Annotated in this window: 51 protein-coding genes (2 of these 51 running past the window's edge); 29 read left to right on the forward strand and 22 right to left on the reverse strand. The window is 63.0% G+C overall.

Annotated features, from left to right (window positions below; genetic code table 11):
* Positions 1-357, reverse strand: partial view of an Lrp/AsnC family transcriptional regulator gene (locus tag HCN58_RS03085; RefSeq protein WP_065730768.1) — the 5' portion only. The gene continues 105 nt to the left of window position 1, outside the view; the window shows 357 of its 462 coding nt (coding positions 1-357); its start codon is at positions 355-357; its stop codon lies off the left edge, out of view.
* Positions 358-494: 137 nt separating this feature from the next.
* Between HCN58_RS03085 and HCN58_RS03090 the strand changes: the two genes are divergently transcribed.
* From HCN58_RS03090 to bla, 3 genes are all read left to right on the forward strand, one after another.
* The gene (locus HCN58_RS03090; protein ID WP_171577877.1) at positions 495-2,861 is read left to right on the forward strand and encodes a thiamine pyrophosphate-binding protein; all 2,367 of its coding nucleotides are present in this window, start codon (positions 495-497) and stop codon (positions 2,859-2,861) included.
* 288 nt (positions 2,862-3,149) lie between these two features.
* Positions 3,150-4,580, forward strand: coding sequence for an aldehyde dehydrogenase family protein (locus HCN58_RS03095; RefSeq protein ID WP_171577878.1), 1,431 nt, complete (start codon positions 3,150-3,152; stop codon positions 4,578-4,580).
* A 145-nt stretch (positions 4,581-4,725) separates the two neighbouring features.
* Positions 4,726-5,616, forward strand: coding sequence for a subclass B3 metallo-beta-lactamase (gene bla, locus HCN58_RS03100; RefSeq protein WP_171577879.1), 891 nt, complete (start codon positions 4,726-4,728; stop codon positions 5,614-5,616).
* Between the two features lie 179 nt (positions 5,617-5,795).
* Here the strand turns inward: bla and HCN58_RS03105 are convergent, their stop codons facing one another.
* Positions 5,796-6,764, reverse strand: a complete 969-nt coding sequence (locus tag HCN58_RS03105) for an SMP-30/gluconolactonase/LRE family protein (RefSeq protein WP_171577880.1) — start codon at positions 6,762-6,764, stop codon at positions 5,796-5,798.
* Positions 6,765-6,858: 94 nt separating this feature from the next.
* On the opposite strand from HCN58_RS03105, the gene HCN58_RS03110 reads away from it, so the two are divergent.
* Complete coding sequence (locus tag HCN58_RS03110) at positions 6,859-7,680, forward strand: NAD-dependent epimerase/dehydratase family protein (protein ID WP_171577881.1); 822 nt, start codon at positions 6,859-6,861, stop codon at positions 7,678-7,680.
* A 92-nt stretch (positions 7,681-7,772) separates the two neighbouring features.
* Here the strand turns inward: HCN58_RS03110 and HCN58_RS03115 are convergent, their stop codons facing one another.
* Both HCN58_RS03115 and HCN58_RS03120 read right to left on the reverse strand, forming a co-directional pair.
* Positions 7,773-8,501: a GntR family transcriptional regulator gene (locus HCN58_RS03115; RefSeq protein ID WP_171577882.1), complete on the reverse strand. Its 729-nt coding sequence runs from the start codon at positions 8,499-8,501 to the stop codon at positions 7,773-7,775.
* Positions 8,498-9,505, reverse strand: a complete 1,008-nt coding sequence (locus HCN58_RS03120; RefSeq protein ID WP_171577883.1) for a Gfo/Idh/MocA family protein — start codon at positions 9,503-9,505, stop codon at positions 8,498-8,500. The genes HCN58_RS03115 and HCN58_RS03120 overlap by 4 nt, the downstream gene beginning before the upstream one ends.
* Positions 9,506-9,672: 167 nt before the next feature.
* On the opposite strand from HCN58_RS03120, the gene HCN58_RS03125 reads away from it, so the two are divergent.
* On the forward strand, positions 9,673-11,379 hold the full coding sequence (locus tag HCN58_RS03125; protein WP_171577884.1) for an IlvD/Edd family dehydratase: 1,707 nt from the start codon (positions 9,673-9,675) through the stop codon (positions 11,377-11,379).
* Positions 11,380-11,514: 135 nt separating this feature from the next.
* Here HCN58_RS03125 and HCN58_RS03130 read toward each other — a convergent pair whose 3' ends face one another.
* A complete protein-coding gene (locus tag HCN58_RS03130; protein ID WP_171577885.1) occupies positions 11,515-12,306 on the reverse strand; it encodes an enoyl-CoA hydratase/isomerase family protein in 792 nt (263 codons plus the stop codon).
* Positions 12,307-12,572: 266 nt separating this feature from the next.
* Between HCN58_RS03130 and HCN58_RS03135 the strand changes: the two genes are divergently transcribed.
* On the forward strand, positions 12,573-13,793 hold the full coding sequence (locus tag HCN58_RS03135) for an NAD(P)/FAD-dependent oxidoreductase (protein WP_171577886.1): 1,221 nt from the start codon (positions 12,573-12,575) through the stop codon (positions 13,791-13,793).
* Between the two features lie 82 nt (positions 13,794-13,875).
* On the opposite strand, the gene HCN58_RS03140 is transcribed toward HCN58_RS03135, so the two are convergent.
* Together HCN58_RS03140 and HCN58_RS03145 are read right to left on the reverse strand one after the other, a co-directional pair.
* Entirely contained in the window at positions 13,876-14,790 is a 915-nt protein-coding gene (locus tag HCN58_RS03140; protein ID WP_171577887.1) for a ribokinase, read from the reverse strand.
* A 24-nt stretch (positions 14,791-14,814) separates the two neighbouring features.
* Positions 14,815-15,708, reverse strand: a complete 894-nt coding sequence (locus HCN58_RS03145) for a sugar kinase (RefSeq protein WP_171577888.1) — start codon at positions 15,706-15,708, stop codon at positions 14,815-14,817.
* Between the two features lie 239 nt (positions 15,709-15,947).
* Here HCN58_RS03145 and HCN58_RS35535 point away from each other — a divergent pair, with 239 nt between their 5' ends.
* From HCN58_RS35535 to HCN58_RS03210, 13 genes are all read left to right on the forward strand, one after another.
* Complete coding sequence (locus HCN58_RS35535; RefSeq protein ID WP_171577889.1) at positions 15,948-17,207, forward strand: Glu/Leu/Phe/Val family dehydrogenase; 1,260 nt, start codon at positions 15,948-15,950, stop codon at positions 17,205-17,207.
* Positions 17,204-18,052 carry a VOC family protein gene (locus HCN58_RS03155; protein ID WP_171577890.1) on the forward strand — a complete coding sequence of 283 codons (849 nt, stop codon included), beginning with the start codon at positions 17,204-17,206 and terminating at the stop codon, positions 18,050-18,052. Before HCN58_RS35535 ends, HCN58_RS03155 begins: the two co-directional genes overlap by 4 nt.
* Positions 18,053-18,294: 242 nt before the next feature.
* A complete protein-coding gene (locus HCN58_RS03160) occupies positions 18,295-19,002 on the forward strand; it encodes a TetR/AcrR family transcriptional regulator (RefSeq protein ID WP_171577891.1) in 708 nt (235 codons plus the stop codon).
* Between the two features lie 222 nt (positions 19,003-19,224).
* A complete protein-coding gene (locus tag HCN58_RS03165) occupies positions 19,225-20,034 on the forward strand; it encodes an ABC transporter permease (protein ID WP_171577892.1) in 810 nt (269 codons plus the stop codon).
* A gap of 55 nt (positions 20,035-20,089) precedes the next feature.
* Complete coding sequence (locus HCN58_RS03170) at positions 20,090-21,088, forward strand: ABC transporter substrate-binding protein (protein WP_171577893.1); 999 nt, start codon at positions 20,090-20,092, stop codon at positions 21,086-21,088.
* Positions 21,089-21,247: 159 nt separating this feature from the next.
* On the forward strand, positions 21,248-22,096 hold the full coding sequence (locus HCN58_RS03175; RefSeq protein ID WP_171577894.1) for an ABC transporter ATP-binding protein: 849 nt from the start codon (positions 21,248-21,250) through the stop codon (positions 22,094-22,096).
* An 11-nt stretch (positions 22,097-22,107) separates the two neighbouring features.
* The gene (locus tag HCN58_RS03180; RefSeq protein ID WP_171577895.1) at positions 22,108-23,511 is read left to right on the forward strand and encodes an enolase-like domain-containing protein; all 1,404 of its coding nucleotides are present in this window, start codon (positions 22,108-22,110) and stop codon (positions 23,509-23,511) included.
* The gene (locus HCN58_RS03185) at positions 23,508-24,659 is read left to right on the forward strand and encodes a Gfo/Idh/MocA family protein (RefSeq protein ID WP_171577896.1); all 1,152 of its coding nucleotides are present in this window, start codon (positions 23,508-23,510) and stop codon (positions 24,657-24,659) included. Before HCN58_RS03180 ends, HCN58_RS03185 begins: the two co-directional genes overlap by 4 nt.
* A gap of 12 nt (positions 24,660-24,671) precedes the next feature.
* Positions 24,672-25,865 carry a dihydrodipicolinate synthase family protein gene (locus tag HCN58_RS03190; RefSeq protein WP_171577897.1) on the forward strand — a complete coding sequence of 398 codons (1,194 nt, stop codon included), beginning with the start codon at positions 24,672-24,674 and terminating at the stop codon, positions 25,863-25,865.
* The gene (locus tag HCN58_RS03195) at positions 25,865-26,728 is read left to right on the forward strand and encodes a sugar phosphate isomerase/epimerase family protein (protein WP_171577898.1); all 864 of its coding nucleotides are present in this window, start codon (positions 25,865-25,867) and stop codon (positions 26,726-26,728) included. Before HCN58_RS03190 ends, HCN58_RS03195 begins: the two co-directional genes overlap by 1 nt.
* A gap of 233 nt (positions 26,729-26,961) precedes the next feature.
* Positions 26,962-27,252 carry a hypothetical protein gene (locus HCN58_RS03200; protein ID WP_171577899.1) on the forward strand — a complete coding sequence of 97 codons (291 nt, stop codon included), beginning with the start codon at positions 26,962-26,964 and terminating at the stop codon, positions 27,250-27,252.
* A gap of 198 nt (positions 27,253-27,450) precedes the next feature.
* Positions 27,451-27,831 (forward strand): hypothetical protein, encoded by a 381-nt coding sequence (locus HCN58_RS03205; protein WP_171577900.1) that lies wholly within the window; start codon positions 27,451-27,453, stop codon positions 27,829-27,831.
* Between the two features lie 48 nt (positions 27,832-27,879).
* Complete coding sequence (locus HCN58_RS03210; protein ID WP_171577901.1) at positions 27,880-28,059, forward strand: hypothetical protein; 180 nt, start codon at positions 27,880-27,882, stop codon at positions 28,057-28,059.
* 35 nt (positions 28,060-28,094) lie between these two features.
* Here the strand turns inward: HCN58_RS03210 and HCN58_RS03215 are convergent, their stop codons facing one another.
* Positions 28,095-28,445, reverse strand: coding sequence for a c-type cytochrome (locus HCN58_RS03215; RefSeq protein ID WP_171578003.1), 351 nt, complete (start codon positions 28,443-28,445; stop codon positions 28,095-28,097).
* A 139-nt stretch (positions 28,446-28,584) separates the two neighbouring features.
* Entirely contained in the window at positions 28,585-29,712 is a 1,128-nt protein-coding gene (locus HCN58_RS03220) for a Spy/CpxP family protein refolding chaperone (RefSeq protein WP_235983317.1), read from the reverse strand.
* A 24-nt stretch (positions 29,713-29,736) separates the two neighbouring features.
* Between HCN58_RS03220 and HCN58_RS35540 the strand changes: the two genes are divergently transcribed.
* Positions 29,737-30,549 carry a hypothetical protein gene (locus HCN58_RS35540; protein WP_235983318.1) on the forward strand — a complete coding sequence of 271 codons (813 nt, stop codon included), beginning with the start codon at positions 29,737-29,739 and terminating at the stop codon, positions 30,547-30,549.
* A gap of 150 nt (positions 30,550-30,699) precedes the next feature.
* Here HCN58_RS35540 and HCN58_RS03225 read toward each other — a convergent pair whose 3' ends face one another.
* Positions 30,700-31,920, reverse strand: a complete 1,221-nt coding sequence (locus tag HCN58_RS03225) for a cytochrome P450 (RefSeq protein WP_171577903.1) — start codon at positions 31,918-31,920, stop codon at positions 30,700-30,702.
* 304 nt (positions 31,921-32,224) lie between these two features.
* Here HCN58_RS03225 and HCN58_RS03230 point away from each other — a divergent pair, with 304 nt between their 5' ends.
* The 4 genes from HCN58_RS03230 (at position 32,225) to cnbZ (ending at position 38,198) form a co-directional block, all read left to right on the forward strand.
* Entirely contained in the window at positions 32,225-32,926 is a 702-nt protein-coding gene (locus HCN58_RS03230; RefSeq protein ID WP_171577904.1) for a TetR/AcrR family transcriptional regulator, read from the forward strand.
* Between the two features lies 1 nt (position 32,927).
* Complete coding sequence (locus HCN58_RS03235; RefSeq protein ID WP_171577905.1) at positions 32,928-34,121, forward strand: efflux RND transporter periplasmic adaptor subunit; 1,194 nt, start codon at positions 32,928-32,930, stop codon at positions 34,119-34,121.
* 101 nt (positions 34,122-34,222) lie between these two features.
* Positions 34,223-37,318: a MexW/MexI family multidrug efflux RND transporter permease subunit gene (locus tag HCN58_RS03240; protein WP_171577906.1), complete on the forward strand. Its 3,096-nt coding sequence runs from the start codon at positions 34,223-34,225 to the stop codon at positions 37,316-37,318.
* 136 nt (positions 37,319-37,454) lie between these two features.
* Positions 37,455-38,198: a 2-amino-5-chloromuconate deaminase CnbZ gene (cnbZ, locus tag HCN58_RS03245; RefSeq protein WP_171577907.1), complete on the forward strand. Its 744-nt coding sequence runs from the start codon at positions 37,455-37,457 to the stop codon at positions 38,196-38,198.
* A 114-nt stretch (positions 38,199-38,312) separates the two neighbouring features.
* Here cnbZ and HCN58_RS03250 read toward each other — a convergent pair whose 3' ends face one another.
* The 12 genes from HCN58_RS03250 to HCN58_RS03305 all read right to left on the reverse strand — a co-directional run bounded on the left by HCN58_RS03250 (position 38,313) and on the right by HCN58_RS03305 (position 52,420).
* Positions 38,313-39,200, reverse strand: a complete 888-nt coding sequence (locus HCN58_RS03250) for an ABC transporter permease (RefSeq protein ID WP_171577908.1) — start codon at positions 39,198-39,200, stop codon at positions 38,313-38,315.
* 3 nt (positions 39,201-39,203) lie between these two features.
* Positions 39,204-40,145 carry an ABC transporter permease gene (locus HCN58_RS03255; RefSeq protein WP_171577909.1) on the reverse strand — a complete coding sequence of 314 codons (942 nt, stop codon included), beginning with the start codon at positions 40,143-40,145 and terminating at the stop codon, positions 39,204-39,206.
* Positions 40,146-40,335: 190 nt separating this feature from the next.
* A complete protein-coding gene (locus HCN58_RS03260) occupies positions 40,336-41,847 on the reverse strand; it encodes an ABC transporter substrate-binding protein (protein WP_171577910.1) in 1,512 nt (503 codons plus the stop codon).
* Between the two features lie 22 nt (positions 41,848-41,869).
* Positions 41,870-42,979: an ABC transporter ATP-binding protein gene (locus tag HCN58_RS03265; RefSeq protein ID WP_171577911.1), complete on the reverse strand. Its 1,110-nt coding sequence runs from the start codon at positions 42,977-42,979 to the stop codon at positions 41,870-41,872.
* Positions 42,980-43,151: 172 nt separating this feature from the next.
* Positions 43,152-44,141: an ABC transporter ATP-binding protein gene (locus tag HCN58_RS03270; RefSeq protein ID WP_171577912.1), complete on the reverse strand. Its 990-nt coding sequence runs from the start codon at positions 44,139-44,141 to the stop codon at positions 43,152-43,154.
* A complete protein-coding gene (locus HCN58_RS03275) occupies positions 44,138-44,839 on the reverse strand; it encodes a DUF1028 domain-containing protein (protein WP_171577913.1) in 702 nt (233 codons plus the stop codon). The genes HCN58_RS03270 and HCN58_RS03275 overlap by 4 nt, the downstream gene beginning before the upstream one ends.
* Positions 44,840-44,855: 16 nt before the next feature.
* Positions 44,856-46,661 (reverse strand): gamma-glutamyltransferase family protein, encoded by a 1,806-nt coding sequence (locus HCN58_RS03280; RefSeq protein WP_171577914.1) that lies wholly within the window; start codon positions 46,659-46,661, stop codon positions 44,856-44,858.
* 103 nt (positions 46,662-46,764) lie between these two features.
* A complete protein-coding gene (locus HCN58_RS03285) occupies positions 46,765-47,763 on the reverse strand; it encodes an ABC transporter ATP-binding protein (RefSeq protein WP_171577915.1) in 999 nt (332 codons plus the stop codon).
* Entirely contained in the window at positions 47,760-48,758 is a 999-nt protein-coding gene (locus tag HCN58_RS03290; RefSeq protein ID WP_171577916.1) for an ABC transporter ATP-binding protein, read from the reverse strand. The genes HCN58_RS03285 and HCN58_RS03290 overlap by 4 nt, the downstream gene beginning before the upstream one ends.
* Entirely contained in the window at positions 48,755-49,726 is a 972-nt protein-coding gene (locus HCN58_RS03295) for an ABC transporter permease (protein WP_171577917.1), read from the reverse strand. The genes HCN58_RS03290 and HCN58_RS03295 overlap by 4 nt, the downstream gene beginning before the upstream one ends.
* Before the next feature lie 12 nt (positions 49,727-49,738).
* Entirely contained in the window at positions 49,739-50,719 is a 981-nt protein-coding gene (locus HCN58_RS03300; RefSeq protein ID WP_171577918.1) for an ABC transporter permease, read from the reverse strand.
* A gap of 105 nt (positions 50,720-50,824) precedes the next feature.
* The gene (locus HCN58_RS03305) at positions 50,825-52,420 is read right to left on the reverse strand and encodes an ABC transporter substrate-binding protein (RefSeq protein ID WP_171577919.1); all 1,596 of its coding nucleotides are present in this window, start codon (positions 52,418-52,420) and stop codon (positions 50,825-50,827) included.
* A gap of 208 nt (positions 52,421-52,628) precedes the next feature.
* On the opposite strand from HCN58_RS03305, the gene HCN58_RS03310 reads away from it, so the two are divergent.
* From HCN58_RS03310 to HCN58_RS03330, 5 genes are all read left to right on the forward strand, one after another.
* Positions 52,629-53,882 carry an NAD(P)/FAD-dependent oxidoreductase gene (locus HCN58_RS03310; RefSeq protein ID WP_171577920.1) on the forward strand — a complete coding sequence of 418 codons (1,254 nt, stop codon included), beginning with the start codon at positions 52,629-52,631 and terminating at the stop codon, positions 53,880-53,882.
* A gap of 99 nt (positions 53,883-53,981) precedes the next feature.
* On the forward strand, positions 53,982-54,233 hold the full coding sequence (locus tag HCN58_RS03315; RefSeq protein ID WP_171577921.1) for a DUF6489 family protein: 252 nt from the start codon (positions 53,982-53,984) through the stop codon (positions 54,231-54,233).
* A 68-nt stretch (positions 54,234-54,301) separates the two neighbouring features.
* Positions 54,302-55,036: an esterase/lipase family protein gene (locus tag HCN58_RS03320; RefSeq protein WP_235983351.1), complete on the forward strand. Its 735-nt coding sequence runs from the start codon at positions 54,302-54,304 to the stop codon at positions 55,034-55,036.
* A gap of 155 nt (positions 55,037-55,191) precedes the next feature.
* Positions 55,192-56,736, forward strand: coding sequence for a WS/DGAT/MGAT family O-acyltransferase (locus HCN58_RS03325; protein WP_171577922.1), 1,545 nt, complete (start codon positions 55,192-55,194; stop codon positions 56,734-56,736).
* 9 nt (positions 56,737-56,745) lie between these two features.
* Positions 56,746-57,671 carry the 5' portion of an alpha/beta fold hydrolase gene (locus HCN58_RS03330; protein ID WP_171577923.1) on the forward strand. 70 nt of this gene lie beyond the right edge of the window, so only the first 926 of its 996 coding nucleotides appear in the window; its start codon is at positions 56,746-56,748; its stop codon lies beyond the right edge, outside the window.

A 57,671-nucleotide genomic window follows, 5' to 3' on the forward strand; every position in this document is an offset into this window, starting at 1 on the left:
GTAGGAGGAGAGATCGGCGGCGACCACGCGCAAGAGGTAATCGCGGTTGCCCGTCATCAGATAACACTCCAGCACCTCATCCCATTTCGAGATCGCCTTGGCAAACCGGTTGAGATCCTCTTCCTTCTGCCGCGCCAGCTTGATCGAGATGAAAACACTGACATGCAGCCCGAGCGATTTCTGGTCGACGGTCGCGATATAGCGGGTGATGACGCCGCGCTCTTCCAGAAGCTTGACGCGGCGATGGCACGGCGACACGGACAGGCCGACCTTGTCGGCGAGCTCCTGCATGGTCATGCGGCTGTCGGACTGCAACAAAGCGAGAATCTTGCGGTCGATGGCGTCGAGTGAGGGCATTGGGATGAACTCGGGGTTTGGAAGCTAATGGTGGGAAATTATCCCAATATTGGGCGGTATGTCGCAGGAAATTGAGAATTTTGGTGGCTCACCGCCCGCTAAAATCGGCGCATACTGAACGTCTCCGGAGCACGGCCATGCCCATCGAGCCCGAACGCCTGGAAATGCTAACCGCGCTGGCGCGCAAGGTGCTCTGGCTGTCGTCGTGGACCATCCATCACGCCAATCACGTCAGGCCCAACGTCGACGGGCTGAAGGTCGGTGGCCATCAGGCATCATCCGCCTCGCTCGCCAACATCATGTCGGCGCTGTACTTCTCCGTGCTGCGTCCGCAGGATCGTGTCGCGGTGAAGCCGCATGCGAGCCCGGTGTTTCACGCCATCCAGTATCTGTTCGGCCACCAGACCCGCGACAAGCTGGAAAATTTCCGCGGCTTCAAGGGCGCGCAGTCCTATCCGTCGCGCACCAAGGACGCCGACGACGTCGACTTCTCCACCGGCTCGGTCGGCCTCGGTGTCGCGCAAACGCTGTTCTCCTCGCTGGTGCAGGACTACGTCACCGCGCATGGCTGGATGAAGGACCGGCCAGAAGGGCGGATGATCGCGCTCGTCGGCGATGCCGAAATGGATGAGGGCAACATTTTCGAGGCGCTGCTCGAGGGGTGGAAGCATGCGCTACGCAATACCTGGTGGGTGGTCGACTACAACCGCCAGAGCCTCGATGCCGTCGTGCGGGAAGGGCTGTGGGAGAAGTTCGAGACCATGTTCCGCAATTTCGGCTGGGAGGTGGTGATCGTGAAGTACGGCCGCCTTATGCAGGCGGCGTTCGCCGAACCCGGCGGCGAGGCGCTGAAGCGCTGGATCGATAATTGCCCGAACCAGATGTATGCGGCGCTGTGCTTCCAGGGCGGCGCTGCGTTCCGCAAGCACTTGCAGGACGACATCGGCGATCAGGGGCAAGTATCGCAACTGATCGATCGCCGCAGCGACGACGAGTTGTTGGCGCTGATGTCCAATTTGGGCGGACACGACATGGCCAGCATGATCGAGGCATTTGAATCGATCGATCACGATCGGCCCGTCTGCTTCATCGCCTACACCATCAAAGGCGTCGGCCTGCCGATGCAGGGCCACAAGGACAACCACGCCGGCCTGATGACGGTTGCGCAGATGGAGAAGTGGCGCGCAACGCAGAACATCCGTTCCGGCCACGAATGGGACAAGTTCGAAGGCCTGTCACAGACGCCGGCCGAGCTCGAAGCATTTTTGGCGGCTGCGCCCTTCAACCAGGAAGGCCGCCGCCGACTGACCGCGCCTGTGATCGAGGTGCCCGAGCGGCTTACCTTCAAGCCGGCGGCACAGATGGCGACGCAGCAGGGCTTTGGGCTGGTGCTGAACGAACTCGCGCGCGGCGATACCGAACTGGCTTCGCGCATCGTTACCGCGTCGCCGGATGTCACCGTCTCGACCAATCTGGGCGCCTGGGTGAATCGTCGCGGGCTGTTCGCGAAAGCCGAGAACCACGACCTGTTCCGGCAGGAGAAGATCCCGTCCGCCTATAGCTGGGAATTCTCGCCGAAGGGCCAGCACCTCGAGCTCGGCATCGCCGAGATGAATTTGTTCATCATGCTCTCGGCGTTGGGGCTGTCGCATCAGATCAACGGCGAACGGCTGCTGCCGGTCGGCACGCTGTACGATCCCTTCATCGAGCGCGGCCTCGATGCGCTGAACTACGCCTGTTACCAGGACGCACGCTTCATGGTGGTGGCGACGCCATCCGGCATCACGCTGGCGCCGGAAGGCGGCGCGCATCAGTCGATCGCGACGCCCCTAATCGGCATGGCGCAGGACGGGCTGGCTTCGTTCGAGCCGGCGTTCGTCGATGAACTTGCCGTGATCATGGGATGGGGCTTCCGCCACATGCAACGGGAGAACGGCGAGGGCGGTTCGGTCTACCTGCGGCTGTCGACCCGCACCGTCGACCAGCCGCAGCGGATCATGACGCCGACCCTGCAGAACGACATCACCTCGGGCGCCTACTGGCTGCGTGAGCCAGGCGCCAATTGCGACGTCGTGATCGCCTATACCGGCGCGGTCGCGCCCGAGGCGATCGAGGCGGTGGGCTTCATCGGCGAAAGCCACCGCGATGTCGGTTTACTGGCGGTAACCTCCGCTGACCAGCTGCATGCGGGTTGGTCCGCTGCGCGGAATTTGCGGCGCGACCGCCGCGCCGTGCAGCACCTCAGCCACATCGAAAAGCTGCTGGCGCCGCTGTCGCGGGATTGCGGCCTCGTCACCGTAATCGACGGTCATCCGGCCGCGCTCGGTTGGCTCGGCAGCGTCCGCGGCCACCGCACTGAAGCGCTCGGCGTCGAGCAGTTCGGCCAGACCGGCACCATTGGCGACCTCTACCGCCACTACGGCATCGACGCCAACGCCATCATCGACGCGGCGGAAAGCCTCACGGTAGGCGCGCCCGTGCGGCATAGGAAGATGGCGGTATAGCCGTCGTCCCTGCGAACGCAGGGACGCATAACCACAGGGAGGAGTTGTCTAGGAGGACGTCTGCCAGTGCACCCCAAGATAGGCCGCGGCGTATGGGTCCCTGCGTTCGCAGGGACGACGGTGAAAAGAGGCACACTTGCCACACCAACGCCCCCGTCCTTATATCCAGCGCCTGCCGCATCGCGGCACCCCGCATATGGCGGGTTCAACTGCCCTGGCTTTCGTGCAAGGATGCCTGCCGAACGCTACCGTTCCTCCTTCATTGCTCCGAGATTAAAGAGGTTTCCGATGGTCAATCGCATGCAGTTCTACATCGATGGCGCCTGGGTTGATCCCGTCATCAAGAAGTCCACCCCCGTCATTAATCCGGCGACCGAAGAAGCGATGTATGAAGTTGCGCTCGGCTCCAAGGCGGACCTCGACAAGGCCGTGGCCGCCGCCAAGCGAGCCTTCGTGACCTATTCGCAGACCAGCCGCGAAGAGCGCATCGCGCTCTTGGAAAAGATCATCACCATCTACAAGGGCCGCATGAAGGAGATCGGTGCCGCCGTCTCCGACGAGATGGGTGCGCCGCTGCCGATGGCCGAACGCCTGCAGGCCGGCGCCGGTCTTGGCCACATCGCCTCCACGCTGGAGGTGCTGAAGAACTACCATTTCGAAGAGACGCTCGGTTCGGCCGTGGTCGTGCGCGAGCCGGTCGGGGTCGTCGGCATGATCACGCCGTGGAACTGGCCGCTCAACCAGATCGCCTGTAAGGTCGCGCCCGCGCTCGCCGCCGGCTGCGCCATGATCCTGAAACCCTCGGAATTCACGCCGACCTCGGCGTTGATCTTCGCCGAGATCCTCCATGAAGCAGGCGTGCCGAAGGGCGTGTTCAATCTGCTCAACGGCCTCGGCCCCGAAGTCGGCGCCGCGATGGCCGAGCATCCCGATATCGACATGATCTCGTTCACCGGCTCGACCCGCGCCGGCGTCGACGTCGCCAAGCGCGCCGCGCCGACCGTGAAGCGCGTCAGCCAGGAACTCGGCGGCAAGTCGCCGAACGTCATCCTCGAAGGCGCCGACCTCACCAAGGCCGTCACCGGCGGCGTGATGCACATGTTCAACAACTCCGGACAGTCCTGCAACGCGCCGTCGCGGATGATCGTGCCGCTGTCCAAGATGAAGGAAGTCGCCGCCATCGCAAAGGGCGTCGCCGACAAGACCAAGGCCGGCGATCCGCGTGCCGAAGGCACCACGATCGGCCCCGTGGTCAATCGCGGCCAGTGGGACAAGATCCAGGCGCTGATCCAGAAGGGCATCGACGAAGGCGCCACGCTGGTCGCCGGCGGTCCCGGTCTCCCCGAGGGCGTCAACAAGGGCTTCTATGTCCGCCCGACCATCTTCGCCGACGTCACCAACGAGATGACGATCGCACGTGAAGAAATCTTCGGACCTGTGCTGACCATCATCGGCGCCAGGGATGAAGCCGATGCCGTGCGCATCGCCAATGACACGCCCTATGGTCTCGCCGGTTACGTCTCGGGCGACACGGTGGAAAGCGCGCGCCGCGTGGCCCGCCAGATCCGCGCCGGCAATGTCAACCTGCAGGGCGTGCCGAACGACCGTACCGCGCCGTTCGGCGGCTACAAGCAGTCCGGCAACGGCCGCGAGTGGGGCAAGTACGGCCTCGAGGAATATCTCGAGGTGAAGGCGGTCGCCGGCTACAACGCGGCGTAATGGATGCGCCGCTCGCGCCGTTCGTGAAGATGCCGGCTGCGGAACCGCGGCCGGCTTTTTTTGACCAGAATCATCGTCAGGCTAAGCTCGCGTCAATGCGCAAGCGGAACTGCCGACGACGCAATAAGAAAAGAGGAGGATGCCCGTGAAGAAGATTGCCGTTGCGCTCGTCGCGCTGATGTCGCTGACCGCCGCCGCGGACGCGCAGACTCCCAAGGACCTGATCGCGGCCCTCAAGGTGAAGTGGAACACGCCGACCGAGCCGTTCAAGATGATCGGCAACGTCTATTATGTCGGAACCGTCGGCCTGGCGTCCTATCTGATCACGTCGCCGCAGGGCCACATCCTGGTCGATACGGTGATGCCGGAATCAACGTCGCAGATCAAAGCGAATATCGAGAAACTCGGATTCAAGATCGCCGACATCAAATACCTCCTTAACACCCACGCGCATATCGACCACACCGGCGGCCTCGCCGAAATGAAGCAGGCCAGCGGCGCCCAGATGGTCGCGGGCGAAGCCGACAAACCGCTGCTCGAAGGCGGCTACTATCCCGGCGCGCAGGAAGATACGGCACTGGCGTTTCCGCCGGTGAAGGTCGATCGCACGGTTCGCGAAGGCGACACGGTAACCGTGGGCGATGTAACCTTGACCGCCCGCGAGACGCCCGGCCATTCGCCGGGCTGCACGAGCTGGGAATTCTCGGTGAAGGACGGCGACGCCACACGGTCCGTCCTCATCTTCTGCAGCGGCACGGTGGCGCTGAACCGCCTCGCCGGCAGTCCGACCTATTCCGGAATCGTTACCGACTACCGGAAGACGTTCGCGCGGGCGAAGGACATGAAAGTGGACGTGCTGCTCGCGCCCCATCCGGAAATGTACAAGATGGCCGAGAAGCGCGCCAAGCTCGCCGAAGGCGGACCTAACCCGTTCGTCAATCCCGGCGAGTTCAACGCCTATGCCGAGACGTTGGAGAAGGCGTTTGAAGACGCGCTCGTCAAGCAAACCGCCGCCGCGCAGGAAAAGAAGGGGTGAGCGGGCGAGTCTCTGACCATCCTGTCGTCCCGGACAAGCGAGCGTAGCGAGCGCTGATCCGGGACCCATAACCACAGGAGTCGTTTTGCGAAGGCTGGTGCTCCAGCCTGCTTCACAACTCGATCTTGTGGTTATGGGTCCCGGCTCTCCACCGGGACGACAGCCGTGTACGCTGAAACCTATCCGCCCGGCGCGCCCTGCGTGTTCACATAGAGTGCGTAGATCGACTGGCTGGCGGCCATGAACAGGCGGTTGCGCTTCAAGCCGCCGAAGCAGAGATTGGCGCAGCGTTCGGGTAGCGCGATGCGGCCGATCATCACGCCATCGGGCGCGAACACCACCACGCCGTCAAGTTCGGGGTCGCCCATGCCCCAGCCGCACCACAGGTTGCCCTCGATATCTATTCGAAAGCCGTCCGGCGTGCCTGGTCCAGCATCGACAAACACGCGCTTGTTGGAAAGCTTGTCACCGGAAGGCGAAACGTCATAAGCGAGAATTTTGCGGTTGGGCACGCCGCGGGATTCGATGATGTAGAGGATTTTTTCGTCCGGCGAGAAGGCGAGCCCGTTCGGTCCCAGCACGCCTTCGGCGACGATGGTGGCCTTGCCGGTCGCGGCATCGATCCGGTAGACATTGGCGTCGACCTCGGGCTCGGCCTTGTAGCCCTCGTAATTGCCGAGCAGGCCGAACACTGGATCGGTGAACCAGATCGAGCCGTCGGACTTCACGACGACATCATTGGGAGAGTTCAGCCGCTTGCCGTCGAAGGAATCGATCAGCACCGTGATTGACCCGTCATATTCGGTACGCGTCACCCGCCGGCCGCCATGCTCGCAGGTGATCAGGCGTCCCTGACGGTCACGGGTGTTGCCATTGGCGAAGTTCGATGGCTTGCGGAAGACGCTGACCGCGCCGGTCTCCTCCTCCCATTTGATGATACGCTGGTTTGGGATGTCGCTGCACAACAGATACCGTCCATCGCCGAACCACACCGGCCCTTCGGCCCAACGCAACCCCGTGGCCAGCCGCTCCACCGCCGACAGCTTGAGCCAATATTTTTCGAAGCGCGGATCGAGTGCACGGATGGCCGGATCGGGGTAATAGGTGGCCGGGCGCCAGCCGGCTGAATGCGATGCTGCATCGGACATTTGCTGATCTCGTTGTTGCGTTCCCTGAGCGTTTGAGTTTGCTATCATTCCCGGCTAATGACCGCAAATCGATCGCGAGATTACGAGGAACGAAATGCCACGCATATTGATGACCGGCGCCGCCGGCGGGATCGGCACATCCTTGCGCAAGCTGTTGCCGCCGATCTACCCGGACCTGCTGCTGAGCGATTTGAAGCCGCCGGCCGATCTCGGCAAGGACGAAAAGTTCAAGGCGGCCGATCTCGCCGATCTAGGCCAGGTCGAGGCGATCTGCGAAGGCGTCGACGGCATCCTGCATTTTGGCGGCTACTCGGTGGAGGGCCCCTGGGATTCGATCCTGCAGGCCAACATCATCGGCGGCTACAATGTGTTCGAGGCGGCCCGGAAGAAGGGCGTCAAGCGCGTGGTGTTCGCCTCGTCCAACCACGCGGTCGGCTTCTATCCGCGCCATCACCGGATCGGCACCGACGTCACCGCGCGCCCCGACAGCCGCTATGGCGTCAGCAAGGTATTCGGCGAGGCGGTAGGTGCCCTCTATGCCGACAAGCACGGACTCCGCACCACCTGTATCCGGATTGGCAATTTCGGCGAGAAGCCGCTGGATCATCGCAGGCTTTCAATCTGGCTCAAGCCGGAGGACCTGGTGCAGCTCTGCCGCATCGGTTTGGAGCATCCCGACATCCATTTCGAGATCTTCTACGGCGCCTCCCATAACGAGCGCGCCTGGTGGGACAACCATCGCGCCTACGAACTCGGCTATCGGCCGACCGGCCGTGGAGAGGATTTCCGTGAACACGCGATGGCCGAGCAGGCCAAGCTGAAACCGGATCCGGTCGGCGATTACTACCAGGGCGGCACGTTCTGCAGCATGGAGTTCGACGGGGACGAGAATAGGATCATCGATTGGAAGAAGTGACGCCGGAGGCGCATTCCGGGGCGCGTAGCGAACCTCAGATGCGCGATTGCGCATCGGGGAATCTCGAGATTCTCAGATGGTGCAACAGCACATCATGGTTCACGCTTCGCCTGCCCGGAATGACGGTCTCTATCTTGGTCCGAGTCGCGATTAATCCGGCCCAGGTAATCCGACTTGCTGAACTGCATGTGATCGACGCAGAGCTGCGCCAGTGCCCAGCTGTCGCGGCCCTTCAAGAGTTCGATCATGAGCTCGTGCTGGCGGCGTGACAGTGCCAGCCCCTGCGTGTCGGCGAGATTCTTGGCACGCATCGGGAGCGTCAGGTTCATGTAGTCCTGCAGCGAGCGCACCAGATACGGGTTACCGCAGGCGGAGAACAGCGCGACATGGAACGCGTCGTTGGCTTCGTGGATGCCGCGCAAATCCTGCGCGTCGGCTTTGACGCAATACTGCCGCTGCAGCTCGTTCAACTGCTCGATAAGGCTGGTGGGAGCGGGTAGCGCAATCATCAGCGCCGCCTGCCGCGTCAGCATTTCCCGCACCTCGTAGATCTGCCGCACCTCCTCGGCCGAATAGAACCGCACGGTCGCGCCGATGTTTTTCTCGCGCAGCACGATGCCCTGGCGTTCCATTTGAAATAGCGCCTGGCGCACGAAATGCCGGCTGGCGCCGTAACGCTGCATCAGCGTGTCCTCGACCAGCCGCAAGCCCGGCGCGAAGCGGCCGAAGATGATGTCCTCCTCGAGCCGGCGGATCACTTCCGCCTGTTCCTCCTCGCGCGACAGGGTAGGCGTTTCGGCGGACGCTTGCTGAGGCTTCATCGCGAAGCCTCCCAGCCGGATAGCCGATAGCAATCCTCCACCAGCAGCAGCGTCTGAAGATTATCCTGCGGCGCCGTCTCGAACAGCGTGTTGTCGCACAGCGATTTCACGAAATGCGTAATCGTCCGATTATAGGAGCCCTGATATTCAATCGCGAGATCGTAGGTGCGCTCGGCGGGCGTGGCGCCCGAACAGATCAGCAATGGCCCGTCGAGCCTGATCGCGCCCTTGTCGCCGAGAATCTCCAGCCGGTCGACCTGCGTAGCCGGATGGCCGTGGGCGGCAAAGCTGGCGAAGACCGAAACGCCTGCGCCGCTGCCGGTCGTAAGCTGGATCACCGCACCATCTTCACCGGCGAGGAGATCGCTGGAACGGGAGAGCTGCGCCGCCGTGACGCGCAGTGGGCCGAGCAGCATGCGCAGCGTATCGAGATGATGGATCAGCACCTCCGCAACGAGCATGCGCCGTTCCCGACACATGAAGGGTTGCCGCTCCAGCGCCGGAGAAAGCCCGTCCGGCCCCGGCAGCACGCCTGATGTCAGGAGCGTGAGTTGCGCCTGCTTGATGTTGCCGATGCGGCCTTCGCGGAGCCAAGCTGCGGCATCACGGTAATAGCCGCGAAATCGCCAGTTCTCGTGCACCATCAGCCGCGTCAGATCCGCAACTTCAGCGGCGAGATCAGTCGCCTCCTGCAGGTTGGGCGCGAGCGGCTTCTGGCAAAGCACCGGCAGCCGGTGTTTTGCGGCGAGCCGCACCAGCGGCGCGTGCATTTCGCGGGGCGCTGCGATATCGATGGCGTCGAGTTCGGTTGCCTTGAGCATCGCCTCGGCATCAGGAAAGGTCTGCGATATCTCGAACTCGCTCGCGCGCCGCGCGGCGTTTTCGCTGGAGGGATCAGCGATCGCCACGACGCGGGCTTGATCTGATATGCTTGCCCAGCCGACGAGATGATGGCGGCTCACCATGCCGGCGCCGATGAGGCCAATGCGCAACGGTTGGTTCATGAGCGCGTTTCCAGTTTTGATGGAAAAACAGCATGCAAGCGCACCATTGTCAATAATATTGCTCTTGTGTTGGGGGTAGTACCCCCGCTTTTGACGTCCAAGGATCAACATTGACAATAATCTGCTAGGCTCCTTAAGTGCCCATCCACGACGACAGGAAGAAAAAAATGGCCGACGGACTTCGCAAGGGACTGACGAGCTACGGCGATGCTGGCTTCTCGCTATTCCTGCGCAAGGCCTTCATCAAGGCGATGGGCTATTCGGATGATGCGCTCAATCGGCCGATCGTCGGCATCACCAATACCTACAGCGACTACAACCCCTGTCACGGCAACGTTCCGCAGATCATCGAAGCGGTGAAGCGCGGTGTAATGCTGAGTGGCGCGATGCCGATGGTGTTCCCGACGATTTCGATCGCCGAGAGCTTTGCCTATCCGACCTCGATGTACCTGCGCAATCTGATGGCGATGGATACCGAGGAGATGATCCGCGCTCAGCCGATGGACGCCGTGGTCGTGATCGGCGGGTGCGACAAGACGTTGCCGGCGCAGATCATGGCCGCAGTCTCGGCCGACCTGCCGACGGTCGTCATTCCGGTCGGGCCGATGGTGGTCGGGCACCACAGGGGCGAGGTGCTCGGTGCCTGCACCGATTGCCGCCGTCTCTGGGCGAAATATCGCGCGGGCGAAATCGATGACAACGAGATCGAAGCCGTCAACGGCCGGCTCGCGCCTTCGGTCGGCACCTGCATGGTGATGGGCACGGCCAGCACCATGGCGTGCATCACCGAGGCGCTCGGGCTATCACTGCCGATGAGCGCGACGATCCCAGCGCCGCACGCCGAGCGGTTCCGTTCGGCGGAGGCCAGCGGCAGGGTGGCGGCCGAAATGGCGAAAGCCAAGGGACCGAGGCCAAGCGCGATTCTGACGCCGGCATCGTTCCGCAACGCGCAGGTCGTGATGCAGGCTATCGGCGGCTCGACCAACGGTCTGATCCATCTCACTGCGATCGCCCATCGCTCGCCGCACAAGATCGACCTCGCGACGTTCGACAGGCTCGGCCGCGAGGTGCCGGTGCTCGTCGACCTGAAACCGTCGGGCGAGCATTACATGGAGCATTTCCATCATGCCGGCGGCGTGCCGAAGTTGATGGCGCAACTCGGCGACCTCATCGATCTCGACGCAAAGATCATTACTGGGCAGACACTGCGCGATATTGTGGCGGGCGCGGAGGATGTTCCAGGACAGGACGCCATCCGTGCGCGGGACAATCCGATCAAGGCCGAAGGCGCGATGGCGGTGCTGCACGGCAATCTCGCGCCGCGCGGCGCCGTCATCAAACAATCGGCAGCGAGCCCAAAACTACTGCAGCACACCGGCCGTGCCGTGGTGTTCGAATCCGTCGAGGACATGACGCTGCGGGTCGACGACCCCGATCTCGACGTCAACGCTGACGACGTGCTGGTGCTGCGCAACGCCGGCCCCAAGGGCGCGCCGGGCATGCCCGAGGCTGGCTATCTGCCGATCCCGAAGAAGCTTGCGCGCGGCGGCACCAAGGACATGGTGCGAATATCGGACGCGCGGATGAGCGGCACTGCGTTCGGTACCATCGTGCTGCACATCACGCCGGAGTCCGCCGTGGGCGGGCCACTGGCGCTGGTGAAGAACGGCGACATGATCCGGCTCGATGTCGCCAAGCGCAGCATCGATCTCCTGGTCGATGACGCGGAACTGGAGAAGCGGCGGGCGGCGCTTGCGCCGGCCGCAACGCCCGAATGGGCGAAGCGCGGCTACGCGCACCTGTTTAACGAGACGATTCTGCAGGCCGACGAGGGCTGCGATTTCGATTTTATGCGCGGGCAGGGAAAGGGCTAGCTCTGTGGTGTCATGCTCCGCGAAAGCGGGACGTCCAGTACTCCAAGGCATTGAATTTGAATCGAAAGAGCGCGGCGTACTGGATCATCCGCTTTCGCGGATGATGATAATTGAGTAGACGGCACCGGCGCGCCGCTACTTCCCCTTGCTGGTAAACTTCTTCACCGCAATGCGAAATTCATCGGTTTGCATGGCATCGATGATCTTCGCTTCCTCGGCATCGAGCTGCTGCTTCGTCGGCGTTACCGCGGACTGATAGACCAGCGACTTGGTGCCGGCGATCGCCGCTGCCGGGTTCTGTGCCAGCCGCTCGGCGAATTTGCGCGTTTCAGCCTTCAACTCCGCCGCCGGAACGACGCGGGCGACCAAGCCCCATTCGTAAGCCTGCTGCGCGGTAAAGCTGTCTTCGGCCAGAAAGATCTGCAGCGCGCGGCGGGTGCCGACGGTGCCGACCATGCCGACGGTGCTGCCGCCATCCGGCGAGACACCGATCTTGGCATAGGCCGGCGTGAAGCGGGCATCATCGGCGGCGATACACAGATCGGTGACGAAGGCGAGTCCCATGCCGGCGCCGGCGGCGGAGCCATGGACGCTGGACAGCACGATCTTGGGCATCCGCCGCACCGTTTCGATGAAAGCATGATAGTGCTTCAGCAGTTCGCCGACCACGGGCGCGATCGTATCGTTGGCGGCGGCGGCTCCGATGGTCTGCAGATCGCCGCCGGCCGAGAAGGCCCGGCCTTCGCCCTCGATCACCAGCACCCTTATGTCGTCATTGCCTTCGACCTCGGCGCCGAGTTGCTCGAGCTTTTGCGCGATCGAGAGATTGATGGAGTTGAAGGCCGCGGGGCGATTGAGCGTGATCGTCGCAATCGGGCCCTCAATCCTGAGCAGGGCAGGGGCGGCGGTATCATCGGAAGTCGACATGGCTGCCTCGGGGACGCTGATAGGCCTGACATTTAAATGGAGAAGGCAAGAGGTGACAATCCCCGGCCGGGCTCGCAAAATGCGGCAAAGACCGCCTCAAGGCCTCCGACGCTCTTGCGTCTCGTCGTACCATGAGGTCAGATAGCGCCCGTCATCGTTCGGGACGGACACGAGCGCCGCTCCCAAGGGACGAGGCAGGCAAGCCAAAATCACTGGAGAGGAAACGACATGGGTCATTCCCGTGCGCTCGAACGTAGGATGTCCCTATGACGGCAGGAGCGGTTGTCATCATCGGCGCGGGCCACGCCGGCTATCAGCTTGCGGCCTCGCTGCGCCAGCACGGCTTTTCCGAACAAGTCACGTTGTTGAACGATGAGGGCCATCTGCCGTACCAGCGCCCGCCGCTGTCCAAGGCTTATCTGAAGGGAACCGGCGGGCCTGACAGCCTGATGTTCCGGCCGGAAAAATTCTATCGCGACCAGAACATCGACCTGATCTCCGACCGTGCGGTATCGATCAACCGCGCCGCGCGCAGGGTGTTGCTCGCCTCCGGCACATCGCTCGACTACTGCCATCTGGTGTTGGCGACCGGTGCGCGCAATCGGTTGCTCGACATTCCCAATGCCAATCTCGACAGTGTGCGCTACTTGCGGACGCTCGACGAAAGCCAGTCCCTGCGCGATTACATCACGGCAGGCCAGCGCGTCATCGTCATCGGCGCCGGGTTTATCGGGCTGGAGTTCGCGGCGACGGCGCGGGCCAAGGGCCTCGAAGTCGACGTTGTTGAGCTGGCACCGCGGGTTATGGCGCGCGCGGTGACGGCGGAGATCTCGGAATACTTTCAATCGCGGCACGCCGCGGCCGGTATCCGGATTCATCTCGGCGTACAGGTCACGAGCATCGAGAGCGACGGCAGCAAGGTCACCGGTGTGAGCATCAGCGACGGCCGGCATATCAAAGCCGATCTGATCGTAGTCGGCGTCGGCGTCCTGCCCAACGTCGAGCTGGCGGCTGACGCCGGCCTGCCGGTTGCATCGGGTATCATCGTCGATGAGCACCTGCTGACCGCCGATTCCAATATCTCGGCGATCGGCGACTGCGCGCTATTTGCGAGCCCGCGTTTCGGCGGCTCGCTGCGGCTGGAGTCGGTGCAGAACGCCACCGACCACGCCCGCTGCGTCGCGGCCTGGCTGACCGGCGATGCCAAGCCGTATGACGGCCTGCCCTGGTTCTGGAGCGATCAGGGGCCCGACAAGCTCCAGATCGCTGGGCTAACCACCGGCTACGACCGCGTGGTGGTGCGCGGCGATCGCGCCCAGGCGGCATTCTCGGCTTTTTGCTACAGGGATGAACAACTCGTCGGCATCGAGTCGGTCAATCGCGCGGGCGATCACATGTTCGGACGACGCCTGCTTGCTGCCCACGGCTCGATCACGCCCGAGCAGGCGGCCAATCCCGGCTTCGACCTGAAGAGTGCGCTGACTTAAGCCGGACGCGGCCGAGCGCAGCGCAATCCGGGGCTGTTGCAAGCGGCGTGAGCGCCCCGGATTCCGCTTCGCTCCATCCGGGCTACGAGCTCAACACCGCCGCCACCTCCGCCGCCGTCGGCAGCGACGGCGCGGCGCCCATTCGCTGCACGCAGATCGATGCGGCGGCATTGGCGTGTTCGATGGCGTCGCGGATCGCTTTTCCGTTGGCAAGCTGCGCGGCGAGGGCGCCGACGAAGCAATCCCCGGCGCCGGTGGTGTCCACTGCCTTCACGGCGCGTCCCGCAAACAGCGAGGGCTCGCCGCCGACAAGCGCGAGCACGCCGCGCTTGCCAAGGGTAACGCAGATGATCTTGTCGGGGCCGATTGGCAGACGCCGTGTCGCTTCAGCGAAACGGGCCGGGTCGTCGGTCTCCTGAAGCTCGGTCTGCGCGAGAAGTCCAAGTTCGGTCTCGTTGAGGATGAGGATATCGACGAGATCGAGCAGCTCCGGGCCACAGGCGATCGCCGGCGCCGGATTGAGGATGGTGATTGCCCCGGCCGCGCGCGCCCGTTTGAAGAAGGCGACGATCGTGGGCTGCGGAATTTCGAACTGGCTGACGGCAACATCGCCTTTGGCAAGCGCGGGGCCGGCGACATCGTCGTCGCTGACCAGCGCATTGGCTCCGGGCACGACCACGATGGTGTTGTCGGCGTCGGCGATGGTGATCACGGCCGTTCCGGTATGAATATCGGGGGTGTCCTTGACCAGAGCGAGGTCGACGCCTTGGGCGGTGAGAAACTGCCGCAATTGCTGGCCGAACGCGTCCATGCCCAGCCGGCCGATCAGCGTTGACGGTGCGCCGAGTTTTGCGACGGCCACGGCCTGGTTGGCACCCTTGCCGCCAGGAAAATAATGCACCGCCTTGCCGGCGACGGTCTCGCCGATCTTCGGATGCCGGTCGGCCGTCGCCACCACATCCATGTTGATGCTACCCGCGACGAACACGCGCCCCATGCGTACTAACCCCCGTTCACTTCCTCAAGCGTTGACCTGAAACTCCCGCGTGATCGCCTCGATGTCGGCGAGCGTCGGCAGGCCGGCCTCGTTGCCGAGACGTTGGACCTTGAAGGTCGAGGCGGCGCGCGCAAGCTCGAAATGCTCCTGCCAGCTTTTAGCGGGATTGGCGAGATAGGAATAGACATAGGCGCCGTGGAAGACGTCGCCTGCGCCGTTAGTATCGATAACGCGTTCGGGTGTAACCGGAAGTGCGGGAAGGCGGCGGACGGCGCCGGTCTCGTCGTACCAGAGGAGGCCCTTCTCGCCCATGGTGACACCGCCGATCCGGCATCCGCGGCTCTTCAGATAATCCAGCATGGCCTCCGGCGTCTTGTCCATCTGCTCGCACAGGCGTTCGGCCACGATAGCGACGTCGATGAATTCCAGGAGCTCATGGGTGTTGGTGCGCAGGCCGCCGCCGTCGAGCGAGGTCAGAATGCCGTCCTCGCGGCAGAGTTTTGCGTAGTGAATCGCGGCGTCCGGCTGATGGCCGTCGACATGCAGCGCGCGGCAGCCCTTCAAGTTCAGCATCGGGAAGGGATGAATGTGCTCGTCGTCGCGGCAGCGCACGATGGCGCGCTTGCCGGCTTTCGGCATGATAAAGGATAGTGACGAGGAGTTGACCTTGCGCGGATGGATCGAGATTCCGTATTTCGCGGCCATATCCTGAAACATGCGGCCGAGCCAGTCATTGGCCATGGTCGCGATCAGGTCCGGCACGATCCCGAGCTTGGCGCAGCAGAACGCCGCCGTCACGGCGTTGCCGCCAAACGAGACCGCGTAGGCGGAGGCCACATGTTTTTCGTCGCCGGTCGGCATGTGGTCGGTGATGAAGGTAACATCGATATAGGTCTGTCCGATGAAGAGGGCCTGCATGCGTTTTCCGTCATGTCGTGTTGGGCGAAGATGGTCCCGGCGCGGCGTGCACATTAGCACTGGTTATCGGATGCATTCGCTGAAATTATTCGCAACCGTGCCGTCTTCAGCTTGAGATGGGAGTATAGAGGAGACTGCGACCGTCCTTAAGGGGGCTTAGGTATTCTCGGGCATACCGCCGTATAACGGCTGACGGCTGGCCGGGTTTCCCCAGCAGCGCGACAAAAGTGGAGGAAATGATGACGGTTTATTCCGGTCCAGTGTTCGACATGGCCGTTAACCAGTTTGGCGTCATCGCCAACCATCTGGAAATTCCGATGGACGAGCGCGACCGTATTCTGATGCCGAAGCGGGCCATCACCGTTTCCTGCCCGATTCACCGCGACGACGGCACGGTCGCCGTGTACGAAGGCTATCGTGTGCAGCATCACCTCACCCTCGGCCCTACCAAGGGCGGCACGCGATTCGCACCCTCCGTCGATATCGGCGAGGTCGCGGCGCTTGCGATCTGGATGAGCTGGAAATGCGCGCTCGTCGGGCTGCCCTATGGCGGCGCCAAGGGCGGCGTCAATGTCGATCTCTCCACCATCTCCAAGCGCGAATTGGAAGCGCTGTCGCGGCGCTACATGCAGGAGATGATTCCCTTCGTCGGTCCGCACACCGACGTGATGGCGCCCGACATGGGCACCAATGAGCAGGTGATGGCCTGGTTCATGGACACCTATTCGATGTACCAGGGCCAAACCGTGACTGAGATCGTGACCGGCAAGCCGGTATCGTCGGGCGGCACGCTTGGCCGGCGCGAAGCGACGGGGCGCGGCGTCGCCTATCTCGCCAGGCGGGTGCTGAAGGAGCTTTCGATCAATCCGGGCACCGCGACCGCCGTGATCCAGGGCTTTGGCAATGTCGGCTCCTATGCCGCGCTGGAGCTGCATCAATATGGACTGAAGATCGTCGCTGTCAGCGATCATACCGGCGCGCTGCACGATCCGGCCGGGCTCGATATTCCTACGCTGGTGCGGCACGCCGCCACGCATGGCAGCATCGCCGGGTTCTCTAACGAGCTCGCCTTCGATCCCGAACAGATCCTTACTTTGTCCTGCGACGTGCTGGTACCGGCGGCGATGGAGCGCGTGATCGATGCGAAGGTCGCCGAAAAGCTGAAGTGCCGCGTGCTTGCCGAGGGCGCCAATGGTCCGACCACGCCGGAAGCCGATCTGGTCCTGGAAAAGCGACAGGGCGAAATGTTCCTGATTCCTGACATTCTCTGCAATTCCGGCGGCGTCGTGGTCAGCTACTTCGAATGGGTGCAGGACCTGCAGCAATTGTTTTGGGAGGAAGAGGAAGTGACGCGGCGCGAATATGCGATCCTCGATCGCGCCTTCGATCAGATGCTGCAGCGAGCGAAGGCGGACAAGATTCCGCACCGTACGGCGGCGATGGCGATCGGCGTCGAGAAGGTGCGCGCCGCCAAAAACGTGCGGGGGCTTTTTCCGTGATCACCGGCCTCGATCATGTCGTCCTCCTCACCGGCGATGTAAACGCGGCGAGCGCGGCCTACCAGACGCTGTTCGCGCGCGCGCCGGCCTGGCAGTACAGCGGCGACGGCGCGGACCGCGTGCTGTTCACGCTCGACAATACCACGCTTGAATTGGTGGCGCCGAGCGGCGAGGGCGCAAATGCGGATCGGATTCGCACCGTTCTGGCCGCCCAGGGTGAGGGGCTGGCGAGCATTTGCTTTCGGACCGGCGACATCGCCAAAATGCATCGCAGGCTGGAGAGGTTGACGCTAAAGCCGGATCCGATAGCTGAGATCGAAAGCCGTGATGCGGTCTCCGGCGCGACGCTGTCATGGAAGCGCACGCGAGCGGCAACGGAAGCCACGCGCGGCGTCCGCCTGTTCTTCCTCGAGCGCGACAGGGAGCGCCCGCTGTCGGTGCGAACCACGCCCGGCTCGATCACGGCGCTGGACCATGTCGTGGTTTCGACGTCGGACCCGGAGCGGGCCGCGGCGCTCTATGGCGCGCGGCTCGGCCTCGACATGGCGCTCGACCGCTCGCACTCCGATTGGGGCCGGCTGATGTTCTTCCGCTGCGGCGACCTCATCGTGGAGGTCACGCACCGGCCGGGCAAGGAGACGGATACGTCGCAGGACAAACTGCGCGGCCTGTGCTGGCGCGTCGCCGACATCGACGCCACCCATGCGCGGCTAGTTCAGGCCGGCGTCGACGTCTCGGAAGTCCGCACCGGCCGCAAGCCGGGAACGCGGGTGATGACCGTGCGCGGCGGCACATGCGGCGTCCCGACCCTGCTGGTGCAAGCATCGGCGGGGAAGCCCGAGTGAGACTTGCACTACCCTGGAGGGGAGGGTCGTATCGCATCGCGAAGCAAGATGCGATACGGGTGGGGTGACAGTCTCTCAACTGAGGCGGTGGCGCGAGTGGAGAGATCACCCCACGCCGTCTCACGTTTCGCTGCGCTCAACGTGACCCGACCCTCCCCCTCCAGGGGAGGGTGAACAACCTTCATTCTCAAACGCTTCCTTGCGTGCTACAGCTTGCTCTATGCGACTACCGGGCGATTGATTTGGCAAAGGCAAAACGCGTTCAGAAATGGCAGCGCGACCCCGAGGGGATGCGGCTTCGCATTCTCGAGGCCGCCAAGCAGGAATTCGCCGCCCATGGCCTGGCCGGCGCGCGCGTCGACCGCATCGCGGCCAATGCCGGCGCCAACAAGCGGATGCTGTACTACCACGTCGGCAACAAGGAGGACCTCTACCTCGCGGTGCTCGAGGGCGCCTATGAGAAGATCCGCTCCGAGGAGCGCGGGCTCGATCTCGAACATCTCGATCCGCCCGAGGCGATCGAACGGCTGATCGATTTCACCTGGAACTATTTCCTCCGCAATCCGGAATTCCTGGCGCTGCTCAACACTGAAAATCTCGCAAAGGCGCGCCATCTGAAGCGCTCGACCAAGGTGAAGTCAATGCATTCGCCGTTCGTCGAGATGATCCGCACCGTGGTGACCCGCGGCGTCGAAAGCGGCGATTTTCGCGTCGCCGTCGATCCGGTGCAGCTCTACATCTCGATCGCGGCGCTGTGCTTCTTCTACCTCTCCAACAGCGCCACGCTTTCCGTGATCTTCGGCCGCGACCTCCTGAAGAAGGAGGCGAGGGACGAGCGCCTCGCCCACATGGTCGCGCTGGTGCTGGCGGCGCTGACGGGGAAATCGACGGCGGATTTCGGCAAGGCCGTAGGGCAGGACGTGCGGCCGCCGGCGCATCAGCCGGTGTGAGCCCGTCGTTCCTGCGAACGCAGGAAACCCATAGCCACCGACCCTGATTTACTGCACCGGGAAGCGGCCCCAACCTTCGCCACGTGCGCGGCTGTGGTTATGGGCCCTGCTTTCGCAGGGGCGACGGGAACAGGCCATTTCGCCGCATGAAAACCCGCTTGCCAGTATTTATCCAACGGGTTAATTTCCTCTCCGAAAAGACGATCAATCAGGGAGCGGGACGTGGCCGAGCTGAAACGCGAGAGTGGCGTGGCGAAAGCGCTGAACGCGGCGTGGGTGCGGCCGTTTTTGTTCCTGCTGTTCATCGTGGTGGCCTGGGACCTCACCATCCGCCTGTTCCAGATTCCGGCCTACCAGATCCCGGCGCCGGGCGACGTCGTGGCGGTGTTGCGGACGGAGTGGCCGGAGCTGTTGCGGCAGGCCTGGCCCACCACTTACGCCACGATCTGCGGCTTTGCGCTATCGGCGCTGTTCGGAATTCCCGTCGCGATGCTGATTGCGGGATCGAAGACAGTGGAGAGCTATGTCTATCCGCTGCTGGTGTTCTCCCAGTCCGTGCCGAAGATCGCGATCGCGCCGCTGTTCGTGGTGTGGTTCGGTTTCGGCATTATCCCAAAGGTGATCTCGGCATTTCTGCTCGGGTTTTTCCCGGTGGTGGTATCAGCCGTTCAGGGTTTCAAGTCGGTGGACCCCGACATGGTAGATCTTGCGCGCGCGATGCAGGGCAGCCGCTTTCAGGTGTTTCGCGCGGTTAACTTGCCGCACGCGATGCCCGCGATCTTTTCCGGCCTCAAGGTTTCGGTGACGCTCGCCGTAGTCGGTGCCGTGGTCGGCGAGTTCGTCGGCTCCAATTCCGGCATCGGTTACGTGATGCAGCGCTCGATCGGCACTTTCGATCTGCCGACGATGTTTGCCGCGCTGGTGATCCTGGCGCTGCTCGGCGTGGTGCTGTTCTGGATCGTCGATCGGATCGAACGGCTCGTGATTCCCTGGCATGTCAGCCAGCGCGACGACATCATTTTTGCTTCCTAAGCCAAACCAACAGGCGGCCTATCCAAGGGCTGCATCACCCAACGGGAGGAACACCATGATACGAGTGATAGCGGCGATCTCCGCCGCCTTGATCTGGACCGCACTTTCGGTGCTTCCGGCATCGGCTGCCGACAAGGTCGTGCTGATGCTGAACTGGTACGTCTATGGCGAGCACGCGCCGTTCTATTTCGGTAAGGCCAAGGGCATCTATGCCGCCGAAGGCATTGACCTCGAGATCCAGGAAGGCCGCGGCTCGGCGGCGACCACGCAGGCCGTTGCGGCGAAGACCGCCAATTTCGGCTATGTCGACGTGCCCACGATGATGCGCGCGGCGGTAAAGGGCGCCCCGATCGTCGCCACCGGCGTGCTGCTGCAGACTAGCCCGATGTCGGCGATGGGCTTTGTCGAGAAGAACATCAAAAAGCCGGAGGATATCAAGGGCAAGACGGTGGCGATCACGCCGGCCGATTCCATGACGCAGATCTGGCCGCTGTTTTTGAAGAAGACCGGGCTGAAGGAAAGCGACTTCCAGACAGTCGCCGGCGACGGCCAGACCAAGCTGAACGCGGTCATCAACGGACAGGCTGACCTTCTGCTCGGCTACGTCATGGACCAGTCGATGAAGATCAAGGACGCGACGGGTAAGGACGTCAATGCGATCAAATTCGCCGACTACGGCATCAACATGGTCTGCTCGGGCATCGTCGCCAACACCGAGTTCGTCAAGGCCAATGCCGATCTCGTCAAGCGCTTCATGTCGGCGACGACCAAAGCCGTCGAAGCCGCCGAGAAGGACCCCAAGGGCGCTGCGCGATCAATCCTCGACGCCAACCCGAAGGGCGGCAAGATCGAGACGCTGACGCAGGGCTTTGAGCTGACGATCCCGCTCTACCGCACGGCCGAAACCAAGAACAAGCGGCCGTTCCAGGTCACCGACCAGAACATGACCGACACGGTCAATCTGATGGTCGAATACGGCGGGCTGGACGCCAAGGCCAAGGACAATCCGAAGGCTTTTTACACCAACGATTACCTGCCGCAGGGCGGTTCGTGAGCCGCTGATGACGCATCTATCGTCGTCCCTGCGAAAGCAGGGACCCATAACCACCGGCCTTCGTTGTTGCAGAAGGTCTTTGCGAGCATGCCCACACGATAGGTCACGGCTTATGGGTCCCTGCGTTTGCAGGGACGATAGAAAGATGGACTTGGCTAAATGAATCCTGCGACCAAACCAACCGAGATCGATCAGCCAGCCGCACATCTGCGCCTGGTGTCCGATCGCGCCGGCGGCGCGGCGGCGGGGATCACGCTATCAGGCGTCTCGAAGATCTATCGTTCGCGCGACGGCGACGTGCCGTCGCTGCGGCCGCTGGATTTTCATATCAACGAGGGCGAGTTCTTTGTCGTGGTCGGTCCGTCCGGCTGCGGCAAGTCCACGCTGCTGAAAATGATCTCCGGACTGCTGGCGCCATCGACCGGCGAGATTCTGGTCGAAGGCGAACAAGTCACAAAACCGCACGGCAATGTCGGCATCGTGTTCCAGAACGCGCTGCTGCTGCCGTGGCGCAACATCCTCTCCAATGTGATGTTGCCGATCGACATGAAGAAATTGCCGCGCGATGAATATCTGCCGCGGGCGAAAGCGCTGTTGAAGCTGGTCGGGCTCGAAGGGTTCGAGAAGAAATTGCCTTGGCAGTTGTCCGGTGGCATGCAGCAGCGCGCCTCGATCTGCCGGGCGCTGGTGCACGATCCTAAGATCATGCTGATGGACGAGCCGTTTGGCGCGTTAGATGCCATGACGCGCGAGAAGATGAATGTCGAATTGATGCGCATCCAGCGCGAAACCGGCAAGACCGTGCTGCTGATCACGCATTCGATACCGGAAGCGGTGTTCCTGGCCGATCGCGTGCTGGTGATGACCGAACGTCCCGGCGCGATCGCCGCGATCTACGACGTCCCGCTGCCGCGCCCACGCTCGCTGGACGCGATGGCCGATCCCGCCTTTACGGAGTTGGTGCAGCGGATTCGCAAGCACTTTTTCACTCAAAGCGCGCTGGATTGAAAGCTGGCTCAATGCCGTATCGCTTGGCCGTAAAGGACATTGCCTTCTTTGAACGTCCGGTGCAGTTCGTCCGGCCGTTCCGGTTCGGCGCGGTCGTCATCAAAGCGACGCCGCAGGCCTTCGTGCGGATCGAGATCGAGGTCGAAGGCAAGGGCAGGGCTGTCGGCGCGAGCGCCGAGTTCTTGGTTCCAAAATGGTTCGACAAGCGACCGCATCTTGCGCCGGAGCAGACGGTCGAGCAGTTGCGGCGCTCGCTGCTGATCGCGCGGGATATCTATCTGACGCATTCTGGTTTCGAGGCCGCGTTCGGTCTGCATGCAGCCTGCATCGGCGCGCAGATCGAGGCCTGCGCGCGAGAAGACATTCCGCCGCTGGCCGCGGCGTACGGGCCGGCCGAGATCGACAAGGCGATCCTGGATGCGCTGCTGCGTTGCACCGGTGCCAACTTCTTCGAGGGCATGGCGGCCAATATCGCTGGCGTCGATGCACGGCTGTCGCGCGATCTGGCCGATGCCGACGTGTGGCGGTTCCTCGCGGGCTGCAAGCGCCTTGAGCGCGTCGCGATCCGGCATACCGTGGGTATGGACGACAAGATCGAAGGCGAGGGGGGCGTTGCCGATATCAGCGAAAACGCCGGCGCGCGCTATTTCAAGCTGAAGCTCAATGGCGACCCGGCGCATGATGCCGATCGGCTGATCCGGATCGGCAAGGAACTCGCCACGTTGTCCCATGATTACCGCGTTACGCTCGACGCCAACGAGCAGTATGCCGATCTCGCGGCGCTGAGTACGCTGATTGACCGGCTCGACCACGATGCTGCGTTGCAGCCGATCGCGCAAAAGCTGCTCTACATCGAGCAGCCGATGCCGCGCAACATCACGAAGGCATCGCCGCTCGGCGCGCTGGCGCGGCGCGATTTCATCGTCGACGAAGCCGATGATTCCTACGATGCGTTTCCGGTGGCGCGCGCGCTCGGCTACCGCGGCATCTCTTCGAAATCCTGCAAGGGCATCTACAAGTCGGTCATCAACGCCACGCGCGCGGCCAAATGGAGTGCCGGCGGCGAAAAATGCCTCATCGCAGGCGAAGACCTGACCTGCCAGGCGGGACTGGCCGTGCAGCAGGATCTCGCGCTAGGCGCCTTGATCGGCGTCACCCATGCCGAGCGCAATGGGCACCATTACGTCGATGGCTTTGGCGACACTCCGGTCACCGAGGCGGAGGCGTTCCTGTCTGCGCATCCCGACCTCTACATACGCGAAGGCGGAAAAATCCGACTCGCGATCCATGATGGCGGTCTCCTCACGGGATCGCTGGCCACACCTGGCTTCGCTACGGCCACGCATCCGGACTGGTCCGCGATGTCGCCGCTCACGCAGCCCACGCCAAAAATTCCCTTGGAGAAAGCAATATGACAACCAAACGCCTCGGCCTGGTCATGAATGGCGTGACCGGCCGGATGGGACTCAACCAGCATTTGATCCGCTCCATCATCGCGATCCGCGACCAGGGTGGCGTACTGCTGTCGAACGGCGACCGCATCCTGCCCGATCCGATCCTGATCGGCCGCGACGCGGATAAGGTCGAGCGTCTTGCGAAGCGCTTCAACGTGGAGCGCTGGTCGACCGATCTTGACAAGGCGCTTGCTGACAAAAACGATACGATCTTCTTCGACGCCGCCACCACGCAGGCACGTCCGTCGCTGCTGACCAAGGCGATCGAAGCCGGCAAGCATGTCTATTGCGAAAAGCCGATCGCGACAAATTTCGAAGAAGCGATCCAGGTGCTGAAGCTCGCCAAAACCAAAGGCGTCAAACACGGCACGGTGCAGGATAAGCTGTTCCTGCCTGGCCTGAAGAAGCTCGCGTTTCTGCGCGATTCCGGCTTCTTCGGCCGGATGCTCTCGGTGCGCGGCGAGTTCGGCTACTGGGTGTTCGAAGGCGGCTGGCAGGAGGCGCAGCGGCCATCGTGGAATTACCGCAGTGAGGACGGCGGCGGCATCATCCTCGACATGGTCTGCCACTGGCGCTACGTGCTCGACAATCTCTTCGGCGAAGTCGAGAGCATCTCCTGTCTCGGCACGACCGACATCCCCGAACGCTTCGACGAGAAGGGCAAGAAGTATACGGCGACCGCCGATGATTCCGCCTACGCCACCTTCCGCCTCAAGGGCGGCGTGATCGCTCATATCAACATGAGCTGGGTGACGCGGGTCTATCGCGACGACCTTGTCACCTTCCAGGTCGACGGCACCCATGGCTCGGCGGTGGCGGGCCTGACCGATTGCGTGATTCAGGCCCGGCAGGCGACGCCGCGGCCGGTCTGGAATCCGGACGAGAAGCGCACCCACGACTTCTACGCCGACTGGCAAAAAGTTCCGGAAAACGTCGTCTACGACAACGGCTTCAAGGAACAGTGGGAGATGTTCATCCGGCACGTCTGCGAAGATGCGCCCTACAAGTATACGCTGCTGGAAGGCGCCAAGGGTGTGCAGCTTGCCGAATGCGCGCTGCAGAGCTGGCGCGAGCGGCGCTGGATCGACGTTGCCCCGATCGAAGTATGAGGAGGCATAGCCATGAACAAGCCCGTCCTGCCGATCTCGTCGCCGTCCCTGAAAATGCCGACGGCAGACCGTTCGATCGAGACCTATCGTCTGGCGGCATCGCGAACGTTTCCGGCGAAGCTTGAAGGCGCGCTCAACCGCGTGGCCTTTTCGGCGGCGCACGTCGTGGCCGACCCACTCGCCGACAACGACCCGTGGCTGACATCCGCCATCGACTGGGACCGCACCATTGCCTTTCGCGAGCATGTCTGGGATCTCGGCCTTGGCGTTGCCGAAGCGATGGACACTGCACAGCGCGGCATGGGGTTGGACTGGCCGACCTCGCTGGAATTGATACAGCGCTCGGTAAAGGCGGCGAAGGCGAGAGGTGGTGCGCTGGTGTTTTCCGGCGCTGGCACCGACCATCTTGCGGTGGAAGATGCGAAGTCGCTCGACAACGTTATCAGCGCCTATGAGCGGCAGATCGCGGCCGTGGAGAAGGCTGGCGGTCGCATCATCCTGATGGCCTCGCGCGCACTGGCAAAACTCGGCCGTAGCGCCGACGACTACGCCAAGGTTTATAACCGCGTGCTGTCACAGGTGCGCGAGCCCGTTATCATCCATTGGCTCGGTGACATGTTCGACCCGGCTCTATCAGGCTACTGGGGCACGGCCGATCTCGACACGGCGATGGATACCGCGGTCGCCATCATCAACGCCAATGCGGCCAAGGTCGATGGCGTCAAAGTCTCGCTGCTCGACAAGCAGCGCGAGATCGACATGCGCCGGCGTCTCGACAAGAACGTAAAGATGTATACCGGCGACGATTTCAACTATGCCGAACTGATCGCGGGCGATGAACAAGGCTTCTCGCATGCGCTGCTCGGCATTTTCGACGCGATCGCGCCGGCGGCGTCCTACGCGCTGTCGCGGCTGGCCGCCGGCGACGCGGCCGGTTTCCACGACGTGCTGGGGCCGACGGTGCCGCTGTCGCGCCATATCTTCCGGGCGCCGACACGCTTCTACAAGACCGGCATCGTGTTCATGGCTTATCTTAACGGCCACCAGGATCATTTCACCATGATCGGCGGGCAGGAGAGCACGCGCTCGACCCTGCATCTGGCCGAACTGTTCCGGCTTGCCGACAAGGCCGGGCTTCTCTCCAACCCCGAACTGGCAACGCGGCGCATGAAGACGGTGCTGGCAACTCGCGGCATCGAACCCTGATGCGCGATTTTTCTTCCGATCATCGCTGGCTATCTCTGAACACGGCGACCGTTCGCAAGCAGGGCGACCTCGTCGCCATCATCGATGCCTGCGCGCGGCATGGCATCCGGGCCATCGATCCCTGGCGCGACGAGGTTGCGGCCGTCGGCCTCGACCGCGCGGTGCGGGCAGTGCGTGATGCCGGGCTCGAATTGTCCGGCTACTGCCGCGGCGGCATGTTTACCGCAGATGCGGCGCACCGTATCGAGGCGCGCGACGACAACCGCCGTGCCGTGGATGAAGCCAAAGCGCTAGGCGCGCCCTGCATCGTGCTGGTCGTCGGCGGCCTGCCGCAATATTCGCGCCCGGGAAGCGCAGCCTCTAAAGATATTGTGGCTGCGCGTACGCAGGTCCATGACGCCATGGCGGAAATGCTGGAATATGCAAGACAGGTCAATATGCCGCTCGCGATCGAGCCGCTGCATCCGGCCTACGCCGCGGACCGCGCCTGCGTGAATACGACGAAGCAGGCGCTCGATATTTGCGACCAGCTCGATCCAGAGCGTACCGGCGCGCTCGGCGTCGCGCTCGATGTCTATCACATCTGGTGGGATCCGGAATTGATGCCGCAGATTGCGCGCGCGGGGAAAGATCGATTGCTGGCGTTTCACGTCTGCGACTGGCTGGTGCCGACAAAAGACATCCTCAACGACCGCGGCATGATGGGCGACGGCGTCATCGACATCACATCTGTGCGATCAGCGGTCGAGGCGCAGGGCTTTGCCGGCTATTCCGAGATCGAAATCTTCTCCAATGACTGGTGGGCAAGGCCGATGGATGAGGTTTTGAGAACCTGCATCGAGCGGCATCGGACGGTGGTCTAGCAGCCGTCAATCAAAGTCGCTGGTTCGCTGTCTCAATGACGGACGATGTTGTCTCGTATGTGAACTGACGCGCGTTCTGGTTGTGATAGTGTCGCGTCAAGAGACAGCGCGCGGTTCCGGATTTAACCTTTTCCGCGGGTATTTAGCTTAACAAAGGGTTACCGTTGCGCCTCGATAAACTCCGGCGCTAGCTAATCGCACGGAGAAAGTCTCCTCGAGCGATGAGCGACAACATGAAAATCCTTTACGCAATTGCGGCCCTCATCCTGCTGTCGTCGTCGGCACAGGCCTGGCAGGTCGTGGAACGCTGCACCTACAGCAAGTTCTACGGCCGGGTGTGCACGACGTCCTATCTGGATGATCCGGTGCGCAGCGAGACACAGAGCCAGGAAGACGAAAGGGCAAGGCGGGCCGGCATCGAGAAGTGGGAAGCGTTCTGCAAGCCGAAGCGCACCTACGACAACGAAGGCGTCATCCGCCTCGTTTACGCCCGCAAGGGCTGCGAGTTCGGCCGCAGCGAGTAGCAGGCTTCTTCTCCTCGCTGCGATCGGGGAGACCTCCGAGCCCTGCCTCAACGAAGGGCGGGCAATGCGCAGCGCGCCCGAAAGACCGCTAAATCTTTATCGACCAAATTGCGATCCGGTTAGTGACGCCGCTTTACGTCGCCTCAATGCTTGTCGGTCATTGCTGACACACGACATTCATTTCAAGGGGCAGTGTCCATGCGCGTCTTCATCGCAATCTCGGCTGTCGTCGCTTCGGTATCGTCCGCGTCCGCGCAATTTGCGATGGACCACGGCCATGCGGCGGATGCCGCCGCTGCCGCCCGCGCGGCGCGGGCTGCGGCGGATGCCAAGGCCGCGGCCATTGCCTCAGGCGCGCCGCTGCTTCCCAGCCAGCAAACCAATTTCTACGTCGGCGGCAGCGGCACCGTAAAGATTGCGCCCCGGACCGCGGAAGAACTGAAGGCCGATGAAGCCGCCCAGGCTGCCTGGAGGGAACGCTGCCGGCCGACAGTGGTCGAAGACCGCGAGGGCCTACGGCGCGTGAAATATGCCGAACGGGATTGCGACCTTTCCCGCTTCAACACTGCGGGCAACTAGAACCTCCCGACATCAAGGGCCGGATCGAGCCGCACCGAGCCGTCCGGAGTGTCGATCAGACGGGAAATCACTCATGCCGCGTTTCCGGATTCCAATCGACAGCTGTCCATCGAAGTGAACCGAAGCGAGCTGCGCTGGGCGGATGGTGTTCATCTCGACGAACGCTCTGCGATGATTGTAGCGCAGGCGACGGAACGCGCTTTGGCTTTCGCACGCACGGTGAAGTAACGAAGAGCCGCGCCTACCCTCCTGGGACTGCGGCATTACTGTGATTGAGCAAGGAAGGCGATGATCTTTTTTCTGTCCTCGCTCGATGAGAGGCCGCCATACGGCTTCATGCTGTTGCCGGGCACGACCTCATCGGGGTTTGCGATGAAGCGATCGAGCTTGTCCTCATCCCAGACGAATCCTGCCTCCTTCATTGCGCTGGAAAACGCGTAGTCCGGCAGCGACCCTGCCTTGCGGCCGACAATCTTGTGCAGGTTGGGGCCCAGCCGATTGTCGCCCTCCCTGACCATATGGCACGTTCGACAGGCATTGTTGAACGCCTGTTGGCCTGAGACGCCCTCCGTGCCTTGCGACGCCTGGGGTAGGGCGGAAGGCGATGAGAGCATGCACGCGAGTACGCTCAAAGCGCTTATCAGGAACACCCGGTTGCGATGGCGCAGATGGTCTATGGATGTTGACCGGGCGAGCGGTGTGACCAAGTGCCATTCCCTCATTCGATCCTCGTCCAAAAGGATTGGGTTTCACTCACGGGCTTGCGACTTGCTGCAGCGTATTGAAGCGCGCCTTCTGTTCGCTGCTCAGCGTGGCATAGAACGCATCCAATGCGCCCTGCACCCAATCGGCTGCCTCGAGCATGGCCTGGAGCCGCTGCTTCATCGCTTCCAACCGCCCGACCGGCGTAAGTGGCACGTCCTCCGGGCAGACTGCTTGCAGTCCTGCAACCGCTTTCTTGGTCACGTCGCTCAAGCGGTCGAGCGCTTCCTTTTGCTCGCCCGCCGGCCGTACGACCGCCTCGATCCGTTCGATCGGCAGTTGGGTGAGGCTGGATTTCGGATCGCCGCAGCCCTCGGACTGAGCCTTCGCTTCCTGCTGCTGCGAACGCTCGCCGATATTGGGGCCGAGCGCGTTGAAACGCGCCTGTTGCTCGTCGCTGAGCGAACTATAGAACCTCTCGAGCGCCGGCCGCACGATCATCACCGCCTCGAGAGTTGCACGAACACGGTTCGTCATCGCCCGCAAGCGACCGGGTGGCGTCATGGCAAAGGAGTCGGCGCAAGAATCCTTGAACACGTCGGCGGCCTTTGCCGCGGCAGTCTTCAATTCGTCGAGCAGGGTGCGCTGCTCGGGCGTCGGCTGCACGGCGCGGCTGATCGACGCAATCGGCCAGGCAGTCACGCCCTCGTCCGGTTCTCTGCACACTTGCCGGAGCGTCTGCTGGCTCACCCTTGCGCGCTTGCCCGCTCGGAAATCGGTGACTGCCGCCCCGGGCTCAGGATATCTGGCATAAGCGGAATACGGACTGTCCGTGCCCCAAAACACCGTATCGACGAAGTCGTCGTAGGCATACGCCCAATAGCCGGGGTCATAGGCGTAGGGCCAGAACGTGTAATTGAAGATGTCGGAATAGGCGTAAGGCCAGAAGACCGGACCGAGCCATGCCACGAACGCTGCGCGATGGCCACGCCGCCAGGCGTGGCGGGGAGCCCAGCGGTTCTCCCTGGCTGTGAGCGCCGCTCGGGCTTGCAGGGCATCATTGCTGCGGAACTGTGCGGAAAATCGTCCGCGGGCCGCGGCCTGCATGGCGGCAGCAGTTCGTTCAGCCGAAGGCTGTGGTCCCAGCCGCTGCAGGCGCGCCTGATTGCTTTGCTGCATGCGCTGCTCTCGCTGGAGTAGCCGTTGCTGTGCCTGCAGCTGTCTTTCCTGCGCGCGTTGCGCCCGGAGACCTTCCGGCTTTTGCGACTGCAATTGCTGGACGCGCTGCTGCAAGCGATCGATGCGGCTCTGACGATCCGTGCTCTGGCGCGACAGCATGTCGCGCTGCCGCTGCTGCACGATTTGCCGCCGCTCTTGGATGCGCTGCTCGCGCTGCTGCGCACGCGTTTCGATCTGTTCCTTCCGCGACGATCCCGCGCCCACGACAGGCGATGCGCCTGGCCGCGATGGTGCGGTGATGCGCGGTTCCGGGTGCCTCGCCATGGCCGGTCGCTGCGGCGGTGCGGCACGATGAATTTCAGGTCGCGGCGCTACGATACGCGGTCCGGCCGATCGCGGTGGCGCAGCGATCCGCGGGGCGACATGCGGGGCCATGGCTGGACGCTGTGGTGGGGGAGCTGCACGGAACGCCGGCGCGGCGGGCCGTGCCATAGCCGGAGGCGCGGCGGGGCGTGCCATCGCTGGAGGCGCCGCTGGGCGGGCCATCGCCGGTGGTGGTCCTGCCGGTCGGGCTGCTGGCGCAGCTGCGCCGCTTGGACCATGGCCTCTTCGATCCTGGGCGGACGAGCCGGTGCTCACCGCGATCGCGGACACACCAAGAAAAAATGCTGCTATGCGAGCGCCGCGCGAGAGCATGATCTCACTCCCTCATGCCTGTCGCCCGGAACCATCAACGCGCGAGCGCAGAAATCGTTCGTCGTGGCCATGACTTACATTGCGATTTTACGACGCAGCATTGACGCAGGTCGCCTGCGTTCTAGTCTTGCTGCGTCATAAGTCCCTCATGGTGAGGAGCGCGAAGCGCGTCTCCGGACGATGCTCCGCAGCGCTGGGCGAACCACGAGGCCCCGTCTGTGGCCTACATTCTTCGAGACGTCCGCGCTGCGGGCTCCTCAGGGATGAGGGGGGTGCCATGACGCAGCAAGACTAGCTGACCGTGCAAGGCACGCTCAGAAAACCGCGGAAGCGCACGCGGCCGCCGCGGACCGGCTCGCCATCGAGCGCATAATCCGGAAAGCGCGCCAGGAAACGCGAGATCGCGATGGCGCCCTCGAGCCGCGCCAGCGCCATACCGGCGCATTGATGTGCGCCGGTGCCAAAGGCCAGATGCCGGTTCGGCGTGCGGCCGATATCGAAACGTTCGGGGTCAGAGAACTGCGCGGGGTCGCGGTTGGCGGCGCCGATGCACAGCGTCACCGGCGTGCCCGGCGGCATCGCGATGCCGCCGAGTTCGAACGGCTCGACCGTCATGCGGTTGCCGAGTTGGTTGGAGCTCTCGAACCGCAGCATTTCCTCGATCGCGGTCTTGATCAGATCGGGATTTTCAATCAGCCGGCGCTTCTCGCCGGCGTGGTTCAACAACGCGACCAGCCCGTTGCCGATCAGGTTGGTGGTGGTCTCGTGGCCGGCATTGAGCAGGAAGATGCAGTTGTGCAGGAGCTCCTTTTCGGTCAACCGCTCGCCATTGTCTTCGCCTTGAATGAGCCGCGTCAGCACGTCGCGATCGGGATTGCCGGGCTTGGCCCGTCGCCGCGCCACCAGCCCTTCGAGGTACGCCAGAAAATCCTTCACCGCCTTGTTGCCGCGGGCAAAGGCCTGCGGGCCGATCACCGGCTCCAGTGCGCCGAGAATGGCCAGCGACCAGTCGCGCAGGGGCTCCCGCTCGTCCTGCGGCACGTCGAGCAGATTGCCGATGACTTCGATCGGGATCGCGGCCGCGAAATCGTCGATCAGGTCCACCTTGCCCTTGGCGGCCATGGCGCCGAGGAGGCGGTCGACCAGCCGGACCAGATCGGGCTCCATGCCGGCGATCGCGCGCGGCGACAAGGCGCCCATGATCAACCGGCGAACGCGGGTGTGGGCGGGAGGATCGTTGAACACGAGGCTCGTGGTGTGGTGCTCATAGAGCAGGGAGCTTCCATACTTCGGCGAGAACTCCTTCTTCTTGTCGGACGAGAAGACCTTGGTGTTCTTGTAGGCTGCAACCAGATCGTCGTAGCGCGTCAGGAAATACGACCCATTCGGCAACCGCTTGACCGGTTCGATTTCCCGCAGCGCGCGATAGGTCGGGTAGGGGTTGGCATAGAAGTCGGGCGTCAGCTTTTCGAGGTCGAATGTGGCCGCCAGTTCGCGCGCATCCAGATTCATGGCTCGCCGTACTCGTTGGGGAAGAGGGACAGGTAAGCGACCGTCAAATTAGTCGCAATTGCAACTACCTTAGATGCCGCTGTTAAGGCGTCAAGTCGGCGCAGCTTCCAGCCCACACCACAAAAGCGCGTTCGGGTTGCGGCCAATTCAGGATAAGCCTGCAAGGCGAGCGCCTGATTTCCGGAAAAATCGTGCTCAAACAAAGCGATGAAGTGTGTCTTTGACGACACCCCGCGACAGAATCCGCTTGATGCGCTGCAGTAGATCCTTGACTTCGTCAAGGTGAGTGATTACTCACGCCCCCATGTCTACCTTGCGCATGACCGGTGACTTGCGGCGGCAATTAATCTTGAGCGCCGCCAAGCGGTGCTTTGCCCGAAACGGCTTTGCCGGCACCACAACCAAGAGCGTGGCGGCGGCTGCGGCGATTTCGGAAGGGCTGTTGTTCAAACACTTCCCGTCCAAGGCTGCGCTCTATGCCGAAATCCTCGCCGAGGAGTGCGAGGCTGATCCGGATTTCGCACACCTGCTCGGCCAGGAGCCTTCAACTGCCACACTGGTTGAACTCGTCAAGGGCATGGTTGGCCATTTCATGGAGGTGTCGGACGGTTCGGATCAGGAAGAAGCGCAACGGCTGCGATTGATGACGACCAGCCATCTCGACGACGGCGAGTTCGCGCGGCTGCTGTACGACAAGATCGGCGGCCTGATCGGGCCGGTGTTCACCGCATCGATCGAAAGTGCGGTCGCCGCTGGCGATGCGGCGCGGATCGGCAGCGATCCGCTCAACCTGTTCTGGTTCGCCCATCACACCGTGCTGATGTCGGCGCTGACGCGGCTTCCGGCCGTGCCCTGTCTTTCCTACGGCAACGCCGCCGATTTAGAGCGGCAGTTGTGTCAATTCATCCTGCGCGGCATCGGACTTACCGAAGCCGCAATTGCTTCTCATTTGGACGGCGAGCTGTCACCGAATTCGGGACAATCGGTAGCTGCAGAAAGTGCATGACATGAATATCGTGACTGAACCCAAAATTTCGGGCAAGCCGATTAGCGACAAGCCGCACAAGCGGCCGGTCCGGATGGTGCGCTGGTTTATCGTCGTGGGGCTGCTGCTGGCCTTGCTGGTCGGCGGCCTGGTCTGGTTCAACTACTTCCGCGGCAAGATGATCGCGCAGTTCTTTGCGAACAACAAGCCGCCGCCGGTGAGCGTCAACGTTACCGCGGCGAAGTCGGAGACCATTCCTAACCTCCTGACCGCTGTCGGCGATCTCGCCGCCGTGCATCAGGTCAACGTGACGTCTGACGTGAACGGCCGCATCACCGATATCATGTTCACGGCGGGCGCCAGCGTGAAGGAAGGCACGCCGCTGGTGCAGTTGTTCGATGGTCCAGAGCAGGGCGATCTCGCCAACTTCAAGGCACAGCAGCGGGTGGCACAGCTCTCGCTGGATCGCGCCAAGCAGCTGGCTGAGCGTCAGTTCGGGCCGCAGGCGACCGTGGATTCCGCGCAGGCCGCGTTCGACCAGGCCAGCGCCGGCATCGCCAAGACCGAAGCGATCATCTCGCAGAAGCTGGTGCGGGCGCCGTTCGACGGCGAACTCGGCGTTCGCAAGGTCGAAGTCGGACAATATCTGACTGCGGGGACGCAGATCGTCTCGCTGACCGATCTGTCGATGCTGTATGCGAACTTCACCGTGACGGAGAAGGACTCCGGCCAGCTCAAGGTCGGCCAGATCGTCCGTATCGCGGTCGACGCCTATCCGGGCCGCACCTTCGAGGGCAAGATCACCACCATCGAGCCGCAGATCGCGACCGACACGCGCAATATCCGCGTGCAGGCGACGATCCAGAATCCGGACAGGATCCTCAAGCCCGGCATGTTCGTGACCACCACCGTGGTGCTGCCGGACAAGCCGCCGGTCGTCACCGTGCCCGAAACCGCGGTCGACTACACGCTCTATGGTGACTCGGTCTACCTCCTCAGCGAGAAGAAAGAACAGGACGGCAAGACCAGCCTGATCGCAACGCGCACCTTCGTGCAGACCGGAAAACGCGTCGAAGGGCGCGCCGAAATCCTGAAAGGTCTGAAGGACGGTGACCGCGTCGTGGCCGTCGGACAGCTTAAGCTGCAGTCCGGAGCGGCCGTGACGATCTCGAACGATCCGGTACCTCCGATTCCGGCGAAGCCGCCGCGCTACTGATAGATGATGCGGCTCCCTTGAGGAGCCGCTGCGAATGATGGGCGGCGGTCTTATGGCTCGACCGCGCGCCGGAAATGCTGATCTCAGCGGGATATTTTACGATGGCTTTAACCGATATTTTCATCAAGCGTCCGGTCCTGTCGGTCGTCGTCAGTCTGCTGATCCTCCTGATCGGTCTGCGCGCCGCCAGCGTATTGCCGATCCGGCAATACCCGAAGCTCTCGAACACAGTGGTCAACATCACCACCTCATACCCGGGCGCGTCGGCTAACCTGATTCAGGGCTTCATCACCACGCCAATCGAGCAGGCGGTCGCTTCCGCCGAGGGCGTCGACTACATCACGTCTTCGTCGGTGCAGGGCACCAGCACGATTCAGGTCTACATCAAGCTGAATTTCGATCCGAACCAGGCGCTGACCGAAGTTCTCGCCAAGGTGAACTCGGTGCGATACCTGATCCCGAAAGAATCTAACGACCCGATCGTGACCAAGACTACCGGCCAGACCACGGCCGTGATGTATCTCGGTTTCTCCAGCGACGAACTCTCGGGCTCGGCCATCTCGGATTATCTGACGCGCGTCGTGCAGCCGGTGCTATCGACGGTCGACGGCGTCGCATCCGCCGACATTCTCGGCGGCCAGACATTTGCGATGCGGCTGTGGCTCGATCCGGTGCGAATGGCGGGCCGTGGCGTGTCGCCGAGCGACGTCTCGCAGGCAATCGCGGCCAACAACTTCCAGGCCGCGGCCGGTCAGTCCAAGGGCTACTTCATCGTTTCGAACGTACAAACCAACACAGATCTGCGGAACCTCGATCAGTTCAAGAAGATGATCGTCAAGTCCAAGGACGGCGGCTTCGTACGCGTGGAGGACATCGCGACCGTCGAACTTGCGGCGCAGAGCTCGGACGCGAGCGTCGCGTTTAGCGGCGAGCGTGCGATCTTCATCGGTGTACAGGCGACCCCGCAAGGCAACCCGCTGACGCTCGTCAAGGGCGTGCGCGCGCTGTTTCCCGAGTTGGAACGCAACCTGCCGCCGTCGATGAAAATGAAGGTGGCGTACGATTCCACCAAGTTCATTCAGTCGTCGATCGACGAGGTGAAGAATACGCTGATCGAGGCCGTGCTGATCGTCGTGGTCGTGATCTTCCTGTTCCTGGCTTCGTTCCGCTCGGTTGTCATTCCCGTGGTGACAATTCCGCTGTCGCTGATCGGCGTCTGCAGCCTGATGCTGATGATGGGCTTCAGCTTCAATCTGCTGACGCTGCTGGCGATGGTGCTGGCGATCGGGCTCGTGGTCGACGATGCCATCGTGGTGGTGGAGAACATCCATCGCCATCTCGAGGAAGGAAAAACGCCGGTGCAGGCGTCGCTGCAGGGCGCGCGCGAAATTGTCGGCCCCGTGATCTCCATGACGATTACGCTTGCCGCCGTCTACGCGCCGATTGGCTTCCTCGGCGGCCTGACCGGTTCGCTGTTCCGCGAATTCGCCTTCACGCTGGCGGGCTCGGTAATCGTGTCGGGCGTGATCGCGTTGACGCTGTCGCCGATGATGTGCTCGGTCCTCCTGAAGAGCGCGGACGAGGGGCGGTTCTCGAGGCTGGTCAACCGGGTGTTCGGCTCAATGACACGCTGGTACGGCCGCCAGCTCGACCGCTCGCTCGACTATCGCCCGATCACCGGCTTGTTCGCGCTGACGATCCTGGGCCTCGTCGGATTCCTTTATATGAACACCTCGAAGGAGCTCGCGCCCGAAGAGGACCAGGGCATCGTGTTCTCGGTGACCAAGGCGCCGAAATACGCCAACATCGATTATGTCGACTTCTATGGCGACAAGCTCGACAAGGCCTTTTCCAAATTTCCCGAAACCGACCTGCGTTTCGTCCTGAACGGCATTAATGGGCCGCAGGGCGGCATCGCCGGCATGCTGCTCAAGCCGTGGGACGAGCGTGAGCGTTCCTCGATCAAGCTGAAGCCGCTGGTGCAGGCGGAGATCAGCAAGATCGAAGGCGTCCAGGCGTTTGCGTTCAACCTGCCGCCGCTCCCGGGCGGGCCGGGTGGCCTGCCGATTCAGATGGTGATCAATTCGACCGCCGGCTTTCAGGCCGTATATGAGCAGATGGCGAAGCTGAAGGATGCCGCGCGCAAGAGCGGCCTGTTCATCGTCTCCGATAGCGACCTCGAATTCAACCAGCCGGTGGTTCGCGTCTCGATCGACCGTTCCAAGGCTAGTGACCTCGGCATCAACATGGCGCAGGTCGGCAGCACGCTGCAGACGCTCCTGGGCGGCAACTATGTCAACCGCTTTAACCTGGAGGGTCGCTCGTATCAGGTGATCCCGCAGGTGCCGCGTGACAAGCGGCTGTCGCCGGAATCGCTTGGCGGCTACTACGTCCCGACCAACACCGGGCAGCTGGTGCCGCTGTCGACCATCGTGTCGATCGAAACCGCCACCGATCCGAATTCGCTGACGCATTACAACCAGCTCAATTCCGCGACTTTCTCGGCGGTGCCGATGCCGGGCGTGACGGTTGGGCAGGCGGTGGACTTCCTGGAGGGCGAGGCGAAGAAGATGCCTTCCGGTTTTGGCCACGATTATCTGGCCGACTCCCGGCAATATGTGCAGGAAGGCAATCAGCTCGCGATCACCTTTGGCTTCGCGCTGATCATCATCTTCCTGGTGCTGGCGGCGCAGTTCGAGAGCCTGCGTGATCCGCTGGTGATCATGATCAGCGTTCCCATGGCGATCGTCGGTGCGCTGATCCCGCTGTTCTTTGGCGTGGCGACCATCAACATCTACACTCAGGTCGGGTTGCTGACGCTGGTCGGCCTCATCACCAAGCACGGCATCCTGATGGTCGAATTCGCCAACGAGCTGCAGCTCAAGGAAGGCCTCGACAAGCGTTCGGCGATCGAGATGGCGGCCCGCATCCGGCTGCGGCCGATCCTGATGACGACGGCGGCGATGGTCACCGGCTTGATCCCGTTGCTGACCGCAACCGGCGCGGGTGCTGCCAGCCGATTCTCCATCGGTCTCGTGGTCGTCGCCGGCATGTCGATCGGCACGCTGTTCACGCTGTTCGTGCTGCCGGCGGTCTATGTCTGGCTGGCCACCGACCACCAGGCGGAGGCCAGTTCGCAGCGCACCAAGGAGATCGCCGATTTCGATCTCGGCAACAATGCGCTGAAGCCGACCTGAGCTTTTCGTAGGCTGGAAAAATCGAAAGCGGCGGCAGCGGAAATCGTTGCCGCCGTTTTTCGTTTCGGCGCGACGCCCGCCCCAGCGACACCGCCGGCCCTCCATGCTACGAAGAAGAGAAAAGCAGCGAGGCCACATGACGAGCGATTTTTCCGCCGGCAACTACCGGTTCATTCCCGCCGTATTCCAATATTCAGGCGGCGTGGCCGCCAATCCCGGATATGAGATTGAGCGGGTGCGCTTCGACAAGTGGGTGCCGCTGGCCGAAGGCTTTGCGCAGATCGCAAAATATATTCAGGCGGCGGGCCGGCCGCTGACGTCGTTCTGCGCCTGCGAACTGCGTTCGCCAGCCGCCTTCACCGATGAGGGTTTCCGCAATTTCAACCTGCACTACGTCAAGACGCTGGCGGATTGGGGCGTCTATGACGGCACCACCAATCCGGTGGCGCGCAGCAATGTCTGCCCGCAGATCGATCCGCCGGCCGAACCGTCGTTCTATGCCTTTTCGTTTACGCGGCCGAGCCAGAACACGGCGCCAAGCTTCGTGATCGCGGGCAGCGGCGAGTCGCAGGAGGGCAATGCGAGCTATGCCGAACGTACGGTGCGTTACCGCGACGTCAGTCCCGAGGGCATTGCGGAGAAGGTTCGTTACGTCGCCGGCGTGATGGAGCGGCGCATGGGCGAGTTCGGCTTCGGCTGGAAAGACGCAACTGCTGTGCAGACCTATACCATCCACGATTTCCACCACGTCTTTGCCGACGCGCTGGTCCGCCGCGGCGCCGCGCGCTCCGGCCTGACCTGGCATTTCGCCCGGCCGCCGGTGATCGATCTCGAATATGAGATGGATTGCCGGCGGGTAATGAGGGAGTTGGTGATCTAGAGGCCCGAGTGTTCCCCTCATCCTTGAGGAAGCGCGGAGCGTCGTCTCGAAGGATACCCGGCGGGGCCTCATTAGAGACGCGCGCGAGCGCGCTCCTCACCATGAGGGTCTTAACTACCGCTCCCTCGGGTCCAGCGCATCGCGCAATCCGTCGCCGACCAGGTTGAACGACAGCACGACAAGAAAGATCGCAAGTCCCGGCCAGACCGCCATCCACGGCGCGTTGGTCAGGAAGCGCTGCGCGGCGTTGAGCATGCTGCCCCAGGACGGCGCGGGCGGCTGCTGGCCGAGGCCGAGAAACGACAGCGCGGCTTCCGCGATAATCGCGGCGGCGATCGACAGCGTTGCCTGTACCAATAGCGCTGGCATGATGTTCGGCAGGATGTGAAACAGCGCGATGCGCCATCGCGGATTGCCCATGGCGCGCGCGGCCTCGACATAATCCTCGACCTTGACGCTCATGACCTGGCCGCGGGTCAGCCGCACGAAGATCGGCGTCGCCGAGATGCCGATCGCGATCATGGCGTTGCCGAGGCTGGGACCCAAAAACGCGGCGAGCGCAATTGCCAGGATCAGGAAGGGGCAGGCCAGCATCGCATCCGTGATGCGGCTGATCAGGGCATCGATGAAGCCGCCACGGTAGCCTGACAAGAGGCCGAGCGGCACGCCGATCGAAAGCGCGATGCCGACCGAGATGGCACCGGCCAAGAGCGACGCACGCGCGCCATAGATCACGCGGGCGAGAATGTCGCGGCCGAGCTCGTCGGTTCCGAACCAGTGCAACGCGGAAGGCGGCTTGCGCACCAGCGACCAGCTTGTCGCGATCGGCTCATAGGGCGAGATCAGCGGGGCAAACAGCGCGAGCAACGCGAAAGTGCCGATCACGACAAGCCCGGCCATCGCGCCCTTGCGCTTGAATAACCGGCGCAGGGCGCGTCGTGCCGGGCTCTCAAGTTCGTCGGAGACGGCAATCGGTAACGCACTGAGCGTGGTGTCGGCCATGGGTTAGGCCCTCAGCCGCGGATTGACGAGGACATAGGCGATGTCGGCAATGAGATTGAGCGTGATGTAGATCGTCGCCGTCGTCAGCACGACGCCTTGCACGACTGCATAGTCGCGGTTGAAGACGGCATCGACGATCAGTTTGCCGAAACCTGGAATCGAGAAAATTTGCTCCGTCAACACCGCGCCCGACAATAGCGTGCCAAGTTCGAGCGCGCCGAGCGTAATCACCGGCGTCAGCGCGTTACGCATGGCGTGCTTGAGAATGACTGAGCGTTCGGAAAGGCCTTTGGCGCGGGCAGTGCGGACGTAATCGCTTTCGAGCACCTGCAGCATGGCGCTGCGGGTATGCCGCATCAGGATCGCGGCAATCGCGTTGCCCAGCACGAAAGCCGGCATGATGGTGGAGGCGATGCTGGCGCGCCAATTTTCGGTCAGCGGCACATAGCCCGATGCCGGCAGCCAGCCGAGCTGGATCGAGAACAGAAAGATCAGCATGATGCCGAGCCAGAAATTCGGCGTCGAGATGCCCCACAGCGCAAAGAAATTGGCGCCATAGTCCCACGCCGTGCCTTTCTTCACCGCCGAGACGATGCCGGCCGGAATGCCGATCAGGAAGGCGATGACGATGGCCATCGACGCCAATTGCATCGTCACCGGCAGCTTCTGCGCGATCAGTTCGCGCACCGGCACCTTGTTGCGCAAGGACTCGCCGAAATCGCCCGACAGCACGCCCTTGACCCAGTAGACATATTGCACCGGAACCGGCTGATCGAGCCGGTACTGCTGGCGGATCTGCGCAATGACGTCGGGATCGCGTTCCTCGCCTGCCATGACCAGCGCCGGATCGCCCGGCAGCAATTGCTGCAGCGAAAAGATCAGGATCGAGACGAAGAACAGCGTCGGGATCAGCTGGACAATACGCCGCGCGAGGAAGTTCAGCATGGTGCACGCGGTCCGAAGGTACGAGAACTGAGTTGGTGGAAAGGTCGTCGCCACGTCGTTCCCTCTCCCCTTGCGGGGGAGGGACAGGGAGAGGGGTAATCCAACGGGATTCTGAGTTCGTGGCACGCCCCACCCCAGCCCTCCCCCGCAAGGGGGGAGGGAGAGGAGAGAGTGTGCCCGCGCAACATCCTCACTTCAGCTTCAGCCCGACCACGCGCACCAGCCCATCCGGCATCTGCTTGTAGCCTTCGAGCTTGGTCGTATGCGCGATCAGGATGCGGCGGTGGTAGATGTAAAGCAGCGGCTTCTCCTCCAGCACGATCTTGGCCAGCTTTTCATAGATCGCCTTGCGCTGCGCCTGATCGGTGACAAGCCGGCCGTCGTCGAGCGCCTTGTCGGCCTCCTTGTTCGACCAGGCGCTGTAGTTCTGGGGCGCGTCGGTCTTTAGGAAAACATAGGAGTTACCATCCGGATCGATTCTTCCGCTCCAGGCCAGGAGATAGGCCTGGTATTCTCCGGCCTCGGCCTGTTTCAGCGAGGTCGCAAACTCGGTGACCCGGAGCTTCATGTCGAAGCCGACTTCGGCCGCCATCGACTGGATCACCTGCGCCGCCGCTTCGGTTTCCGCGCCCTTCGAGACCATGAAGTCGACGCTGATCGGCGTGGTGACGCCCGCTTCCTTCAGCAGCGCCTTGGCCTTGGCGACGTCGCGTTTCGGTATCGGAAAGGCTTTCTGATAGTAGGGATGATCGGGGTTGACCCACTGGTTTCCGGGCTTGAACTCGCCGTTGGACACCACCTGGCTGATCGCCTCGCGGTCGAGCGAAAGATCGAGTGCCTGCCGCACCTTGGCGGACTGGCTGAGCGGCCCCTTGGCCTTGTCCCTGCCAACGTTCAGCGTCACGCCCTGATAGCCGAGCTCGATCGCGCTGGACAATTTCAGCTTCGAGTCCGCCTGCACTTCCTTGAGGTCGGTCGCGAGCACCCGTTCGATCAGGTCAAGTCCGCCGGATTTCAGATTGGCCAGGCGGACGGTCGCGTCCACCAGCGGCAGATAGACGATGCGGTCGACATGGATATTGTCCTTGTTCCAGTAGTCGGCGAATTTTTCGAACACCATGCGGTCCTGCTGCACGCGCTCGACGAACTTGTAGGGACCGGCGCAAACTGGACGCAGCCCGAACTTGTCGCCGGCCTCCTTGGCCGCCTTGGGCGACACCATCATTCCCGCGCGATCGGTAAGCTGCGCGACCAGCGGAGAATAGGGCGCCTTCAATATCAGTTTGATGGTAAGGGGATCGACGACATCGATATGATCGACGGCTGCCAGTTCCGGCTTTCGGAACGAGCCCGGGAATGTCAGGTGGCGCTCCAGCGAAAACTTTGCAGCCTCGGCATTGAAGGTCTCGCCGTCGTGAAACTTGACGCCGGGTCGGAGCCTGATGGTGACTTCCTTGCCGTCGGCCGAAGTCTCGTGGCTTAGCGCGAGTTGCGGCACGATGTTGAGCTTCTCGTCGATGTCGAACAGCTTGTCGCAGAACGATGCGAACACGATGCGACCGACATAGGTCCGCGCCATGGTCGGGTCGAGGATATCGGGATCCTCGGCGAGCCCAATCCGCAGCGTGGTTTGGGCTTGAACGGTTGCCGGAAGCGACAGCAGCAGCGCCGCCGCGGTGACTGCCAAACGAACGATTTTCATTGCTGCCTCCCCTTATCCACGATTACACCGCACTTGGCCGGGTCACTGATATATCAACCCCGCCGCGGCGTGCACCTTCCGTGCCACCGCTGAAGGCGGCGACCAATTTTTCCAGCACCGGCGAGAAGCCGCCATCGGCGGGAACGATGGCTCCGGGCGACGGCAATTCGGCCGTGCGGTGACACGCCGCGGCGTGTCCCGCGCCGTCGGCGAGCAGGGGCGGAATTTCGGTGCGGCAGCGCTCTATGACGTAAGGACAGCGGGTGTGAAAGCGGCAGCCGGAGGGCGGATTGAGCGCGCTTGGCATCTCGCCTTCCAGCACGATGCGGCCGCGCCGGGCCTGCGGTTTGGGTACAGGGATCGCCGACAGCAGCGCGCGGCTATAGGGATGCCGGGGCGCGGCGAACAGCGCCGCAGCGTCCGCGGTCTCAACGATGCCACCGAGATTCATCACGGCGACGCGGTCGGCGATGTGCTTCACGACCGCCAGATCGTGCGAGACGAAGATGTAGGCGAGGCCGAGCCGGTTCTGCAGGTCGCGCAGCAGATTGAGGATTTGCGAGCGGATCGAGACGTCGAGCGCGGAGACCGGCTCGTCGCAGATGATCAGTTTTGGCTCCACGGCGAGCGCCCGCGCAATGGCGATACGCTGGCGCTGGCCGCCGGAAAATTCATGCGGGTAGCGGCGCGCGAAACGGGGCTCGAGTCCGACCAGCCGTAGCAGCTGCTCGACCCGTTCACGACGGCGCGGGGCCGGCACCAGATCGTGCAGCGCCAGCGGCTCGCTCAGGATCTGGCTCACCGTCATGCGCGGGTTCAAGGAGGCATAGGGGTCCTGAAAAATAATCTGCGCATGGCGGCGGAACGCGCGTAATTCGTTGGCGCTGAGCGTGCCGAGATCGCGGCCCTCGAAGCGAACGCTGCCCGCATCCGGCTCAATCAGCCGCAGCACCAGCCGGCTGACGGTGGATTTGCCGCAGCCCGATTCGCCGACCAGCGCCAGCGTCTTGCCGGCCTCAACCGTGAAGCTGACACCGTCGACCGCCTTGACGTAGGCGGTGGGGCGGCCGAACACCGATCGCGCGGCGACGAAATGCTTTACGAGGCCATCGACTTCGAGGAGCGCGGTCATGATGTGCTCCCGCCCGTATCGTGTTCCGGGCGCGGCGCAGCGCAGAGCGATGCGCTGCAGAACCGGGAGCCAAAGTGCGTGAGACCACAGATGGGCCCCGGTTCTGCAGTGCACCGCCGCGCTTCGCTTGCGCTGCACTGCGCCCGGGGAACGAGAGCGGAGAGCGGCGCGATCATGATACCAGCCGCTCCAGCGGCGCGCGGATACAGCGCGAGGCATGGCCCGCGCTCACGATCGCAAGCGGCGGCGGCGCGGCGATGCAGGCTTCGACGACAAACGGACAGCGCGCGGCAAAGCGGCAGCCGGCGGGCGGGTTCGTCATGTTCGGCACCATGCCCTCGATCGTCGCCAGATGTGAGGCGCGGCGGCCGAGTCGCGGGATCGAACCGAGCAGGCCGACGGTGTAGGGATGCTGTGGATTGGCGAAGAGCTCGTCGACCGGCGCCCGCTCGACGATCTCACCGGCATACATCACCGCGACCTCGTCGCAGACCTCGGCGACCACGCCGAGGTCGTGGGTGATCAGGATGATCGCGGCGCCGCTCGCGGCCTTCAGCTCGCGCATCAAATCGAGGATCTGCGCCTGCAGGGTGACGTCGAGCGCGGTGGTCGGCTCGTCCGCGATCAGAAGGCGCGGGTCGCAGGCCAGCGCCATCGCGATCATCACGCGCTGGCGCATGCCGCCGGAGAGTTTGTGCGGATATTCATCGATGCGTTTTTCAGGCGAGGGGATGTGGACGCGCCGCAGCAGCTCGATGGCGCGCTCGCGCGCCTGCCGCCGCGACCCCCCGCGATGGCGCAGGATGGTTTCGACGATCTGGTCGCCGATGGTGAAGCTCGGGTTGAGCGAAGTCATCGGCTCCTGAAAGATCATCGCAAGCCGGTTGCCGCGCAGGTCGCGCAGCGTGTCGTCGGGGATATCGAGCAGATCAAAACCGTCGAAACGGATCGAGCCCGAGACCTCAGCGGAACGCCTTGGCAATAATCCCATGACGGCGAGCGAAGTCACGCTCTTGCCGCAGCCGGATTCGCCGACCAACCCGAGCGTCGCGCCGTTGGCCACGCTGAGATCGACACCGTCGACTGCGTGGGTGGTGCGGCCATCATCGCCGTGGAAGACGACGCGCAGGCCCTCGATTTCGATCAGCGGACTCTCGGTCATGCCTTGCCTGTCGTCGCGGCCTGCTCGATCACTGCACGATCGGTGATCCCGGCCGGGTTCTTCCGCGTCGGCAGGAACGGGCGGAAATGCACCCAGCGCTCGCGGCTCACCTGTTCGAGACGTTCGAGCTCGGCGAGCGGATCGGTGTGGTCGTCGACGCGCAGGTCGAGATCGGACCATTCCTCCTCGCCATGGATCAACAGCGCCGCGGATTGCTTGCCGCGCTTGTCGCCGCCGGCGGCCTCGCCGGCCTTCATCGCCGCGATCAGCCGCTGCGCAAAGGGCAGGGCGGCGTTGGCGACATAGACTTTCGCCGTTTCATCGAGCACGGCGCCGCCCGCCAACATGTTGCCGGCAAGGGAAAAGCCATCGCCCTGCAGATGTCCGCACCAGTCGATGCATTCGGCTCCGGTATGCGCGGCGATCCGGCCTTGTGCATCCATGACATGCAGTTGTCGGCTCTCGCGACCATCGTCGGCGGCAATCAGCGTGTCCACCACCTCACGGGGGCTGCGGCCTTCCTGCAACAGCTTCACGCCGTCAATGCCGTAGTAGGGGTTGACCAGCGCCTGCGTTGCGATGCCGCCGATGCCGGGCGCGATATGCGGCACGCGCGCGCCGACTGCGAAAAATCGGGTCGCGACGGCGATACCGATCTGGCCGGTTTGGGGATCGCGGGCGATGATCGACCAGGTCATCTTGTCTCTTCTCTAGCTATCGTCCCGCCGCGTAGCCCTGCATGCCCCTCGGATTGGCGGCGGCGCGGCGGCGGCTGCCGACCCTGGAGGCTGCGGTGAGGCGGCCTTCCGACCAGTCGGGGCCGATCTCGACGACATGGCCGCGGCTCTCCAGCGTGTCGACCGTCGCGCTCGGCACGCGACTTTCGAGCACGAGCACGCCGGGCCGCGCGGTGCGCGGCCAGAACGAGATCGGGAAATGCTCGGAGTGCCAGGCGGGCGCATCGATCGCTTCCTGCAGGTTCAGTTTGGCGTGGATATGGCGCAGAAAGAATTGCGTGGTCCATTGGTCCTGCTGGTCGCCGCCGGGTGAGCCCCAGGCCATGTACGGCTCGCCATCGCGCAGCGCCATCGTGGGCGAGAGCGTGGTGCGCGGACGTTTGCCCGGCGCGAGCGCGGCCGGGTGATCCTCTTCCAGCCAGAACATCTGCGCGCGACTGCCGAGGCAGAAGCCGAGTTCGGGAATGACCGGTGAGGATTGCAGCCAGCCGCCGGACGGCGTCGCCGAGATCATGTTGCCGGCCTGGTCGATGATGTCGAAATGCACGGTGTCGCCGCGCACCTCGCCGAACCGGCCGACCGTCGGCTCGCCCGCGCCCATGGCGCCGACCGCGTCGCGATGGCCTTCGGCACGGCGCAGCTTGACGACCGAACCAAAGCCTTCGATCGAGCCGGGGACAAAGTCGAGCGAGGCTTTATCTCTAGAGATCAGCTTGCGGCGTTCGTCATTGTAGGCGTCCGACAGCAAGGTCGCGATCGGGATGTCGGTGAATTTGGGGTCGCCGTAGAATTTCTCGCGATCGGCGAAGGCGAGTTTCGCGCATTCGATCTGCAGATGGATGAAGTCGGGCCCGGCAGGATCGAGCCCGTCAAGTTCAAAGCCCTTCAGCAGCGCGAGCTGCTGCAGCATCACAGGACCCTGGCTCCAGACGCCGGGTTTGCAGACGGTATAGCGGCCATAGTCGTAAGTGAGCGGCGCCTCGACGGTCGGCTGCCAGCGCGCCATGTCGTCGGCGCTTAGCACGCCGCGATGCGGTGAGCCGGAGACGTCCATCACTTCCTGCGTGCGGCAGAACTTGTCGATCGCTTCCGCCACAAAACCCTGCGACCAGGATTTTCGGGCGCGCTCGATCTGCGCCACGCGGTCGGAGCCTGCGCTCTCGGCCTCCTTGAGAATGCGGGCATAGGTCTCCGAGAGCTGCTTGTTGGTAAAGAGCGTGCCGGGTTTTGGCACTTCGTTGCTCGGCAGGTAGACCGCCGCCGACGTCGTCCAGTGCTTCCTGAACAACTGCTCGACGACCTGGATCGTTGCGGAAGCACGCTCGACCAGCGGATAGCCGTCGCGGGCGTAGGCAATCGCGGGCTCCAGCACGTCGCGCAGCCGCATCGTGCCGTAGTCACGCAGCAGCAGCATCCAGGATTCAAACGTGCCGGGGACGCAGGCGGCGAGGAGCCCGGTGCCGGGCACCATTTCCAGGCCTTCGCCCCTGTAATGCGCGATCGTGGCTTTCGCCGGTGCAGGCCCTTGGCCGCAGATCACCTCGGTGCGGCCGCGCTTGGTGTCGTGCACAATGATCGGCACGTCGCCGCCCGGACCGTTCAGATGCGGCTCGACCACCTGCAGCGTAAAGGCGGTAGCAACACCGGCGTCAAAGGCGTTGCCGCCTTTTTCCAGGATGCTCATGCCGACAGCGGTGGCGATCCAGTGCGTCGAGGTCACGACACCAAAGGTGCCTTCGATTTCCGGCCTTGTGGTGAAGGGATCGGGGTTGATGTTGCTCATGAGAATCCAATGCCGTGCTGGTATCGCGGTGCTGGCGCACTTGACCACAGGCGAGGCTGGCTGCCAACCGGTGGCATGCCACGCATTGCTCCCATCCCCGTGATCATACCAAGGCCGCCGCTTCAACCGAATGGTTGACGGCATGGCAGGCAACACCGTCGATCAAAGCGGGCGCCTGCCGCCGGCAAAGGTCGAACGCCAGCGGACAGCGCGGGTTGAAGGCGCAGCCGGGTGGCGGATCGATCGGATTGGGGATCTCGCCCTTGACCGGAATGCGCTGCCGGCCGGACATCGCGAGATCCGGAACCGCGCCGAGCAGCATCTTGGTGTAGGGCATTCGCGGATTGGCGAACAGCTCGCGTCCTTCCGCAATCTCGACAATACGGCCGAGATACATCACGCCGATCCGGCTCGCCATGTGGCGGACCACGGCGAGGTTATGGCTGATGAAGAGATAGGTCAGGCCAAACTTGTCCTGCAGGTCGCGCATCAGATTGAGGATCTGCGCCTGCACGGAAACATCGAGCGCTGAGGTCGGCTCGTCGCAGACGATGAATTCGGCTTCGGAGGCCAGCGCACGCGCAATCGCGATGCGCTGGCGCTGGCCGCCGGAAAATTCGTGCGGATATTTTAGTCCATCGTCGGGGTGCAGGCCGACGAGGCTCAACAATTCGCCTACGCGCAGGCGAATATCGCGCTCGCCCTGGATCAGATCGAAAGCTCGGATCGGCTCGGACACGATGGCATCGACCCGAAAGCGGGGATTGAGGCTCGCGTAGGGGTCCTGAAAAATCATCTGGATGCGGCGGCGCAGCCGCTGCCGTGCTTGCGCTTGCCTGGCACTCGTCATCGAGACGCCGTCGATGATGACCTCGCCCGAACTCGGCGGCAGCAGTCCCACAACCATCCGCGCCACGGTGGTCTTGCCCGAGCCGGATTCCCCGACGAGAGCGAACGTCTCGCCCTTCCTGATGTCGAAGGTCACGCCATCGACGGCCTTCAGAAATTCCAGATGGCCGCCTTCCAGCACGCGATTGAGCCACGGCTTTGAGACGTCGAACACGCGGCGCAAATTCCTGACATCGACAAAGGGCGGACTCATGCCGCGGTCTCCTTCGCCGCTTCATGGGGCGTGGTATCGAAGAGATGACAGGCCACGGCGTGCGAGCCGTGCTTGAGCGGCTCCGGCCGGTCGACGCGGCAGCGGTCGAACACAAAGGCGCAGCGCGGATTAAATGGGCAGCCCGGCGGGATCGCCGACAGCCGCGGCATCGAGCCGGGAATTTGCACCAGCCGCTTGTCTTCGCCGGCGAGCGTTGGGATCGCGCCCATCAAGCCTTTCGCATAGGGATGCAGCGGGTTCTGCACCACATCCTGCACCGGGCCGATCTCGGCGATGCGGCCCGAATACATCACCGCGACCCGGTCGGAGGTCTCGGCGATCACGCCCATGTCGTGGGTGACCAGCATGACGGCGGTGCCGTGGTCGCGCCCGAGGCGTTTGATCAGCGAAATGATCTGCGCCTGCACGGAGACGTCGAGCGCGGTGGTCGGCTCGTCGGCAATGATCAGTTCCGGCTCGGCGCAGATCGCCAGCGCGATCACGACGCGCTGGCGCATGCCGCCGGAGAATTCGTGCGGATAGGCGTCGATGCGCTTGTCCGGCGCAGGGATTCCGACCTCGGCCAAGAGATCGACGGCGCGCTTGCGCGCTGCGGTCTCCGACAGATTCATGTGTGTTCGGATCGTCTCGACGATCTGGTCGCCGATCCGGTAGAGCGGATTGAGGCTCGTCAGCGGATCCTGAAAGATCATCCCGATCCGTTTGCCCCGGATGCGGCGGATTTCTTCCGGCGGCAGGTGATCGATCCGCGTCCCCGACAGATAGATCTCGCCGCCCGCGATGCGGCCGGGAGGATCGATCAGCCCGATCACGGCTAGTCCCGTGACCGATTTACCGGCGCCGGATTCGCCGACCACGCCGAGCACTTCGCCCTTGGCGATATCGAAGGACACGCCATTGATGGCGCGCAGCGTGCTGCGGCGGGTGAGAAATTCGACCTCGAGATTACGCACGGAGAGGACAGGAACGGTCATCGGAGTTTTGGATTGAGCGCGTCGCGCAGCCAGTCGCCGAGCAGGTTGATGGAGAGGATCAGTCCCGCCAGCGCAATGCCGGGGAAAGCGACGATCCACCATTCGCCGGCGAACAGATAATTGTTGCCGATCCGGATCAAGGTGCCGAGCGAGGGCATGGTGTCGGGCATGCCGGCGCCGAGGAACGACAGCGTCGCCTCGGTGATGATGGCGAGCGCGAGGTTGATGGTCGCGATCACCAGGATCGGTCCCATGGTGTTGGGCAGCACGTGCCGCAGCATGATTTTTGGCGCGGGCAGGCCGATCAGTTGCGCGGCCGCGACGTAGTCCTTGTTCTTCTCGACCATCACCGAGCCGCGCACGGTGCGGGCGTATTGCACCCAGAAACTGAGACCGATCGCGACCACCAGCACCGCCAGCGTGCTCATGGCATCCAGCCGGTTGCCGAACACGGATTTGGCGACGCCGTTGACCAAGAGCGCAATCAGGATCGCCGGGAAGGTGAGCTGCACGTCGGCGATACGCATGATCAGCCCGTCAATCGCGCCACCGACATAGCCTGCAATGAGGCCAAGGGTGATGCCGAGCGTGCCGGCAAAGATGACGCCGAGCACGCCGACGACAAGCGAAATCCGCAGGCCGTAGAGGATGGCGGAAAAGACGTCGCGGCCCTGTTCGTCGGTGCCGAGCAGGAACGGGCTCTGGCCTTCGGCGGTCCACAGCGGCGAGATGCGCGAATTCATCAATTGCAGTTGCGCCGGATCGAACGGGTTTTGCACCGCAAGTTGCGATGCAAAGATCGCCAGCAGGAAGAACAGGATGGTGACGGCCGCCGCCACCATCGTCATTCGGGACCGGCGGAACGAATAGAAAATGTCGCTGTCGAGCGCGCGCTTCAGCCAACCCGTGCCGGAACGCGCCGCCGGCGCATTCGGCTCTACTCGGTGTGGGACGACGGCGTCGGACATCGGATGTCTCGCTTATGCCGGACGGCGGATGGTCGAGCGCAGGCGCGGATCGACGATGGTGTAGAGAATGTCGACCACCAGATTGATGGTGACGAAAATCAGCGACACCATTAGCAGGTAGGCGGCCATGATCGGGATATCGACATTTTGCACGGCCTGTACGAACAACAATCCCATACCCGGCCACTGGAAGACGGTTTCGGTGATGATCGCAAATGCAATAACCGAGCCAAACTGCAAGCCAGCGACAGTGATGACGGGGACCAGCGTGTTCTTCAGCGCGTGGCCGAAATGGATCGCGCGCGTGGTCAGGCCGCGGGCGCGGGCGAAGCGGATGTAGTCGGTGCGGAGCACTTCAAGCATTTCGGCGCGCACCAGCCGCATGATCAAGGTCATCTGGAACAGGCCTAGCGTAATCGATGGCATGATCAGCGCCTTCAGGCCGGAAAGAGTGAGCAGGCCGGTGGTCCACCAGCCGATCCGCACCACGTCGCCGCGGCCGAATGAAGGCAGCCAGCCGAGCGTAACAGAAAACAGGTAGATCAGGAGAATGCCGATCAGGAAGGTCGGCAGGGAGATTCCGATCAGCGACACCGCCTGGAAGAATTTTGTCAGGATCGTATCGCGCCGCAGCGCCGAATAGACCCCCATCAGGATGCCGAACACCATCGCGAACACCGTGGCGCAGGCCGCGAGTTCCAGCGTCGCCGGCATCCGCTCCATCAGCAGGTTCGAAACCGGCTGGCGGAATTGGTAGGACACCCCGAACTTGAATTGCGCGGCGTTGCCGAAATAGCGCGCGAACTGCACCGGCACGGGATCGTCGAGCCCGAGCGACTTGCGCACCGCCTCGCGCTCGGCGGCCGGCGTATCCAGGGAGACAATCTGGTTGACGGGATCGCCAGCGAAACGGAACATCGAGAACGCGATGACGCCGACTGCGATCATGACGCCGATGGCCTGGATAGCGCGGCGAAGAGTGAAAGCGAGCATGTATTCCTTTCACTGCTCTCGTGGTGCGGCGGCGGACATCGCTGTCGCCTGGAAACGAAAAGTCCCGGAAGCCGCTAGAGCCACCGGGACCTGTGTCGAGCCCGACTAATCCTGTTTGGTTGCCCAGTAGAGCAGGACCTGATTGTCGGCGCGCTGGCTCAGTTTCACTTTCTTCGACACGCCCCAGGCCAGCGCCTGCTGGTGCAGCGGGATATAGCCGAAATCCTTTGCGGCGATCTCGAACGCTTCCTTGATCAGGAGGTCGCGCTTGTTGGTGTCGGTTTCCTGCAAGACCTTCTCTGCGAGTTCGTCGACCTTCTTGTTGCAGTAGCCGCCGAGATTGGCCTCGCCGCGATTGGACTTCGGATCGTCGCGACAGCCCATGATGTCATGCAGCACGTTGTGGGAATCGAGCGTGCCGGGCGTCCAGCCGAGCAGATAGAACGAGGTCTGATAGCCACCGGGCTTCAGCACCTTGGCGAAATACTGCGCCTTGGGCTGGGCCAGCAGCGTCACCTTGACGCCGATGCGGGCCAGCATGCCGACGACGGCCTGACAGATCGCGGCGTCGTTGACATAGCGGTCGTTGGGGCAGTCCATCGTGACTTCGAACCCATCGGGATAGCCGGCTTCGGTCAGAAGCTTCTTGGCGCCGTCGGGATCGAATTTCGGCCGCTTGAAGTCACCGGACAGCTTGAACAGTTGCGGGGCGATCATTAGCGCCGAAGGCGTCGACAGGCCGCGCATGACGCGGGTCTTGATCAACTCGATATCGATGGCCTTGAAGAAGGCCTCGCGCACCTTGATGTCCTTGAAAGGATTCTTGCCCTTGACGTTGGAGTAGAGCAGTTCGTCACGCACCTGATCCATGCCGATGAAGATGGTGCGAAGTTCCGGTCCCTTCAGCACCTGGGCGTTCTGGCTCGAATCCACCCGCGTAATATCCTGGATCGGAACTGGCTCGATGACGTCGACTTCGCCGGACAGCAGCGCGGCAACGCGTGTGGCATCGGAGCCGATCGGCGTGAAGATGATTTCCTTGAGGTTATGTTCGGGCTTGCGCCACCAGTTCGGGTTGGCCTTGAATACGGTCTTGACGCCCGGCTGGTGGCTTTCGACCGAAAAGGCGCCGGTGCCGTTGGCGTTGAGCGAGGCAAAGCTTGGTGTCGTTGCTGCCGCAGGCGTGGGTTCGACGGCGTTGTTGGCCTCGGCCCACTTCTTGCTCATGATGTACCAGGTATCCCATTGCGAATTGAGAATGGGATTGGGCGAGGTCAGGATGAAGTCCACCGTGTAGTCATCGACCTTGACGACCTTGGTACCGCTGGGAATGCGGGTCTGCAGGTTCGAGCCCTTCTTCTGAACACGTTCCGCCGAGAACACGACGTCGTCGGCAGTGAAGGGGTCGCCGTTCTGGAATTTCACGCCCTTGCGCAAATGGAACCGCCACCGGGTTGGCTCCGGCGTTTCCCATTTCTCCGCCAGAGCGGGGATGATCTTCAGATCCTTGTCGCGGGCGATGAGACCTTCAAAGATGTGCCCGAGATGGGCGTGGGTGGTGCTCTCGTTGAGCGTGTACGGGTCGAGCGACTTGAGGTCGCCCTGATTGGCATAGCGCAGGGTCTGGGCCGATGCCGGCGCCATTGCCACGGCTAGGATGCAAGCCGTGGCCGCTGCAAGCAAAGTCTGACGTACCGACATTTGTTCGATTTCCCCGCTTTGATCAGCAATTTCCGCCGGATATTGCCGAGCCATGTTGCCAGAGTCCAGCCGCCGCGCAAGCTTCATTATCCCGCACTGCGTGCCGGTTTGCGCGGCGGTGCGGCAATGACTAGTCTCAGCTTAAAATGACTAGTCTCAGCTCAAGACGTATGCGCAAGCACGTTACATTGAACTTCCGGAGTGCCGAATGGCGGAACTGAAGGCCGACGTTCTCGTCTTGGGTGCGGGCATGGTCGGCGTCAGCGCCGCTTTGCACCTGCAGAAACGCGGCCGGAACGTGGTTCTGATCGACCGCCATGACACAGCCGGCGAGGAAACCAGTTACGGCAATGGCGGGCTGATCGAATGCGCTTCGGTCTTTCCCTATATGTTTCCGCGGGACGTGGGCCAGATCCTGCGCTACGCGTTTCTGCGCGCGCCGCAGGTGCGTTACCATTTCAGGGATTTGCCCGCCTTCTTGCCGTGGCTGACGCGATATTTCCTCGCCTCTTCACCTGAGCGTGCACTGCACAGCGCAATGGCCGAATTGCCGCTGATCCAGCGCAGCCTGATCGAGCATGAGGCGCTGATTGAGGAAGCCAACGTGCCGGAGTTGTTGCGGCGGACCGGCTGGATCAAGCTGTTTCGTTCCGAGGCGACGCTTGCGAATGCGGTGCAGGATCTCAAGCGCGCGGGGCAGCACGGCGTCGCCGGCGAGGTGCTGGATCGGCCTGCGATCATGGCGCGCGAGCCGCATCTGATCGGCGATTTCAGCGGCGCGATCCATTTTCCCGCGCCGGGATTTGTCCCCGATCCCGGTGGGCTGGCCAAGGCCTATGCGGCGCTGTTCGGCCGCAAGGGCGGGCGCTATCTGGTCGGTGATGCCCGAACGCTCGAACAGGCGAGCGGACGGTGGCGGGTAGCAACCCTGGAAGGCACCATTACGGCACGCGAAGTCGTGGTGGCGATGGGCCCGTGGTCGGACCAGATCCTCGCGCCGCTCGGCTATTCGATCCCGCTTCAGGTCAAGCGTGGCTATCATTTGCACCTCAAGCCGCGCGGCAACGCGGTCTTGAATCATCCCGTGCTGGACACCGATCTCGGTTACCTCCTGGCGCCGATGAATCGCGGCATTCGGCTCACCACCGGCGCCGAGTTTGCCCACCGCGATGCACCACCAACGCCGATCCAGGTCGAGCGGGCCTTGCCGCGGGCCCACAGACTGTTCCCGCTGGGCGCCCCGGTCGACGCCAAGCCCTGGATGGGCGCGCGGCCCTGTCTGCCCGATATGCTGCCGGTCATCGGCAAGGCTCCCCGACACAGCGGGTTATGGTTCGATTTCGGTCACCAACACCACGGCCTGACGCTTGGACCCGCCACCGGCCGCCTGCTGGCCGAAATGATGACCGGCGAGACCCCGTTTGCCGATGTCAGGCCGTTTGCCATCGAACGCTTTGGTTGACCATATCGGGAATTGAGCGGGCCGGGGACCGGCTGTTGTCCTTGCGTGACTCGGTCCATCGTGGCGATACTGCAGCGAGGGCAGCGATAAGGAGCGGTCATGAAAGTTAACGTCGAAATCGATTGCACGCCGCTGGAGGCGAGGCAGTTCTTCGGATTGCCCGACGTCTCGCCGATGCAGACCGCTGTGATGGAAAAGATGCAGCAGCAGGTGATGGCAAATATCGAAAAGGTCTCGCCGGAGTCGCTGATCCAGAGCTGGTTCACGTTCGATCCCAAGGTTGCCGAGCGATTCCAGGATATGTTCGTGACCATGGCCGGGCTCGGCGGCATGGCCAAGAAGGACAAGTGAGAGTGGCCATCGCGGAAGGCGGTGCGGCAACGGAAGAGAAGCGGCTTCGGCCGCCAAGTCTCTTCCTGATGCTGGCCGAAACGCGGGCGCTGTTCGAACTGAACTCGAGCCTGTTGCTGTCGCCGCTCTTATTGCGCGCGCCGAGGGGCGATGGGCATCCGGTGCTGGCGCTCCCGGGCTTTCTCGCCAGCGATCTTTCGATGGCGCCGATGCGGCGCTATCTGAAAGAACTCGGCTACGACACCTATGCTTGGGATTTGGGCCGCAATTTCGGCGGCGTCGCTTCCAAGCGCGGAGCAGTGCAAGGTCTGCTGAGGCATATCTATGAAGCCACTGGCCGAAAGGTCAGTCTCGTTGGCTGGAGTCTCGGTGGCGTCTATGCGCGCGATCTCGCACTGCAGATGCCGGACATGGTGCGCTCGGTGATCACACTCGGCAGCCCGTTTGCCAACGACATCCGGGCGACAAATGCCACGCGGCTCTATGAGGCGTTGTCAGGGGAAACCGTCGACGACAATCCGGAAATCCGTTTGGCGATCGCCGGTGACCTGCCGGTGCCGGCGACCTCGATCTATTCCCGGACCGACGGCATCGTGAACTGGCACACCAGCCTGTTGCGCCCCTCCGCAACCGCCGAAAACATCGAGGTGCACTTCGCCAGCCATATCGGGCTCGGCGTCAACCCCGCAGCATTGTGGGCAGTAGCCGATCGCCTGGCGCAGGCGGAGGGCGAATTTAAGCATTTTGACCGATCAGGACCATTTGCCATTGCCTACGGCCCCGCCGAAAATGCACAATCCTGAACCAACGCGCTGAGCCAAGGGCGTAATCGCGAAAAGTCCCGTTCTGCAATTGATGCAGGATGGCTGTCGGCTTTCGGATATGCTCCAATAAAAAAGACATTCCAGACGCCAGAAGCGCCGCCAAGGCGCCGCGTTTTCTACTGCGGGAGGAAAATATGGCGGACGCCAGGAAGCTGTCTTCGCTGGACGCGTCGTTTCTGTATCTGGAAACCCCGGAAATGCCGATGCATGTCGGCAGCATGGCGATCTTCCGCCTGCCCGACGACTACAAGGGCGACTTCTTCGAAGAGTTCAAGGCGATGATCGCCTCGCGGCTGCACATCGCGCCGATCCTGAAAGCCCGTCTGCAGAAGGCGCCGCTCGACATCGATCATCCGTCCTGGGTGGAGGACGACCAGTTCGATATCGACCGCCACATCTTCCGCGCCAGCCTGCCGGCGCCGCGCGATCGCGCGACGCTGGAGCGCATCGTCGGCTGGATGCATGCCAAATTGCTCAACCGCGCCCGCCCGCTCTGGGAGTTCTATGTCTTCGAAGGCATGAAGGACAACGAGATCGGACTTTATTCCAAGATGCACCACGCCTGCATCGACGGTGGCGCCGGTGCCGCGCTCACCAGCATGATCTACGACATCACGCCGGTGCCGCGTCAGGTCGATCCGCCGACGGCGCGCAAGGTGGCGCCGGAGCCGCGCGACATTGCCGCCAATCTGATCGATTCCTACCAGCAGCTCTGGACCCAGCCGTTCGACCCTAAGGCGGCGCCGAAGAGTCTCGAACTGCCGCGCTCGGGAAAAAGCGATCTCGGCTCGATCCTCTTCGATAACGCCATGTTCCAGATCGAGAGCGCGGTAAAATTCGCCAGCAGCATTCCGACGATGCTGAAGAGCATGTCCGACGTAGTCGGCAAAATTTCGGATCCGAAGTCGCGCGACAGCCTGGCCAGCATGGCCTCGCCGCCGACCATCCTCAACAAGACGATCTCGTCGGAACGCAGCTTCGCCGGCACCTCGATCTCGCTGTCGCGCGCAAAGGGGCTGGCAAAGGCGTCCGGCGGCAAGCTCAACGACGTCGTGCTGGCGCTGTCTTCAGGCGTGGTGCGGCGCTATTTGATCAGCCAAGGCGCACTGCCCAGCAAATCCCTGACGGCTGCGGTGCCGATCTCGCTGCGCGAGGAGGGCAACGCCGAAGCCAACAACCAGGTGTTCGGCATGATCTGCGCGATCGCCACCAATGTCGACGATCCCAAGACGCGGCTGGAAACCATCATCGCGCAATCCACCAAGTCGAAGGAGATGTCGCATCCGCTGCGGGCGCTGATGCCGCAAGTCTCCAACCTCTCGATGCTGGGCGCGCCGATCGTGACCCAGATCCTTGCGCTGCTCTACAGCCGCTCCAACCTCTCCGACGTGCTGCCGCCGGCGGCCAACATCACCGTATCAAACGTGCCGGGGCCGCGGCAGACGCTGTATGCCGCCGGCGCTGAGCTGCTGCACATCTTCCCGGTGTCGATCTCGACGCACGGCATTGCGCTCAACATCACCGTGCAGAGCTACCGCGACCAGCTCGATTTCGGCTTCATCGCCGGCGCCAACATCATTCCGCATGTCCAGGTTCTCTGCGACATGCTCCCGCTCGAATTTGAAGCGCTGGAGGCGGCGTTCGCACCGCCGCCGAGCATGACCAGCGCGGCTGAATAGGAACTTGCCATGATTGAAATGCCGGGAGTGCAGTTCGCCCAGGTGAACGGTATTCGCATGGGCTATTACGAGGCGGGACCCACATCCGACAAGCCGCCGGTCATTCTCTGTCACGGCTGGCCAGAAATCGCGTTCTCCTGGCGTCACCAGATCAAGGCGTTGAGCGAGGCCGGCATCCGCGTGATTGCGCCGGATCAGCGCGGCTACGGGTCCACCGACCGGCCCGAGCCGGTCGAGGACTACGACATCGAGCACCTGACTGACGATCTAGTCGGCCTGCTTGATCATCTCGAGATCGACAAGGCGATCTTCGTCGGTCACGACTGGGGCGGCTTCGTCGTCTGGCAGATGCCGCTGCGGCATATCGATCGCGTCGCGGGCGTTGTCGGTGTCAATACCCCTCACATGGACCGCGCGCCGGCGGATCCCATCGAACTGTACCGCATGCGCTTCGGCGACCAGATGTATATCGTGCAGTTTCAGGACCCGGCGCGCGAACCCGATCGAATATTCGGCAGCCGAGTCGAGCAGACCTTTGATGCGTTCATGCGCAAGCCGGTGCCACGCAGCGACACCGCGCCCGCAGACCAGCCGGTCGCCGGTATTGGCGCCTCGCCCAGGCTCAACCTGGCGTTTCCACAAATGATCGCCGGCTACGACGCCAAACATGATCCGCGCACGCCGATCCTGAGCCCGGAGGAAAAGAAGGTGTTCGTCGATACCTTCACTAAAACCGGCTTCACCGGCGGCATCAATTGGTACCGCAATATGTCGCGCAACTGGCAGCGTTCGGAGTGGCTGGACCACACCGTGCGGGTACCATCGCTGATGATCATGGCCGAAAACGATCACGTGCTGCCGCCATCGGCTGCCGACGGCATGGAGAAGCTCGTCCCCGATCTCGAAAAATATCTCGTGCGCGACAGCGGCCATTG

Source organism: Bradyrhizobium australiense (assembly GCF_013114825.1).
Lineage (GTDB): Bacteria > Pseudomonadota > Alphaproteobacteria > Rhizobiales > Xanthobacteraceae > Bradyrhizobium > Bradyrhizobium australiense.

Bases quoted from the DNA above. Each gene is read 5' to 3' on its own strand.
- HCN58_RS03240 (WP_171577906.1), top strand. From the start codon at position 34,223: ATGGCTTTAACCGATATTTTCATCAAGCGTCCGGTCCTGTCGGTCGTC.
- HCN58_RS03170 (WP_171577893.1), top strand. From the start codon at position 20,090: ATGATACGAGTGATAGCGGCGATCTCCGCCGCCTTGATCTGGACCGCA.
- HCN58_RS03105 (WP_171577880.1), bottom strand. From the start codon at position 6,764: ATGTCCGATGCAGCATCGCATTCAGCCGGCTGGCGCCCGGCCACCTAT.
- HCN58_RS03120 (WP_171577883.1), bottom strand. From the start codon at position 9,505: ATGAACCAACCGTTGCGCATTGGCCTCATCGGCGCCGGCATGGTGAGC.
- HCN58_RS03225 (WP_171577903.1), bottom strand. From the start codon at position 31,920: ATGAATCTGGATGCGCGCGAACTGGCGGCCACATTCGACCTCGAAAAG.
- HCN58_RS03285 (WP_171577915.1), bottom strand. From the start codon at position 47,763: ATGAGTCCGCCCTTTGTCGATGTCAGGAATTTGCGCCGCGTGTTCGAC.
- HCN58_RS03190 (WP_171577897.1), top strand. From the start codon at position 24,672: ATGAACAAGCCCGTCCTGCCGATCTCGTCGCCGTCCCTGAAAATGCCG.
- HCN58_RS03205 (WP_171577900.1), top strand. From the start codon at position 27,451: ATGCGCGTCTTCATCGCAATCTCGGCTGTCGTCGCTTCGGTATCGTCC.
- HCN58_RS03115 (WP_171577882.1), bottom strand. From the start codon at position 8,501: ATGAAGCCTCAGCAAGCGTCCGCCGAAACGCCTACCCTGTCGCGCGAG.
- HCN58_RS03295 (WP_171577917.1), bottom strand. From the start codon at position 49,726: ATGTCCGACGCCGTCGTCCCACACCGAGTAGAGCCGAATGCGCCGGCG.
- HCN58_RS03200 (WP_171577899.1), top strand. From the start codon at position 26,962: ATGAAAATCCTTTACGCAATTGCGGCCCTCATCCTGCTGTCGTCGTCG.
- HCN58_RS03270 (WP_171577912.1), bottom strand. From the start codon at position 44,141: ATGACCGAGAGTCCGCTGATCGAAATCGAGGGCCTGCGCGTCGTCTTC.
- HCN58_RS03145 (WP_171577888.1), bottom strand. From the start codon at position 15,708: ATGCAGGCCCTCTTCATCGGACAGACCTATATCGATGTTACCTTCATC.
- HCN58_RS03260 (WP_171577910.1), bottom strand. From the start codon at position 41,847: ATGAAAATCGTTCGTTTGGCAGTCACCGCGGCGGCGCTGCTGCTGTCG.
- HCN58_RS03110 (WP_171577881.1), top strand. From the start codon at position 6,859: ATGCCACGCATATTGATGACCGGCGCCGCCGGCGGGATCGGCACATCC.
- HCN58_RS03175 (WP_171577894.1), top strand. From the start codon at position 21,248: ATGAATCCTGCGACCAAACCAACCGAGATCGATCAGCCAGCCGCACAT.
- HCN58_RS03250 (WP_171577908.1), bottom strand. From the start codon at position 39,200: ATGGCCGACACCACGCTCAGTGCGTTACCGATTGCCGTCTCCGACGAA.
- HCN58_RS03325 (WP_171577922.1), top strand. From the start codon at position 55,192: ATGGCGGACGCCAGGAAGCTGTCTTCGCTGGACGCGTCGTTTCTGTAT.
- HCN58_RS03265 (WP_171577911.1), bottom strand. From the start codon at position 42,979: ATGACCGCGCTCCTCGAAGTCGATGGCCTCGTAAAGCATTTCGTCGCC.
- HCN58_RS03140 (WP_171577887.1), bottom strand. From the start codon at position 14,790: ATGGGGCGCGTGTTCGTCGCGGGTAGCATCAACATGGATGTGGTGGCG.
- HCN58_RS03305 (WP_171577919.1), bottom strand. From the start codon at position 52,420: ATGTCGGTACGTCAGACTTTGCTTGCAGCGGCCACGGCTTGCATCCTA.
- HCN58_RS03180 (WP_171577895.1), top strand. From the start codon at position 22,108: ATGCCGTATCGCTTGGCCGTAAAGGACATTGCCTTCTTTGAACGTCCG.
- HCN58_RS03095 (WP_171577878.1), top strand. From the start codon at position 3,150: ATGGTCAATCGCATGCAGTTCTACATCGATGGCGCCTGGGTTGATCCC.
- HCN58_RS03135 (WP_171577886.1), top strand. From the start codon at position 12,573: ATGACGGCAGGAGCGGTTGTCATCATCGGCGCGGGCCACGCCGGCTAT.
- cnbZ (WP_171577907.1), top strand. From the start codon at position 37,455: ATGACGAGCGATTTTTCCGCCGGCAACTACCGGTTCATTCCCGCCGTA.
- HCN58_RS03280 (WP_171577914.1), bottom strand. From the start codon at position 46,661: ATGAGCAACATCAACCCCGATCCCTTCACCACAAGGCCGGAAATCGAA.
- HCN58_RS03320 (WP_235983351.1), top strand. From the start codon at position 54,302: ATGCTGGCCGAAACGCGGGCGCTGTTCGAACTGAACTCGAGCCTGTTG.
- HCN58_RS35535 (WP_171577889.1), top strand. From the start codon at position 15,948: ATGACGGTTTATTCCGGTCCAGTGTTCGACATGGCCGTTAACCAGTTT.
- HCN58_RS03310 (WP_171577920.1), top strand. From the start codon at position 52,629: ATGGCGGAACTGAAGGCCGACGTTCTCGTCTTGGGTGCGGGCATGGTC.
- HCN58_RS03315 (WP_171577921.1), top strand. From the start codon at position 53,982: ATGAAAGTTAACGTCGAAATCGATTGCACGCCGCTGGAGGCGAGGCAG.
- HCN58_RS03220 (WP_235983317.1), bottom strand. From the start codon at position 29,712: ATGCAGCAAAGCAATCAGGCGCGCCTGCAGCGGCTGGGACCACAGCCT.
- HCN58_RS03235 (WP_171577905.1), top strand. From the start codon at position 32,928: ATGAATATCGTGACTGAACCCAAAATTTCGGGCAAGCCGATTAGCGAC.
- HCN58_RS03215 (WP_171578003.1), bottom strand. From the start codon at position 28,445: ATGCTCTCATCGCCTTCCGCCCTACCCCAGGCGTCGCAAGGCACGGAG.
- HCN58_RS03185 (WP_171577896.1), top strand. From the start codon at position 23,508: ATGACAACCAAACGCCTCGGCCTGGTCATGAATGGCGTGACCGGCCGG.
- HCN58_RS03230 (WP_171577904.1), top strand. From the start codon at position 32,225: ATGTCTACCTTGCGCATGACCGGTGACTTGCGGCGGCAATTAATCTTG.
- HCN58_RS03275 (WP_171577913.1), bottom strand. From the start codon at position 44,839: ATGACCTGGTCGATCATCGCCCGCGATCCCCAAACCGGCCAGATCGGT.
- HCN58_RS03300 (WP_171577918.1), bottom strand. From the start codon at position 50,719: ATGCTCGCTTTCACTCTTCGCCGCGCTATCCAGGCCATCGGCGTCATG.
- HCN58_RS03090 (WP_171577877.1), top strand. From the start codon at position 495: ATGCCCATCGAGCCCGAACGCCTGGAAATGCTAACCGCGCTGGCGCGC.
- HCN58_RS03290 (WP_171577916.1), bottom strand. From the start codon at position 48,758: ATGACCGTTCCTGTCCTCTCCGTGCGTAATCTCGAGGTCGAATTTCTC.
- HCN58_RS03125 (WP_171577884.1), top strand. From the start codon at position 9,673: ATGGCCGACGGACTTCGCAAGGGACTGACGAGCTACGGCGATGCTGGC.
- HCN58_RS03255 (WP_171577909.1), bottom strand. From the start codon at position 40,145: ATGCTGAACTTCCTCGCGCGGCGTATTGTCCAGCTGATCCCGACGCTG.
- HCN58_RS03130 (WP_171577885.1), bottom strand. From the start codon at position 12,306: ATGTCGACTTCCGATGATACCGCCGCCCCTGCCCTGCTCAGGATTGAG.
- HCN58_RS03195 (WP_171577898.1), top strand. From the start codon at position 25,865: ATGCGCGATTTTTCTTCCGATCATCGCTGGCTATCTCTGAACACGGCG.